This window comes from Archangium sp. (genome assembly GCF_057119385.1).
This window is the reverse complement of record NZ_DBNGVP010000081.1, coordinates 1-57,671: the sequence shown is the minus strand read 5'-3', so window position 1 is coordinate 57,671 and position 57,671 is coordinate 1. Positions and strand designations below refer to the sequence as shown.

The window sequence follows — 57,671 nt, the reverse complement described above, 5'->3', positions numbered from 1 at the left end:
CTCGCTCTCCTCCGTGGGCAGCTCGCGGAGATCCACGACCGGCAGGGACAGCTCCACCTGGGGGTGGATCCGCTGCACGGGCTCGCCCGCCTCGAGCACGAAGGTGGTGCGCAGCGCCTCGTGACGCTGGAGCAGCCCGGACAGGGCCCGCTCCAGGGCGGGCAGGTGCAGGGAGCCTTCCAGCCAGGAGGCCCAGGAGACGTTGTAGAGGGACGTGCCGGGCTGGAGTTGATCCAGCAGCCAGAGGCGCTCCTGCATCAGGGACAGCGGCAGGGAGCCCTCGCGGGGCACGGGGACGATCGGTGGTGGGCGCACCGCCTGGGGGAGCTGGCGGGCCGTGGAGATGCGCTCGGCCAGCCGCGCCACGGTGGGCGCCTCGAACAACTCTCGCAGCGACAGCACCACCCCGAAGGTGGCGAGGACGCGCGACACCACGCGGGTGGCCAGCAGCGAGTGCCCACCCAGCTCGAAGAAGCTGTCATGGGCGCCCACGCGCGAGACGCCGAGCAGCTCGCCGAAGAGGCCCGCGAGCAGCTCCTCCACGGGCCCACGCGGAGCGACGTACGAAGCATCCCCCTCGCCCGGCACCTCGGAGGGCGCGGGGAGCGCGCGGCGATCCACCTTGCCATTGGGCGTCAGCGGCAGCCGCTCCAGGGGAACGAAGGCGGACGGCACCATGTACTCGGGCAGCCGCTCCGCGAGGAAGCGATGCAGCGCGCGTCCCTCGATGGACTGGCCCGCCACCGGCACGACATAGGCCACGAGCCGCCGCGAACCTCCAGCGGCATCCTCGCGCGCCAGCACGGCGGCCTCGCGCAACGCGGGGTGCTTCAGCAGCACCGCCTGAATCTCGCCCGGCTCCACGCGGAAGCCGCGCACCTTCACCTGCGCATCCACGCGGCCGAGGAACACGACCGAGCCATCCGCCTGGAGCCGCACGCGATCGCCGGTCCGGTACAGCCGGGCTCCGGGCTCGGCGCTGAACGGGTGGGGCCGGAATCGGTCCGCGGTCAGCTCGGGCCGCCCGAGGTAACCCCAGGCCAGGCCGTCTCCGCCGATCCACAGCTCCCCTGCTCCGCCCGGCGGCACGGGCTCCAGTGACTCATCGAGCACGTACTGCTCCGTGTTGGCCAGCGGCCGGCCAATGGGGAGCGTCTGACTGCCCTCGGGGACCTCGCGCACGAGGTGCCAGGAAGCGAAGGTGGTGCTCTCGGTGGGACCGTAGACGTGGAGCAGCCGTTGCGGCGGCCCTTCGCGGAGGACCGCGCGGACCGGCCGCGGATCCACCGCCTCGCCGCCGAAGTGGAGCTGCCGCAGCCCGCGGAAGGCGTCCGGCACCTCGGTGGCGATCTGGTTGAACCAGGCCGTGGTGAGGAAGAGGACGCTGATGCGCTGCTCGTGCAGCCACGTGGCGAACGGCCTCGGCGCGAGCGCCACCTCACGCTCCACGCCCACCAGCCGGGCCCCATGCAACAGTGCGCCCCAGATCTCGAAGGTGGCCGCGTCGAACGAGGCGTTGGACGCCTGCGCCACACGGTCCTCGGGCACGAGTTGGATGAAGTCCGTCTCCACCACCAGCCGGACCACGGCGCGGTGCGGGACACAGACGCCCTTGGGCACGCCCGTGGAGCCCGAGGTGTAGATGACGTAGGCGAGATCCTCGGCGGAGGCCGTGGATTCCGGAGCCGTGTCGGGAAGCCCCTCGAGCTCCCCTGCCCCATCCAGCGCGAGCACGCGCGCGGACCCCGCCGACAGTCCGTCCCGCAGCCGCTGCTGGGTGAGCAGCACGGGCACGCGGGCGTCCTGGATCATCCAGGCCAGACGCTCGCTCGGGTACGCGGGATCCAACGGCACGTAGGCGGCACCGGCCTTCAGGATGCCCAGCACGCCCACGATCAGCTCCGCCGAGCGCTCCACGCACAGGCCCACGGCCGAGCCTCTCGAGACACCCAGTGACAGGAGGCGATGCGCCAGCCGGTTCGCCCGGCGCTCCAGCTCGGCGTAGGTGAGCGAGACGTCACCGAAGGACACCGCCACCGAGCCGGGCGTCCGGGCCACCTGGGCCTCGAACAGCGCGTGGATCGTGGCCTCACGCGGGAACGCGGTCCGCGTGGCGTTCCACTCCACCACCACCTGACGGCGCTCGGCGGCGGACAACAGGGGCACGTCTCCGAGCCGCCGCTCCGGAGCGGAGACCATTCCCTCCAGCAGTGTCCGCCAGTGCGCCAGCAGCCGCGTGGCGGCGTCCGCGGAGACACGCTCGGAGCGGAACAGCAGCTTGAGGTGCAGCTCGCGGCCCGGCACGGCCACGGCGGTCAACGGGTAGTGCGTGCGCTCGAAGGGGCGGAAATCCCCGAGCGACAGGCCCGCCACGCCCCGCTCGAGCGCCGCATCGATCGGATAGTTCTCGAAGACGAGCAGGCTCTCGAAGAGCGGCGTACCCCGGGGAATGTCACTCCAGCCCTGGATGCGCGCCAGCGGAACGTGCTCGCGCTGGCCCAGCTCCACCAGCCGCGCCTGGAGCTCGCGCAACCAGGGGACCCGCTCCTCGCCCGTGCGAATCCGGACGCGCACGGGCAGCGAGTGGATGAACAACCCCACCGCCTCCTCGATGCCCGGCAGCTCCGGCGGCCGGCCCGCGAGCGTGGTGCCGAAGACGACATCCTCGCCCGCCCCGTACCGCGACAGCAGCAACGCCCACGCGCCGTGCACCAGCGTGCTCGGCGTGAGACCGTGACGCCGCGCGAAGTCCTGGAGCGCCGTGGTGGTCCGCGCGTCGAGCACGGCCTCCCGCTCGCCCGCTCCACTCGCGACACCGGACTCGCCCTCTCCCGGCAACGGGGTCGGAGCGTCCACGCCCGCGAGCAGCTCGCGCCAGAACGCCTCGTCCCGCTCGGGCCGCCGCCGTCCCAGCCATTCGATGTACGCGCGGAAGTCCAGCGCACGCAGGGGCCGCCACGCCTCGCCACGGACGAGCGCCGCGTAGGCCTCGAGCACCTCCGAGAGCACCCGCGCCAGGCTCCATCCGTCCAGCACCAGGTGGTGGAAGCTCCAGACGAACCGGTGGGCCTGCTCCCCCAGCCGGATCAACGTGAAGCGCATCAGGGGCGCCCGCGTCAGATCGAAGCCACGGGCCCGGTCCTCGCGAAGGAAGGACTCCAGCCTGTACGCCTGCTCTTCCGCCGGAACGCCGCGCCAGTCGAGCTCGCTCCACGGCGGCTCCACATGCGTCCGCACCACCTGGACGGGCTCATCCAGGCCCGCCCACTGGAAGTCCGTGCGCAGCGCGGGGTGGCGCTCCATCACCAACGCCCAGGCCTGACGAAGCGCGGGAGCATCGAGCGCCCCGGTGAGCGTCCAGCTCCGCTGCTCGAAGTACGCCTCCGTCCCGGGCTCCAGCAGCACCTGGAACAGGAGTCCGTGCTGGAGCGGAGAGAGCGGGTAACTCTCCTCGGAGGCACCGGTGCGCGCGAGCGCCCGGAGCGACTCCGCGCAATCGGCGGCCAGCGCCTCGATCGTCTCGCGGGCATGCAACGACTCGCTGTACACCCAGGACAGCTCCAGGCGCCCACCCGCCGCACGCGCCACCACCTCCAGCACATGGCTCCGGAGTCCACCGGCCCCATGCGAGGGCCCCACGGATTCGGGCGCGAGGCCGAACCGGGACGCACCCAGCGCGCCCGCGTCCAGTTGCCCGAGGTAGTTGAAGCAGACCTCGGCGGAGGGCCGTGCGCGGAGCTGCTCGGAGGCCGCATCCTGGCGCAGGTAGCGCAGCAGGCCGTAGCCGAGTCCCCTGCCCGCCCGCCGCTCCCTCGCGGCGCGGACCGCCTCGAGCGCCTTCTCGGGAGCCGCGTCCTGGAGCTCCAGGCGGACCGGATGCAGCGCGGTGAACCAACCCACCGTGCGCGAGAGGTCCACGTCCTCGAAGAGCTCCTCGCGCCCGTGTCCTTCCACGTCGATGAGCAGCCGATTCCGGCCACTCCAGCGAGACAGGGCCCGGGCCACGCCCGCGAGCAGCAGCTCATCCACGCCCGCGCGCAGGGCGGACGGCAGCTCGTGCAGGAGCGCCCGCGTCACCTCGGGCTCCAACGTCACCGTGACGGTGCGCTCGGAGCCGGGCGTGTTGCTTCCTTGCCGATCCCGAGGCAACGTCGGCACGTCGCCCGTGGTCTCCTCCAACCAGAAGGGCAGCTCCGCCGCGACGGCCTCCGACCGCGAATGCGCCTCCAACCGGCGCGCCCAGGTCTGGAAGGACGTCGTCTTCGCGGGCAACGCGAGCGGCTCGCCCCGGCCCAACTGGTGCAGTGCGATCGTGAGGTCCTCCAGGAGCACGCGCCAGGAGACGCCATCGACGGCGAGGTGGTGGATGACCAGCAGCAGCCGGCCGGTCCGCTCCGGCCCCCGGTCGAACAGCACCGCGCGCACGAGGAGTCCCTCGTCCAGCGACAGGCTGGCCTGCACCTCGGCCGAGACACGCTCCAGCTCCACGGCCTGCTCGGACTCCGGCAGCGTGGACAGATCCACCCGGCGCAGCGACACCTCGCGTCCCGGGGCAGCGCAGTTCTGCTGCCAACCCGTCCCCACGCGCTTCACGCTCGAGCGGAGCGCATCATGGTGCTCCACCAGTGCACGCAGCGCCTGCTCCAGCAGGGCGGCGTCCACCGGCTCGCGCGTCTCCAGCAACAGCGCCTGATTGAAGTGGTGCGCTTCGGGCAGCTCCCGCTCGAGGAACCACCGCTGGATGGGCGTGAGCGGCACCGGTCCGGACACCGGCCCCTGATCGCCAAGGGCCCGTCCCGTTCCAGCCGCGAGGGCCAGCTCGGCCAGGGTCTGGTGCTGGAAGAGTTGCCGGACGGTGAGGTGCAATCCCGCCTGCCGGGCGCGAGCAATCACCTGGAGGCCGAGGATGGAGTCCCCACCCAGCTCGAAGAAACGATCGTGGGCACCCACTCGCTCCACCCCAAGCACCCCGGCCCAGATCTCCGCGAGCCGGCGCTCCATGTCATCGCGAGGCGCGACGGAGGCCTCGCCACTGCTGGCCCGTGCGCGAGCCGGCGCGGGGAGTGCCCGGCGATCCAGCTTGCCACTCGGCGAGAGCGGCAGTGCCTCCAGGGACACGAAGGCCGAGGGCACCATGTACTCGGGCAGCGAGCTGCCCAGGAAGGAGCGCAGCGATTGAGGCGCGAGTTCCTCTCCGGCGGGGACGACGTAGGCCACGAGGCGGCGATCCCCCGGCACGTCCCCGCGCACCACCACCGCGGCCGAGCGCACATGCGGATGCCGCAGCAGCGCGGACTCGATCTCCCCGAGCTCGATGCGGAAGCCGCGCACCTTCACCTGGTCATCCAACCGGCCGAGGTACTCGATGGCGCCATCCGCCAGGAACCGGGCGCGATCCCCGGTCCGGTACAGCCGGCCGCCCGGAGTCTCCGCGAACGGATCCGGAACGAAGCGCTCGGCGGTCAGCTCGGGCCGCCGCCAGTAGCCACGGGCCAGCGGCACACCCCCGATGAACAGCTCACCGGGGACACCGGGAGGCACCGGACGCAGGTGCTCGTCCAGCACGTACATCCGCGCGTTGGCGATGGGGCGACCGATGGGAACCAGCGGCCGCCGGTCCTCGGGCTCGCACGCCCAGAACGTCACGTCCACGGCGGCCTCGGTGGGCCCGTAGAGGTTGTGCAGCTCCGAGCGCAGCCGCGCGTGGAAGAGATCCCTCAGGTCTGGAGGCAGGGCCTCGCCGCTGCAGATGACACGCTTGGGGCTGAAGCGGGCATCCAGCTCGGGCGCCTCCAGGAAGTGCCGCAGCATGGAGGGCACGAAGTGCAGCGTGGTGATCCGCTCGCTCGAGATGACACCGGTGAGGTACGCCGGATCCCGGTGCCCACCGGGCCGGGCCATCACCAACCGGGCGCCCGTCATCAGCGGCCAGAAGAACTCCCAGACGGAGACGTCGAAGCTGAACGGCGTCTTCTGGAGGACGCGATCCTCCGCGTCCAGCCCGTACGCCTCCTGCATCCAGAGGAGCCGGTTGCAGATGGCGGCGTGGGAGTTCATCGCGCCCTTGGGCCGTCCAGTGGAGCCCGAGGTGTAGATGACGTAGGCCAGATTGCCGCCAGACAGCACGGCCCGCGGGCGCTCGGTGGACTCGCGGGCCACGGCCTCCCATTCCGAGTCCAGACACACCACGGCCGCATCGCCGTGAGGCAGACCCGGGGCGAGCCGCGCCTGGGTGAGGAGCACGGGCGCCGACGCATCGGCGAGCATGTACTCGAGCCGCTCGCGCGGGTACTCGGGATCCAGCGGCACGTAGGCGCCACCCGCCTTCAGGATGCCGAGCAGCCCCACGACCATCTCGAGCGAACGATCGGTGCACAGCGCCACCAGCCGGTCCGGGCCCACACCCCGGGCGCGCAGATGATGGGCGAGCTGATTCGCACGGGTATCCAGTTCCCGGTACGTGAGGTGCGCGCCCTCGAAGGACACGGCCACCGCGTCCGGCGAGCGATCCACCTGGGCCTCGATGAGGCGGTGCAGGCACGCCTCCGGCTCGCGAGGCAGCCGCGTGTCATTCCACTCCACCAGCACGCGGCGGCGCTCCTCGGGCGTCAGCAGCGCCAGCTCGTGGACGCTCTGGGCCGGCTCGTGAACGGCGCTCTCCAGGAGGACGCGCAGGTGCGCGAGCATGCGCTCGGCGGTGGAGGGCTCGAAGAGATCGGTGCTGAACTCGAGGGTCGCCGAGAATCCGGCGGCCGTCTCCATGAGGCTGAGGCGCAGATCGAACTTGGACGTGTGGCTCTCCTGCTCCAGCACGCGCAGCTGGAGACCCGGCAGGGACAGCTCCGGCAGCGGATCCTCCTGGAGCACGAGCATCACCTGGAAGAGCGGGCCGCGGCCGAGGTCGCGCTCGGGCTGGAGCACCTCCACGAGCTTCTCGAAGGGGGCGTCCGGGTGGGCGAAGGCGCTCAGCACGGTGTCGCGGGCGCGGCCGAGCAGCTCGCGGAAGGACGGGTTGCCCGCGGTCGACACGCGCAGCACGAGCGTGTTGACGAAGCAGCCGATGAGCCCTTCCAGCTCGGTGCGGTCGCGGCCGGCCACGGGCGTGCCGACGCAGAGGTCCTCCTGGTCGCTGTAGCGGGACAGCAGGGCGGAGAAGCCCGCGAGCAGGACCATGAAGGGGGTCGCGCCCTCGCGGTGGGCCAGGTCCTTCACGGCCTGGGAGAGCTCGGAGCTCAGGAGCGAGTGCCGGCTCGCGCCCCGGGAGCTGCGCACGGGAGGCCGGGGATGATCCGTGGGCAGCTCCAGCGACCGGGGCGCTCCCGCCAGCCGGGTGCGCCAGTACGCGAGCTGCGCCTCCAGGGCCTCGTCTCGCAGCCACCCACGCTGCCAGGCGGCGTAATCCACGTACTGGAGCAAGAGCTCCGGCAGGGGCGAGGCCTGGCCCGCGGAGAAGGCCGGATAGAGCGCGGCCACCTCGCGGACCAGCACGCCCAGCGACCACCCATCCGACACGAGGTGGTGCAGCACGACGAGCAGCACATGCTCGCGCTCGCCCAGGCGCATGAGCGAGACCCGCAGCGGCGGCCCCGAGACGAGCGCGAAGGGCCGCAGGGACTCCTCGCCCGCGATCCGCGAGACCGCCTCCGCCTGGGCGGAGCCGGAGAGCCCCGTCAGGTCGACGCGGGCCAGCGGAAGCCGGACCTCCGGGGAGATGACCTGGACGGGCTTGCCGTCCTCGGCGTGGAAGGTGGTCCGGAGGCTCATGTGGCGCCGGACCACCTCGAGGAGGCAGCGCTCCAGCACCGCCACATCGAGCACGCCGTCGACGCGGACCGTCACGGCCTCGTTGTAGGCGGCGTTCTGGGGATCGAGCTGCTCCAGGAACCAGAGCCGCTGCTGGGCGAAGGACAGGGGCAGCGCGCCCTCGCGGGAGCCCGGCACCAGGGCAGGCGTCCGGGGAGCCGTCTTCGGGAGCGCGTCGATGCGCTCGGCGAGCGCGGCCACGGTGCCGGCCTCGAACAGCTCACGCAGGGCCAGTTCCACGCCGAAGGCATCGCGGAGCCGGGAGATGGCGCGAGCGGCGAGCAGCGAGTGCCCACCGAGCGCGAAGAAGTCATCCCCCGCCCCCACCTGCTCGACGCCCAGCACGGCGGACCAGATCTCCGCCACGCGCTGCTCGGTGCGGGTGCGCGGGGCAATGAACTCCCGAGCCACCTCGCGCAGTCCATCCGGCGCGGGCAGCGCCTTGCGATCCACCTTGCCATTGGGCGTGAGGGGGAACGCGTCGAGCGGCACGATGGCGGAAGGCACCAGGTGCTCGGGCAGGAGCCGGCGAGCGAAGGCGCGCAGCGCGTCCGTGGAGGCCGCCTGTTCCGGCCGGTGGATGACGTAGGCCACCAGCCGCGCACCGCCGGCCGAGTCCTCGCGAGCGGCCACGACCGCCTGCCGCACGCCGGGATGCTTCTCCAGCACGGCCTCGATCTCACCGGGCTCCACGCGGAAGCCACGGATCTTCACCTGATGATCCACGCGGCCGAGGAACTCCACCGTCCCATCCGCCCGCCAGCGCGCGAGGTCTCCGGTCCGGTACATCCGGGCACCGGCCTGGGCGCTGAACGGATCCGGCAGGAAGCGCTCGGCGGTCAGCTCGGGCCGGGCATGGTAGCCGCGAGCAACACCGGCGCCACCGATGAACAGCTCCCCGGGCACGCCAATGGGAGCGGGCCGCAGCCGCGCGTCCAGGACATAGAGCGAGGTGTTCGCGATGGGCGTGCCGATGGGCACCGGACCCGAGGCCCCGTCCACGCGGTGCGTGGAGGACCAGATGGTGGTCTCGGTGGGGCCGTACATGTTCAGCAGCTCGCCACCGATCGCGCCGCGCAGCCGGGCCGCGAGGTCCGCCGCGAGCGCCTCACCACCCACCATCAGCCGCGACAGACCCGCGAGCGCCTCGGGGGCCTCGGGCTCCAGCAGCAGGGCCTGGGCGAGCGAGGGCGTGCACTGCAAATGGGTGATGCCGTGGCGCCGGATCTGCGCGGGCACCGTCAGGCCGTGCTGACCCTGGAGGCGGAAGTCGCGCTCGGAGCGCTGCCGCAGGGCATCCAGCGCGGGCAGGCTGGCCAGCACGGTGTCCGAGTCCACGCCGAAGTCGATGAGGCACGCCACCTCGTCCACGCCGAGCGCCTCGAGCCGCGCCACCTGCTCGCGGCAGGTCCGAGGCGTTCCGAAGAGGCCCGCCTCCTCGAAGTAGCGATCGAAGGCGCGCTGGGCGAGCACCTCCAGGTCCCCGGACTGCACGGACGAGGGCTCCAACCCGAAGGTCCGCCCCAGGCCACGCATCAGGTCCGCGGAGCTGCTCAGGTAGCGGCGGAAGGGCCCTTCCACCGTCGCGCGCACCTGGTCCAGGTCCTGCCCCACGAAGGTGTGGAGCATGAGCGTGACGTGTCCCTCGCCCGGGTGGCCGGCCTCGCGCCAGGCCTCGCGGTAGAGGGCCACGCGCTCCCGCAGCTCGTCCCACCGCTGGCCGAGCAGGTGCGTCAGGACGCCCGCGCCCAGCCGGCCCGCCTCGCGGAACGTCTCGGGGTTGCCGGCGGCGGTGAGCCAGACGGGCAGCTCGCGCTGCACGGGGCTCGGGCGGATGCGGACCTCCACCGGAGCGCCTGTGCCACCGGGAAGGGAGACGGTCTCTCCGCGCCAGAGCCGCCGCACGGTGTCCAGGCCGCGCATCGCCAGCGCACGGCGCTCGGCATAGCGCTCGGGGGCGAGCACGAAGTCATCCGCGTTCCAGCCCGGAGCCACCGACAGGCCCACGCGCCCCTTGGAGAGGTTGTCGACGACGGCCCAGTCCTCGGCGACGCGCACAGGGTGGTGCAGCGGGAGGACGACACTGCCGGCGCGGATGCCCACGCGCTCGGTGACGGCGGCGATCGCCGCGCCCGTGAGGGAGGGATTGGGGTAGAGCCCGCCGAAGGAGTGGAAGTGACGCTCGGGAGTCCAGACGGCCTCGAAGCCGTGGCGATCCGCGAAGCGCGCACCCTCCATGAGCAGACGGTAGCGGTCGCCTCCCTGCTGCGCGCCGTCATCCGCGGCGAAGTAGAAGAGGCTGAAGCCCAGGGGCTTGCGGCGACCAGTGCGGCGGGGAGCGGCGGCCAGCGCGCCCTGTTCACCCTGCACGGCGACCTTGAAGCCGCGAGCCAGGGTCCAGAGCAGCTCCAGCACGGAGATGTCGAAGGACACGCTGGTGACGGCGAGCCACGAGCCCGGCGCCGCGCCGACGCGCGCATCCATGCCGGTGAAGAAGTTGGCGAGGTTGCGGTGGGGGATCAGCACGCCCTTGGGGCGGCCGGTGGAGCCGGAGGTGTAGAGGACGTACGCGAGGTTGTCCGGGCCCACGCCGGTCGCGGGGGCCTCCTCGGCCAGCTCGGGCGAGCCGGGCGGATCCAGGGGAACCACGGTCCGAGCACCGGACGAGAGCGCGCCCACCAGATGCCGGTGCGCGAGCACCACGGGCGCCCCGGAGTCCTCCAGCATGAAGGCGAGCCGGGACTCGGGGTACGAGGGATCCAGCGGGAGATAGGCACCCCCGGCCTCGAGGATGCCCAGGAGTCCCGTCACCAGCTCCAGCGAGCGCTCCGCGCAGAGGCCGACCACCACCTCGGGGCCCACGCCCGCGGCACGAAGCCGGCGAGCCACGGCGTTGGCCCGCAGTTGCAGCTCCCGGTACGTGAGCGACTCATCGCCACAGACGACGGCCACCGCCTCGGGTGTCCGCGCGGCCTGGGCCGAGAAGAGCGCATGGACGCACGCCTCCGGGTACTCGGTGCGCGTGGCATTCCAGTCCACCAGCACCTGACGCCGCTCGTGCTCCGGGAGCAGCGGGAGCGCGGAGAGCCGCTGGTCCGGGTCGGCGGCGACGGCCTCCAGCACCACGAGCAACCGCTCCGCCATGCGGGTCACGGTGGAGGCATCGAAGAGGTCCGTGGCGTATTCGAGCCAGCCCTCCAGGCCCCCGGCGCCATGCGCGAGGGACAGGGTCAGGTCATAGGCCGTGGCACCCGGATCGAGCTCCACGCGGCGAGCCTCCAGGCCGGGCAGCGCGAGCTCCGCACCGGGCTCGGGCAGGAGGACGAACAGCACCTGGAACAGCGGAGCACGGCTCCGGTCCCGCGAGGACGGAAGCGTCTCGGCGATGCGCTCGAAGGGGACATCGCGATGGGCGAAGGCCTCGAGCGACGTGGTCCGGGTGCGGGCCAGCAGCTCGCGGAACGAGGGATCGCCGGAGAGGGACGTGCGGAGGACGAGGAGATCGAGGAAGCAGCCGATCAACCCCTCCAGGCTGGCGCGATCCCGGCCATTGACGGGAGTGCCAACGCACAGGTCCTCCTGGCCCAAGTGACGCAGCAGCAGGGTCTGGAAGGCCGAGAGCAGCGTCATGAAGAGCGTGGCGCCCTCGCCGCGGCCCAGGGTCTCCAGGCGGGCGGTGAGCGGCTCGGAGAGGTGCAGCGGAACGCGAGCGCCCCGGTACGACGGCGAGGCAGGACGGGGCCTGTCGGTGGGCAGCTCCAGGGCGGAGGGAGCACCGGCCAGCCGTTGCCGCCACCAGGACAGAGACTCCGCGAGGGCCGCATCGGTCTCCCGCTCGCGGCGCCAGAGCGCGTAATCGGGGTACTGGACGGGGAGCGGCTGCGGGGAAGCCGAGGCCCCCCGGGCGAAGGACGCGTAGAGCGCGCTCAACTCCCGGGCCACGAGGGCGAAGGACGCACCATCCGAGACGATGTGGTGCATCACCACGACGAGCAGGTGCTCGCGAGCGTCCAGGCGGATCAACGTGACCCGGAGCAGCGGGCCGCGCACGAGGTCGAAGGGAGCACTCGCCTCCTCCCGGGCCAGCCGGAGCGCTTCCTCCTCACGTCCCGAAGCGGGCACCGCCTGAAGCTCCACGAGCCGGAACACGGACGGAGGCGTGGACGAGATGACCTGCCGGGGCGAGCCATCGACCTCGAGGAACGTGGCCCGGAGGATCTCATGCCGCTCGAGGAGGGCCGTGAAGCTCCGCTCGATCGCCGCCACATCCAGCTCGCCCATGAGCCGGAGGGCGGAGGGAAGGTTGTAGGCGGGCTTACCCTGCTCGAGCTGCTCGAAGAGCCACAGCCGCTGCTGCGCGGACGAGAGCGGTGCCCCGGCCCCATCCGGACGGCGGGGAATGGACGGGAGCCCCGCGTCCCGCGCGTTGAAGATCGTCCGGGCCAGCGCGGCCACGGTCGGCCCATGGAGCAGCTCGTCCATGCGGAGGACGGCGCCCAGGTTCTCGATTTCATGGGCCAGCTCGACGGCGGCCAGCGAGTCCAGACCGAAGCTCGTGATAGGCACATCCTTCGCGAGCTCCTCAGGACGCACGCGGAGCCGCGCCGACAGCCGGGCCACGAGCCAGGTCTCCAGCTCCTCGACGGAGACCGGATGGGCGGGAGCCTCCAGCACCGGAGTCCCCTGCCCTCGCGCCACCCCGTCCGTATCCCGCCAGAACAGGAGCGCGCGAGGCCAACCGGCGAGCAGCTCGGCCTTGCAGGCGCGGCGCTGGATCTTCCCGCTGGACGTCTTCGGCAGGGCACCGGGCTCGAGCAGCACCAGTGCATGGAGCTGCACCTCGTGCGCCTCGGACAGGCTGCGGCGGAGCGCGCCCACCACCTCGTCGGGCGTCCAGGGCTTGCGCGAATCCACCTCGTACACCACCGCGAGCCGCTCCTCGCCCTCCACCTCGATGGAGAACGCCGCGCCACATCCGGGCCGCAGCGCGGGGTGGCTCCGCTCCATCGTCAGCTCGAGGTCCTGCGGGTGCAGGTTGCGGCCCCGGAGGATGATCAGATCCTTGCGCCGGCCCACGACGAAGAGCTCGCCGCCATGGAGCACGCCCAGGTCCCCCGTGCGCAGGAACCGCTCAGGGCCCCCATCCACCACGGTCGCCTGGAAGGCGGCCTCGCTCTCCTCGGGGCGCTCCCAGTAACCGTGGGCCACGCTCGGGCCGGAGATCCAGATCTCCCCCACCCTGCCCTCGGGGCACGCCCGCCGCGTCTCCGGATCCACGATCAGGAGCGACTGCTCGGGCATGACCTTGCCGCAGCTCACCAGCGGACGAGCACCGGGCCCGTCCACGGCCGCCACGGCCTCGTTGCGCTCCAGCGCGGCGGCCTCCCAGATGCGGACGAGCACGCCCTCGCCCTTCTTGCCGCCCGAGGCGATCAGCGTGCCCTCGGCGAGGCCGTAGCAGGGATAGAACGCCTCGGAGCGGAAGCCAGCGGGAGCGAACGCCTCGGCGAAGCGGCTCATCACCTCGGGGCGGATGGGCTCGGCGCCGCAGAAGGCGAGCTCCCAGCGGCTCAGGTCCAGCCCCTCGCGCTCGGGGGGAGGCACCTTGCGGACGCAGAGATCGAACGCGAAGCAGGGCCCGCCGCTGATGGTGCCGCCGAAGCGGGAGAGCGCCTCCAACCAGAGCCGGGGGCGCCGGAGGAAGGCGAGCGGGGACATGAGGGCCGTGTGGAAGCCGGCGTAGAGCGGCTGGAGGATGCCGCCGATGAGGCCCATGTCGTGGTACGGCGGCAGCCAGATGACGCCCACGCTGTCGGCCCGGACCTCGAAGGCGCGCGAGATGAGGGACAGGTTGTGCAGCAGGCTGCCGTGGCTGAGCCGCACGCCCTTGGGATCGCCGGTGGAGCCGGACGTGTACTGGAGGAAGGCCAGCGAGTCGCGCGTGGCCTCGGGCCGTTGCCACCCGGCCTCCACGCCCTCGTCGATGGCGTCGGTGGCCACCCAGCGCAGCGCGGCGAGCTCCGGGGCCTGCTCGAAGAGGCTCTCACCCATCTCGCGGATGAAGGAGATGGTGAGCACCACGCTGGCGCGCGCATCGCGGATGATGGCGCGCAACCGCGGGAGCGTGCGCTCGAGCCGCGTGGGCTCCGGCGGGTACGCGGGCACGGCGACCAGCCCCGCGTAGACGCAACCGAAGAAGCCCGCGACGTACTCCAGGCCGGGCGGATAGAGCAGCACCGCGCGCTCTCCGGCCCGCGCCAGGCACTGGAGCATCGCGCCGATGCGCCGGGCCCGGAGGTCCAGGGCCGCGTAGCTCACCACCTGCTCCTCGCCCTCCTCCAGGAAGGTGTAGAGGGGTTGCTCGCACTGGGCGCTGGCGCGCGTCTCGAGCAGCTCCAGGAGCGTGGTGGCGGAGGACGGTTGACCGGGAAGGCTCATGGGCTCCTGGGGGGTCGAAGCGGGCGCGGACAAGCGGCGGCAGTATAGAGTGCCGCCTGCTGAACAGTTCAGGCGAAAGGACGGCCGGTCGGGTACCTGCCCGAGGCCCCTCCAACACCCGGCGGATGGCTGTTCGAGGCTCTTGGATTCGCGGAGCCTGGGACTCGGCCTACCCTGCCCGGGCCCTGGGCGTGGCGGGCTGATCCATCTGCGCGTTGACGAGCTTCGCGTAATAGCCGCCGCGCGCCACCAGCTCCTCGTGGCTGCCCGTCTCCACCACGCGTCCCGCGTCCATGACGACGATGACATCCGCCCGGCGGACGGTGCTCAACCGGTGGGCGATGACGACGCGCGTGCACTTCAGGCTCGCGAGGGCCTGCTGCACCTGGGCCTCGGTGATGGCATCCAGCGCGCTCGTCGCCTCATCCAGCAGGAGGACCGCGGGGCGGTGCACCAGGGCTCGCGCCAGGGCCAAGCGTTGCCGCTGGCCTCCGGACAGGGCCGAGCCGCGGTCCACCAGGAGCGTGTCGTACTGCATGGGCATGGCCACGATGTCGTCGTGGATGCAGGCCAGCTTCGCGGCTTCGATCACCCGCTCCAGGGGCAGCTCGGGCTCCGCCAGGGCGATGTTGTCCCGCAGCGACGAGCCGAAGAAGGACGGATCCTGCAGAACGATACCCATTTGTGACCGGAGCGAGCGCAGGTCCAGGTTCGTCAGATCCAGGCCGTCATAGGCGACGCGGCCGGAGGTGGGCAGGTAGAGCCCGAGCAGCAGGTTGGCCAGCGTGGACTTGCCGGCTCCCGAGCGCCCCACGATGGCGATCATCTGCCCCGGGGCGATCTTCAGGGACACGTCCTGGACCACCAGGGGCGAGGTGGTGCCATAGCGGAACGACACCTTCTCCAGCTCGATGGCGCCCTCGAGCTTCACCGGCATGGCCGCCTTGTCGCGGGGTTGCTCGGGGGGCGCGTCCAGCACCTCGTTGATGCGCTCCAGGTAGCTGCCCAGGAGCTGGAACTCACCGGCCACGGCGATGAGGTTGGCCAGGGGCACCAGCATGGCGCCCGCCAGCGCGTTGAGGCTCAGCATCTCGCCCAGGGACAGCCGCCCCTCGAGCACCTGATAGGCCCCCACCACCAGCAGCACCAGGGGCGAGGCCAGCCGCAGCATGCTCGTGAGCGACTCCACCCAGAGCCCCAGGCGCCCGCGCTCGAGCGTGACGTTCATCACGTCCACGTAGAGATGCGAATAGGACTCCACGGACCGCCGCTCGGCGCCAAAGGACTTCAGCGTCTGCATGCCGGTGAGCATGGCGATCTGATAGCTCTGGTTCTTCGCATCCAGCTCCAGGCTCTGGGACAGCAGGCTGCGCCGCCGCTCCCGCGTCACCAGGAAGACGAGCACCTGGATCGCGCTGAGTCCCAGCACCACCAGGCCGATCCACGGGCTGACGAGGAAGAGCAGCACGAAGTAGAGCAGCACCAGCGACCCATCGAGCATCGTGGAGATGACGGTGGAGGAGAGGACCTCGCGCACCTTGGACTGCATGCCCACGCGCATCATCAGGTCGCCGGCCGGGCGGAGCTGGAAGAAGGAGAAGGCCAGGCCCACCAGGTGGTCCAGGAAGCCCAGCGTCATGCCCGAGTCGATGCGGGTGCGCATCTCCAGGAGCAGGTGGCCGCGCAGCAGCGAGGCGATGAGGTGGAACAGGACGAGCCCGGACAGGGACAGGGCCAGCACCGCGAGCAGGTGGTAGTCACCCCGAGGCACCACGCGGTCCACGACCATGCCCATGAGCATGGGGACGGCGAGCGCGAAGAGCTGGAGGGTGGCCGACAGCACGATGATGCGCTTGAGCGTGTCGGATTGGCGCAGCAGCGGCACCAGGTAGCGGAAGGCTCCGGCGCGAGGCGTGACGATCCGCTGGAAGTCCTCGCCCGGCTCGAAGAGGAGCGCCACGCCGGTGAAGTGCCGGCTGAAGCCCTCCATGGACACGAGGCGCCGTCCCTGGGCGGGGTCGACGATCTGCACCTGGCCGCGGACGAGCCGATCGAAGACGACGTAGTGGTTGAAGTCCCAGTGGAGGATGGTGCCGGTGGGCAGGTGCTCGAGCCGATCCAGGTCGATGGCGACGGCGCGTCCCCGGAGACCCAGGCGGCGCCCGGCCTCCAGCAGCGTACGCGCGGAGATGCCATCACGGCCGATACCAGTCACCGCGCGCACCTGGTCCAGGCTCATCTCCCGGCCGTGGTAGCCCAGCACCATGGTCATGCACGCGGCGCCGCAGTCCGCCACCGACAGTTGCCGCACCTCGGGCAGGGTCTTCAGCCGCGCCTGCAGCCGCTTGAGCGCGGGAAAGCGCTCCAGGAACCCGGGCTTGTGCTCGGAGGGCGTCTGCTCAGTCGTCATGGGGGAAGAGGGCCTTGAGTCCCGGGATCAGCGTCAGGATGATGGGCTCGGAGCGGACCGCGACCTCCGCCCGCGCGGGCATTCCATCGAAGAAGTCCAGCACCCGCCCCTCGTGGGTGAAGGTCCGCGAGGGGATTCTCGCCCGCACCAGGACGATGGGGCCGTCCACCTTCACCGCATCGCCCAGGTCCGGCCCCAGGTAGCGCTTGAGCTCACCGGGGCCGATGATCTGATCGCCCACCGACTCGATGAGCACCTCGCGGTAGTCGTAGTGGAAGCCAGCCAGCTCCACGCGCAGGGGCATGCCGGGCTCGAGGAAGGGCCGGTAGTAGCCGGGCAGGAAGGCCAGCAGGAACACCGGCGCATCGTCCTCCACCAGCGACGCGACCGAGGTGCCCGCGGTGAGGAACTGTCCGGGCTGGATGCGCAGCGCCCCCACCACGCCCGCCACGGGAGCGCGCAGGGAGCGAGCCTCCACGCGGGCCTGGGCCAGCTCCTGCTCGGCCCGCAGCGCCGTGAGGGCCAGGCGGGCGGACTGATCCGTCAGATCGCGCATGTAGCGCACCAGATTCAGCTCCAGCTCGTGCTGGACGCGGGTGAGCGTGTGGCGCTCCTCCTCGGATTGCAGCGTCACCAGGAGCTGTCCGGCCTCCACGCGCTGACCGGGCTGCACCAGCACCGAGGCCACCACACCACCCGCGGGCGTCGTCACCTCCGTGCGCCGCTCGATCCGCACCACCGCGCTGCCGGAGGCGTACTCGGAGACCGTGCCGATCAGACACACGAGCAGACCCACGCCCAACATGCCCATCAGCAGCGCGTACGTCCAACGCGTCCAGCCGGGGGCGAGCTGCAACACATCGCCCTCCTGCCTGCGGTAGTGCTGGTAGTACTCCAGCGCCTCCTTGCGGAAGATGGACGGCTTGCCCTGGCCTTGCTCGCTCACTGCCGCGCCCCCACCGTACTGCCCGCCTGCGGGGCCTGCGCACTGGCCGCCGGCTTCACCCGCACCGTCGTGCCCGCGGGGACGAAGACACCCGGGGGCACCTCCACGTCCGCGAGCGCGAAGATCATCAGGGAGGCGACATCCACCTCCGGAGCCACCTGGCTCACGCGCCCCTGGAGCACCCGCTGCTGCTCGGTCACCTCCACGCGCACCGATTGCCCCACCTCCACGCGCTGCACCTGTTGAGCGGGGATGGCGAAGCGCACCTGCGGCGTTCCACGGCGGAGCACGTGCACCATCGCCTGCCCCGGCTGCACCAGTGCGCCGGGATGGGTGAAGCGCCCGGCCACCTGACCGTCGAAGGGAGCGCGCACCACCAGTTCTTCCACGCGCTGGCGCAGCTGGGCCACACGGGCCTCCTGCTCCTGCACGCGCGCCTGGGCCTGCGCCAGCTTCGCCTCGGCGAGCTGCTGCTCGAAGCGCGCCGCGGACACCTCTTCCTGGGAGATGGCGCCCACCGAGAGCTGTGCGGGATCCTCCCGCCGCTGCAACCGCTCTTGGGCCTGCTTCAGCGACAGCGCCGCCACCTGCTGCTCGGCGCGGCTGGACAACAGCGCCGCCTCGGCGATGGCCAGTTCCTGCCGCGTGCCCGCGGAGTCCAGCGTCGCGACAACCTCACCCCGGCGCACCACGCTGCCCACCTGAACGCGCACGTCCTCCACGCGCCCTTCCAGCCTCGCGGCGAGATTCACGGACGCATCGGAGATCACCACGCCCAGCAGGCCCTTGTCGGTGGTGTCTTCCGGAACACTCCGGGCCACGGCGTTCCCGGGGGTCGGCGTCACACCACCCCGCTCCGGGTGGGAACGCGGGCGGAGCCACGCCACACCTCCCAGGAGGGAGAGCAGGATCAGGGCCAGCCCTCCGATGAACGCGCGTGAAGCCATCGCCCGCATCGTAGGGGATCTGCCGCCGGGCCCGAAGCTCACGCAGGGGGGGAGCTAGGGTTGAAACTCCAGGGCCTTCTCTGGTCGAGGCGATTGGAACTGGACCAGCGGCCCCTTGCACCTCAAGGAACCTAGGGAGCCGTCCAGCCCTAACCAGCGGTTCACAACCCACCGTAAACACTCGGGTTTCCTCATCCGAAGTTGTCCAGCCGTCCCAGCCAGTACTCCAAAACCCTAGATTTTTGCGGCTAGCTTGCTGCTGGGCCCCGCCTCGGTGGCACCCGTGGCCTCGGGGTCTGGCCGGCTGCTGACCGTCCGGGAGGTTGCGGAGCGGCTGGGGTGTGCCGGGCCACGGATTACCAGCCGTGCGTACGAATTGCCCCACGTCCGCATCTTCAACGCGGTGCGAATAACGCAGGGCGCGGTGCGCTGGCGCTGGCGCGTCTACATGCGAGTTGAGCAACTGGGCCGACACACTCCGTACGGCCATGCCGTTATCGATTGTCCCAGGCCAGAGCAGGACGGAGATCGAATCGCTCCAGCCACGCCTGTCCAGCCGCCTCGTCCGGAAGGCCGAGATGGAGCGGAGCTGAATGCTCGAACCGTCGCGGCCTTAGGACCTTGGCGACTAGAGGGAGCAGCCCGAGGTCACCCGCACCGCGGTTCACATCTCCAACCGGGGGATGTCTGGCTCCACGAATCAACAAGCCGTTTCGTAGGCGCTGGACCTCGCAACCCTCGAGCGCTGACCGTAGCTTCTCTTCTCCCCCGAGTGCCTCCGCTGTCTCGTTATCGAGGAGATTGAGCCAGTGCGCGGTTAGAACCCTGCCGCGCATCCAGTTCTTGACCCAATCGTAAGCAGGATCAAACCCCAAGAATCGGGGAACCAGCTTCTGGATTTCTTCTCGTGCCTCCACCTCGTACGAGATGGTGTAGATGAACGACATCCCAGCATGACCCGTGGAGAATGGGAACAGTTCAGCGGCCTCTCTGATGAACGCGAGGAACACGCTGTCTTCGACCGTGTTCAGGAAGTCCCAGGGGAACTCCAGCCGCAGGAGGCTGGTCTCGTTCGGGAAGATGGGCTCCGCGAGGGTCGAGCCGCGATAGCGGGCGCCAAACTGGCCAGCCTGGCCATCACTACTTGAGGAGAGCACGAATCCATATCCCTCGATATCCTCGGTAACCGGCATCGTTCGCAAGTCGTTGAGCAGGTGGGTGCGCCGGCCGAGGTCAAATGGCTCCCAACCGCCCTGCACATATTCATCCTCGCTGGTGACGTAGGTCGTCGCAATCGCTCCCTCGGGGATGAATCGAAGGTAGCTCTCAAGGACATCGGCTGTCGCGGCATTGGCTGCCGGCAGTGGAGCAGCCGTGTAGAGCAGGAGTGCCATTCCGGGCCGCACCACGACTACCTCGTCACCGTCGTAGGCCCGGGTCTTCGCAAGGAAACTCAGTTCTCGTCTCGTCATTGACTGCCTTCCAGGCTGACTAGCGGCAGGACTGGCTGGTGAGTGGCGTGGGCATCTCGGTAACGCCCAGCCTCATGCTTAACTTCAGATAGCGATCATATTGTGATTTGCCCTCTGGGAAGTAGAAATCCGCGCCTGGGTTCCCTTTTCCCCGAGAGAAGCGGACCTCGCCCGTCCGTTTGTCGTAGTACTGTGTTCCACCAGGGCAGACGAATTTGAAATCGAAGAATTGCGTCGGGTTGCCGGCAGCATCAGTGGAGCATGCGTCCGGCCACAGTGTGCCCTTCAGCGTTCCGGCGGCTTTCATCTGGGCGCGGCTCTGCGTCAGGCGGCTGCCGTCGCTCGCATACCCTCGCTCTCCAGCGATATGGGGTGGCGCTTTATGGTTCTGGATGGCCATATCGCAACACTCGTGCTTAGCCTCTCCGAGCGAAGTGCAGGTGTCTTCCGGCTTTGGCTTAGTATTTTTGTGGCACTCACAGAGGATTTCCTGGAGCACCATCTGCGCGGTGACTGGACTGCCCGATTTTTGACTGACCATTGTCATGAGGGCCCACTCACATGCAGTTCTTCTTGTTGTTGGTCATGATGTCGCCCAGCAATTGGACGTTCTTGCCTTCTATCTTGACGTTCATCGAGCCAGGACCAACGAATTCGGTGACGTCCTGAGTGCTGGCGGAGATCAACCCGCCCCCCGTTCCCTGGCTCGCCACGTCCCCTGTGCTCTTGAAGGATGCACCTTTGATCGCGACCTTCTTACCCGTCACCGTGACCGAGGTCGAAAAGCCCTGCGGCGAGTTGTCCGACTTACCGATATTGGGCAGCGGCGTGGGAACGAAAGGAGCGGGTGGCCCTGGCATCTTGCAAACATTTGGCAAGGCGGCCAATTTGATGCCGTTGCTATTTTCAGTAACAGGCGTTCGTGGGGTATTGACCGTGACGTTCATCGCGCTCCTTCTTGATTGAAGTGAAGCACAGCCGCACCGCGGAGGCCGGACTCCGAACCGCACCACACCATCGGGGCAGCACCGGGCGAGAAGCCCCTTTCCTCGCTGACGATTGGCAGCATCAGGAGCAGGGGCGCCGTGGCGGCACCGGTATGTCCCCAACAGTCAGCTGGAGCGACATAGTCCACTGCATTCACGATCGTAGCGGATGGGACGCGCAGGATGGCGTATGAAAACTCGTCCTCCCGATAACGCTCGCCATTGATGTCGCAGTATTGCTTGGTGATGGGCATTCCCGCCTCGGCGGTTGCCTCGCGTATGGCTTGCGCGAGCCCCTGGCCCACACACACGGTTCTCGTGTGCATTGCATGCTCCTCCTGGGCCATGGCCACTCCTGCGATTCTTGCCAGCGATTTGAGTTTGAACCGGCGGGCGAATTCAGCGTTGCACACGGCGAGCCAACCCGCGCCTTCACCGGGCGGAAAGCCCCAACGGTTGCTGGAGGATGCAACCCGCCCGGCTTCATCCAGGGACTCAAGGAGATCGGGATCCATGAAGGAGTCAGCGCCACCCACGAGGCAGCACTCCGCCTGGCCGCTGCGCAGCTCAGCGACCGCTCGCTCCAGCCCCACGAGGCCCGATGCATTTCCCTCAGTGATGACGGTCATCTCAGGAACACATACGGAGGCGGCGTGTTGCGCCAAGCGATCGAAGATCCACCGGGCATCGTCCCGGGTGAAGAGCGGGCTCAGCTCCGGGAGGCCCAGATAAATCGGTAGCCTCATCTTGCGCTTCGGAGGCAGGCATTCGATGACTTCATCGAAGGCGCTGGTGGCGAGTTCAAGGATGCGCTTACTCCGCACCTGCTCGCCCAGGGTCCGGTCCATGGCGGTCATGAAAGGCTCGCCGGACCTATCAATCATGAAGGGGTGTTGTTGGATCCGGCATATCCCGGCGCGAACCGCCATGGCTGAGGGGTAAGCACTGAGCCCCACAGGAGTCCGCGCCCCCAACCCGATAATGCAGGTCTGAGTGCCCACTGCTTCACCTCGGCCGAGACCGGAAGCCCGGTTGTGGAGAGTCACACATAGCGCTTCTCGATGATCCGGGTGGAATCGATGTTGTCAATGTCATGATGACACGACAGGGTGCTGTGCCAGACCATGATCAATCTTGAGTGATCGGGTTCGATCACAACTGTATTGAGTTTGGCGTGATGTGTGAGGCTCCGCCGTCCGATGTGCGTGGTGAAGGTGAAGTAGCGCTTCGGAAGATCGAACTGCAAAGCGCCGCTTGGTGTCAAATTCACCAGAGCAATGCGCTCGCCGCCGCGCAGCGGGGGATCGAACTGTTGATCGACGGGAGCGCATTGAAGGAATTGTGGATCATAGTCGGCCGGCAGCAACGGCTTTTGAGTCCTCACCCACTGATCGTCATAGGTGCCCTGATACCGGCTCCTCGGTTCCCAGTAACTGCAGAGCGCTCCGAATCCGGCAGGCCCCTTTTCCAGCGGCTCAGTCGGAAGTTCTATATTAGGAAGCGGCTTGCCCAAGCGGTGCCCGTCACTGGTACAGAAGCCCGTGCCTACTGGATTGCGCTGATCAAGACGGTGTTTGGCTGGCTCGGGATCCTCCCGGTCATATCCGCCGTAGGCGCGCTCAAAAATGATCGGCATCCGCACGAAGGGCAGTGGGGACGTTGGCACCAACTGCCGTACAAGGTTCCGCTCCCACTTGCGATCGCCGCGGATCAGAAGCGCCTTCTGTCCGCAGGGCGTCCTGATGCCCACCAAGAGCTCGGTGCAGGGCTGACCGCGTTGCGCATAGGCCGTGGCGTTGAGATAGAGGTCCGTGCGGGGCTTAGCAGCGATCAAATCCTGCTCGTAGATCAGACTCGACTCCCCCTCTTTCCCGCGGTACTCGGGAGCCAGTTTGGGCTCTACCTGTTGGTCCGCAATATCGATCGCCCCCCCGTTTCCAATGTGGAATGTACCCTTGACAACCACGACCCAATGTTTTTCGCCACGTTTATCGATGGTGACGATCGAGGCAGCGGCAAATGGTGTGTGGTTGCGGATCTCCCACATGCGACGGCCCTCGGTTGATGAGCAGCAGCGTGGAGACTGTAGGTAAGGAAGAGAGATAGGTCAATCGCATCTGGGCGTGAGAAAATATGGAGCGCAACCGTGTGAGACGGGCTCCTACGTCAAGCCCCGAAAAGGCTTGTGAACGGACTTATCGAGAAACTCGTACGTCCGGCCAGGGCTGCCTCCAGTTCCGCGTGCTGCCTGCCAGTGAAGGCCCTCGTCTGGATGTCATGCGCACCTCGACTTCGGATTGACAGTTCCAACGCGAGCACGTGACGGCGTCGCATCGACTCGCGCCCGATTGCCGTCAAGAGACCCGCAGCGTCGAGTTTGCTCCCTCGAAGGTAACGGACACCACGTTCGAAGTTCTTCCGAGCCTGCTGCCACCAGTTCTCAACGGCATCGCGGATCGGCACAGGAAGGCTCGCCTCCGGCGATGGCAGCAGATTGGCATCCAAATCCTCCTGTTCTAACGGAACTAGAGCCTCCTCCTCCTCCTCCACTATCTTTTGGTACTCCCCTTCCAACTTCAGTCCCGTGATGGCCGAGAACGCTTCGCCAGCCAAGGCCGCTGCTTTGGTGTCCTCCATCCATTCCAGACACGCATCCGCAGCAATAACCTGTCCGCTGAATCCAAGCGCCCAGAGCACATCGGGCCTCAATTCTGGCTTGCGCAGCAAGCTGACCAGCCACTCCGTTTCTCGCTCGTCTCCGCCGAGCGCTAGCACGACTAAGCACTGCCGGTGACCTGCTCCTCTCTCTTCGGCCACCTTGCGGCACGTCTTCCATGCCATGCGAGTCCCTAAGACAAGCCCCGCCATGATGGCGGCCCCGCGCACTCCGGGGTGCGAATCCATGAGAAGTCGCGGCAGGAGGCCCATGACAAGATCCCGGGGAAGAGCCCGCGCAGCGCGCAGTGCGGCGATCAAATGCTCGGCATCATCATGGTAAAGCCACTGCTTCCTTATCTCTGGAGGAACTACTCCGCGGAATGCCAGCACCTGAAATGCCAGGAGCCGCAAGGCCCTATCATCCGCCGCAAGACGTTTGAGCAGCACTGCTTCCAGCCCATTGCGCCTGCTCAGTTCCAGCGCGCGTCCTACGGCCGCGCGCTGCACATCGTCGCCTGAGTCGAGCACCCACAGGATCTCCTTGAGTCCCCGCTCCCCGTTGTTGGCGAGTAGCGCCAAAGCCGAGGCAGAGATCCGCTCGGCCTCGTCTGTGTGCAGGCCTGGTAGCAACAACTCGTTCACGGCACTTTCGCCTCCCACTACCAACCCATCCAGATGGACCAGCAGCCGCTCCTCACGCTTCGCGGTATCCGACAGGTTGCAGTCGGCAGCCACGAGAGCTCGCTCCCACTGAGACCAGAGGAACGTCGCCTCGTCGAGGTGCTCCTCCAAAACGTCCATCATCACGGGTTTCATGCCGCAGTGAGCATAAGTCGAGTGTGTGCCCACTTGCGAGCGGCGGACGGGTGCGGAGATGTAGAGGCAATACACCGAGGCCGATACGTACAATGTACCGGCCTTTGGTGATATGTTCCGACGTCTCATTGCCCTGACCCCGAAGCTGCAGAACAACCCTGGCGAGGGACTGGTGCCAGAGCAGTGGCTGGCCGCCCAGGTGGCGCTGGACACGCTGGCGTCGCACCTTCAAAGCGGATTCATCCAGGCAGAGTCCCTGGATGCTCCCAGCAACCAGCCCCCCCCCTGCGTGGTGCTCACCGTGAAGGGCCGCAACGCCGGTGTCGGGGCGCTGGGCTTCATGGGCGGGCACTTCGACGTCGTGCCCGCGGACGAGAAGGACATAACCCCGTCGTGCTGTCGACTTCCTCGCCCGGAAGCGCCCCAGCTTCGAGCTCGCGCTCAACGCGGTGCGAGGGCATGTGCTCGCGTCCGAAATTGAGGCTGTGCTGCGCGCTCTGACCTCGGGCGACGCCTTGCTCGCTGCACTTCCATGCGCTGCGCCACACGACCGCTAGCTCACCGAGGCCGTTCTCCACGGCCTGTTTCGCGGGAGTCCGGGAGCCCAAAAAAAACGAAGGCCCTGGAGCCCACCTTGCGGTGAAACTCCAGGGCCTTCTTTGGTCGGGGCGACTGGATTTGAACCAGCGACCACTTGCACCCCAAGCAAGTGCGCTACCAGGCTGCGCTACGCCCCGTTGCGGCGTCTCGTCGGCGTTCCCGTCGGCGAGATGGGCTGCCTTATGCCGTCACCCGAACCACAGGTCAAGCACGAGATCGGGCGGCCCTTCAAAAACTCACTCGGCCTTGGCCTTCATTCCTCCGGCCGAGGCCTTGTACTCCTCGACCTCCTCCAGCTCCTCGTCCAGATCCTCGGGATCCAGGCCAGCGGCCTCGGCCGCGTCGGCGGCGGCGTCCTCGGCGGCGTCCAGCTCCGAGTGGTTCTCGGGAATCTGCTCGCCGTTGAGGGCGGCCTTGAGGACCGCGCTCGGCCGGAAGGTCAGCACGCGGCGGGCCGAGATCTCGATCTCCCTGCCGGTCTGCGGGTTGCGGCCCACGCGCGCCTTCTTCTGGCGCACCTGGAAGTTGCCGAACCCCGAGATCTTGATCTTGTCCCCGCGCTCCAACGTTTCCTTGAAGGTGTCGAAGACGAGCTCGACGATCTCCGCCGACTCCTTCTTGGAGAAGCCGACCTTCTCGTAGACCCCTTCGATGATGTCCGCCTTGGTCATGCGAGTACCTTCGCGCCCCTCTCTGCGGTGAACCCGGCGGACTGTGACAGCCTTCCCTGACAGCTGTCAACCCACCGGTTTCACTCAGGTTTTCGCGCGAACCCACCACGTCAGGTCCGCAGGGCACCACCCAGGCGCTGGTTGACCTCGGAGATGATGCGCTGGTGGGCGGCCGTCACGTCCGCGTCCGTGAGCGTGCGCTCGGGCGAGCGGTACCGGATGGCGTAGGCCAGGTTCTTGTGGCCCTCGGGGATGGGCTTGCCGGTGTAGACGTCGAAGATGAGGGCGTCCTCCACCAGGGGGCCACCGACCTCGAGGATGACGCGGCGGACCTCGTCGTTCTGGAGGGACAGGGGCACCACGACGGCCAGATCCCGGAGCACCGCCGGGAAGCGCGGCAGGCCCTGGTACTCGGGCACCAGGCGGGAGGCGGCGTACAGGGGCGCCGTGTCCACCTCGAAGACGAAGACGTCGCGGGGCAGGTCCAGGGCCTTGGTGACGCGCGGGTGCAACTCGCCCACGTGGCCGAGCACGGTGCCATCGGCCAGCTCCACCCGGGCGCAGGCGCGGGGGTGGTAGGCGGGAGCCTCGGCGGGGACGAAGCGGACGCCGTCCACATGGAGCGCGTGCAGCACGGCCTCCAGGGCGCCCTTGGCGTCATAGAAGTCCGCCCGGGCGTCCTTCTGCGTCCACGTCCGGCCGCCACGCAGGCCCCACACGAGACCTCCCAGACGGTGCACCTCGCGAGCGGCGGGACGCTGGCCCTGACCACCCTCGGGATCCTGGAAGTAGGCGCGGCCCGTCTCGTAGAGGGCCACGGACTCCACCTGGTGACGGACGCTGCGGGAGAGGTTCTCCAGCAGGCCCGGCAGCAGGCTGGTGCGCATCACCGACTGCTCCACGCTCAGCGGGTTGAGGAGCGTGACGGGCTTGTCCTTCCCGCCCAGCACCTCCAGGGAGCGCGGCGCGACGAAGGAGTAGTTCACCACCTCGCTCAGCCCCACGCCGGAGAGGGCCTGGCGGACGCGGCGCTCGGCCTCGGCGGTGGCCGGCTCGGGGCCCAGCTCGGCGAGGCCACGGGGCAGCTTCGCGGGGATGTTGTCGTAGCCGTAGACGCGGGCGAGCTCCTCCATGAGGTCCTCCTCGCGCTCCACGTCCACGCGGGCGCGGGGCACCTCGAAGACCGTCTGCCCATTCCCTTCCCCCACCGACAGGAAGCCGAGGGTGCTGAGAATGCGCCGGCACTCGGCCTCGGGGATGGCCACGCCCAACACCTTCTCTACGCGGCCGTAGCGCAGCGTCACGCGGCGAGGCGGCTGGATGTTCGGGTGCACGTCGATGCGGCCCGGGGCCACGGTGCCACCGGCCAACTCGGCGATGAGGGCCGAGGCCCGATCCAGCGCGGGGATGACGGCGTCGAGGTCCGCGCCGCGCTCGAAGCGGTGCGAGGCCTCGGTGTGCAGGCCGTGGCGCTTGGAGGTGCGGCGGATGCTCGAGGGCTGGAAGTGGGCGGACTCGAGCAGCACGCGCGTGGTGCCCGCGCTGACCTCGCTGTCCTGGCCGCCCATGACGCCGGCGAGGGCCTGGGCCCGGTCGCGGTCACAGATGAGCAGGTCCTCGGGAGACAGCGCCCGCTCCTTGCCGTCGAGCGTGGTCATCTTCTCGCCCGGCTTCGCGGTGCGGACGATGATCTCCTGACCGGCCACCTTGTCCAGGTCGAAGGCGTGCAGCGGCTGGCCGTACTCGAGGAGGACGAAGTTGGTGACGTCCACCACGTTGCTGATGGGGCGCACGCCGCAGGCCTTGAGCCGGTCCTGGAGCCACTGGGGCGAGGGACCGATCTTCACGTTCTCGATGACGCGGGCGGCGTAGCGCGGGCAGCGCACCGGGTCCTCGACGCGCACCTTCGCCTTCTCGGAGGCGGGGGCGCCGGACTCGGCGAGCTTCGGCTGGGGCGGACGCAGGGTGCCGCCGGTGGCCACGGCTACCTCGCGGGCCACGCCCAGGTGCGACAGGGCATCCGGACGGTTGGGGGTGACGTTCACCTCCAGCACCACGTCATCCATCCCGAGCGCCTGGGCGATGGGCGTTCCCGGCTTCAGGTCCTGCGGGAGGATGAGCAGGCCGGAGGACTCCTCGGAGATGCCCAGCTCCTTGGCGGAGCAGAGCATGCCGAAGCTGTCCACGCCGCGCAGGGGGGCCTGCTTGATCTCCACGCCATTGGGCAGCTTCGTGCCGAGGGTGGCCAGCGGCACCTTGTCGCCGACCTTGAAGTTCTTGGCGCCGCAGACGACCTGCAGCAGCTCCGGGCCGCCCATGTCGATCTTCGTCACGGACAGCTTGTCCGCGTTGGGGTGCTGGACGGACTCCTTGATCTGCGCCACCACCACGCCGCGCAGACCCTCGCCGGGGCGCTCCAGGCCCTCGATCTCCAGACCCACGGCGGTCAGCTTGCGCGCCAGTTCGTCGGCGCTCGCCGGGAGCGCCACATAGTCACCGAGCCACTTGACCGAGATCTTCATCAGAACTGCTCCAGGAAGCGCGCGTCGTTCTCGAACATCATCCGCAGGTCGTCGATCCGGTAGCGCAGCATGGCGATGCGCTCCACGCCCATGCCGAACGCGTACCCGGAGACCTCGTTGGGGTCATAGCCGCTGTACTTGAAGACGTTGGGGTGCACCGAGCCGCTGCCGAGCACCTCCAGCCAGCCGGTCTGCTTGCAGATGCGGCAGCCCTTGCCGCCGCACGAGGTGCAGGAGATGTCCACCTCGGCCGAGGGCTCGGTGAAGGGGAAGAAGGACGGGCGGAAGCGCGTGCGCGTGTCCGAGCCGAAGAAGGCCTTCACGAAGGCATCCAGGGTGCCCTTGAGCTCGGCGAAGCTGACGTCCTTGTCCACCAGCAGCCCTTCCACCTGGTGGAACATGGGCGTGTGGGTGATGTCCGAGTCACGCCGGTAGACGCGGCCGGGCATGACGGCGCGGAAGGGCGGCTTGCGGTTGAGCATGAAGCGCACCTGCACCGGGGACGTGTGCGTGCGCAGCAGCGGCGAGCTGTCCGCCTTCTTCGCGTGGCCGAGCGAGGACTCGTCCACGTAGAAGGTGTCCTGCATGTCGCGCGCGGGGTGATCCTTCGGGAGGTTGAGCGCCTCGAAGTTGTAGTAGTCGAGCTCGATCTCCGGCCCGTGGGCCACCTCGAAGCCGAGCCGCTGGAAGGTGCGGACGATCTCCTCCATCGTCCGGGACACCGGGTGGCGGCTGCCGGGCCTGGCGGCGCGGCCGGGCAGCGTCACGTCCAGCCTGGGGCCGCGCAGCTCGGCTTCCAGAGCCGCGTCCTCCGCGCGCTGGACGGCCTCGGCGAGGAGCTTCTCGATCTCCGCCTTGACCTGGTTGGCCACCTCGCCGAGGGCGCGGCGCTCGTCGGGGGGCAGCTTGCCCATCCCTCCGAGGACACCGGACAGCTCGCCCTTCTTGCCGAGGTAGCGGATTCGGAGCGCCTCGACGGCGGACGGCTCCGAGGCGACGGAGATCTCCCGCCGCGCCGCGTCCGCGAGTGCCTGCAAGCGATCTCGCATGGGGACTTCGCCTCCCTTTTCCCGGCCGGGCCGGGGCCAAAAAAAAGGGCCGCCCTGGGGGCAGCCCGTTTCAAACCCGCGAGTGGCAGCGGCCTTCACAGGAAGACCGCGGCCGCTCACTTTCGAGGCCGGCTTCAGGGCCGGCCGTCACACTCAGGCCGCCTTCGCGATGTTGGCGACAGCGGCAAAACCGGCGGGATCCACGATGGCCATCTCGGACAGGACCTTGCGATCCAGGGCGATCTTGTTCTTGGCCAGGCCGGCGATCAGCCGCGAGTAGGACAGGCCCACGGTGCGGGCGGCCGCGTTGATGCGGACGATCCACAGCGAGCGGAAGTTCCGCTTGCGGACGGCGCGATCACGGCTGGCGTAATCGAGCGCGCGCTCCACGGCCTGGTTGGCCCGCTTGTAGCAGTTCTTGCGGCGGCCGCGGTAACCCTTGGCCAGTTTCAGAATCCGATTACGACGGCGACGAGCCTTGAAACCCTTCTTGACGCGCATTGCTGACTCCTGACTGCTGCGAGGTGTTTGAAAACCCCCGGCTCCGGTTGTTCACCGCACCGACAGGGCCCTCTTGACTGCGTACGGCTAGTTCGCCCCGTAGGGGAACATCTCCTTGACGACCTTCTTGCCATCCATGTCCTTCAGATGGCCGGTGCCACGGTGATCGCGCTTGAGCTTCTGGCTCTTGGCGTGGGTGAAGAGGTGCTTGCCGAAGGCCTTGCCGAACTTCACCTTGCCGGTCTTCTTCACCTGGAAGCGCTTCTTGGCGCCGCTACGGGTCTTCAACTTGGGCATCTTGCGGTTCCTTCCTTCAACTACCCATCCGCCGCAGCGAATCGCCGTCAGCGTGTGTCAGGGCTGACGGCTTGGAAGCCGCCAGCCGGGTCCAACTATTTCGCGCCCTCGGCCTGCGCCGGAGCGCTTGCCGTGGGAGCAGGCACCGGGGCCTGAGCCGCCGCCTGCTGACCTTCGGGCCTGGCAGAGCCCGCCACCTCGTTCTTCTTCCCGCCCTCGCCCTTCTCGCTCTTCTCCGCCGCCGCCGCCTGCTGCCGGGCCATCTCCCTCGCCCGGGCCGCCACCTTCGGGTTCGGGGCGATGATCATGAACATCTGCCGCCCTTCCAGCCTCGGCATCTGCTCCACCACCGCCACGTCCTTCAAATCCTTGACCACGTCATCCAGGATGGCCGAGCCCAGTTCCTTGTGCGTGATCTCCCGGCCACGGAACATGATCGTGACCTTGGCCTTGTTCCCCTCCTCGAGGAAGCGGCGCACGTTGCGGACCTTGAACTCGTAATCGTGCTCCTCGGTCTTGGGACGGAGCTTGATCTCCTTCAGGTGGACGACGACCTGCTTCTTCTTCGCTTCCGAGGCTCGCTTCTTCTCCTCATACTTGAACTTGCCGTAGTCCATGATCTTGCAGACTGGCGGCTTGGCCATGGGGTTGACCTCGACGAGGTCCATCCCCGCGGACTGAGCCCGATCCAGCGCTGCTTCGATCGGCAGGACTCCTAGTTGCTCGCCCTCAGGTCCTACAACGCGGACCTCGCGAGCGCGAATACGGCGGTTCGTTCTTTGGTCGCGAGCGATGTGACTCCCTCCAGATCGTGGGAGTAGGTACTCCCCTCTGAAGGGGGGCAAGATACTTGCCAGCGATAGGGAGTCAAGGGGTGATCATGACCCAGGACCCCCCCGAGGGGCCTCACGGCCAGGCGGCCTCCTTCTCCAGGAGGGCCTCGAAGGCCTCCAGTTTCATGGTCTTGAGGTCCTCGCCGCCGTAGCGACGGGGGGACACGCCCCCGCCCTCGACCTCGGTGTCGCCGATGACCAGGGTGAAGGGGATCTTCTGGAGCTGGGCGTCGCGGATCTTCGCGTTGAGGGTGAGGCCGCGCTCGTCGAAGTCCACCCGGTAGCCCTTGGCGCGGAGCTGGTCGCGCACCTTGAGGGCGTAGTCCTTCTGGCGGTCCGCCACGGTGACGAGCACGGCCTGCACGGGGGCCAGCCACGCGGGGAAGGCACCGGCGAAGTGCTCGATGAGGATGGCGATGAAGCGCTCGAAGGAGCCGAAGATGGCGCGGTGGAGCACCACGGGGCGGTGCTCGGCGTTGTCGTCACCGATGTAGGTGAGATCGAAGCGCTCGGGGGCGAGGTAGTCGAGCTGGATGGTGCCCAGCTGCCACTTGCGGCCGATGCTGTCGGACACGTCGAAGTCGATCTTCGGGCCGTAGAAGGCGCCGTCGCCGGGCTTGAGCTCGTACTCCAGGCCGAGCCCCTCCAGGGCGCTCTTGAGGCCGGCCTCGGCGCGATCCCACAGGGAGTCATCGCCGAGCCGCTTCTCGGGCCGGGTGGACAGCTTCACGGCGTAGGAGAGACCCACGGCCTTGTAGACGCGATCCAGCAGCTGCACGAAGCGCCGGACCTCGTCGGGGATCTGGCTCTCCATGCAGTAGATGTGGGCGTCGTCCTGGGCGAACTGGCGCACGCGGGTGAGGCCACCGAGCGAGCCGGCCGCCTCGTTGCGGTGGAGCACGTCCTGGGTGTGCAGGCGCAGGGGCAGGTCGCGGTAGCTGTGCTTCTTGAAGCCGTAGTACAGGTGATGACTCGGGCAGTTCATCGGCTTCAGCGAGAAGTCATGCTCCCCGGACTCGCTGTCGAGCACGAGGAACATGTTCTCCTTGTACTTGCCCCAGTGGCCGCTCGTCTCCCACAGGCCCTTGTTGTAGAGCAGCGGGGTCTTGATCTCGACGTAGCCCGTCTCGCTCGTCATGCGGCGCATGAAGGCGGCCAGGGTGTTGTAGAGCGTGGTGCCCTTGGGGGTCCAGAAGGCCGCGCCCGGCGAGTACGGGTGGAAGTGGAAGAGATCCAGCTCCTTGCCCAGCTTGCGGTGATCGCGCTTGCGGGCCTCCTCCATCCGGTTGAGGTACTCCTGGAGCGCCTTCTTGTCGAAGAAGGCCGTGCCGTAGATGCGCTGGAGCATCGGGTTGCGATGGTCTCCGCGCCAGTACGCACCGCTGGTGGACAGCAGCTTGATGACGCCGATCTTCCCGGTGCTCGGAGCGTGGGGCCCGAGGCAGAAGTCCACCCAGTCGCCGTGGGTGTAGAGCGTGAGCGTCTTGGCGCCCTTGGCCGCGATGTCCTTGACGATCTCGACCTTGAACTTCTCGCCCTTGTCCTCGAAGAGCTTGATCGCCTCGTCCATGGAGATCTCCGTCCGGACGAAGGGCAGGTTGCTGGCGATCTCCTTGTTGGCCTCGGCCTCGATCTTCTCGAGGTCCTCGGGCGTGAAGGGCTTCTCGCGGAAGAAGTCGTAGTAGAAGCCCTCCTCCGTCGCGGGACCGATGGTCACCTGCGTGCCCGGGAAGAGGCGCTGCACGGCGCTGGCCACCACGTGGGCGGCGTCATGCCGGATGAGCTCCAGGCTCTCGGGGCTTTTGGAGGTGAAGATCTGCAGCTTCACGTCCTCGGTGAGCGGACGGGCCAGATCCATGTCCTGGCCGTTCACGCGCGCGAAGAGGGCGGCCTTGGCCAGGCCCGCCCCGATGCTGTCGCGCACGAAGTCCGCGATGGTCGTGCCCCGGGGTGCCTGCTTCTGGCTGCCATCGGGGAGGGTCACCGTGATCTGATCCGCCATGCGAGACCTCGGAAAAGAACGCGGGCGGCAGGCTCATCAGCCTTGCCGCCCGCAGTTGAAAACCCGTACTGAAGTGGGTCGTAGTGGGATCGAACCACTGACCCCTACCGTGTCAAGGTAGTGCTCTACCGCTGAGCTAACGACCCGTTCGCCGCCGCGACTGCCGCCGTCGAAGATGGGCGGGGAATACGATGGGCAGCCCGGAGCTGTCAAGGAAACACCGACATGGGTACGTCATGTTCCCTGGCGATTTTCGATCAGCACCCGGGCGCGGGCCATCACGGCGTCGAACATGGCGGGGGTGAGCCGGCCCGTCTGCGTGTTCTGCTGGCTCACGTGGTAGCAGCCCAACAGCACCGGGGCCCCCGGCAGGGCCAGCTCCGCCCCGTGTCCGAAGGACGGCCGCGGCGTGGGGATGGACACCCCCGCCCTCTCCAGCCAGGCGAGCGTCGCGTTCCAGGCTATGCCCCCCAGGGTCAGCACCACCTGGACGGGTAGCAGGGCCATCTCCCGGTCCAGGAAGGGGGCACACCGGGCCAGCTCCTCCGGCAGGGGCTTGTTGTCCGGCGGGGCGCACTTGCACGGCGCGACGATGTAGGCCCCCGTCAGCGCGAGGCCGTCGTCCTGGTGCTCGCTCCGGGGCTGGTTGGCGAAGCCCGCCCGGTGCAGCCCGGCGAAGAGGAAGTCCCCCGAGCGGTCCCCGGTGAACACCCGGCCCGTCCGGTTGGCCCCATGGGCCGCTGGCGCGAGTCCGAGGATGACCAGCTCCGCCTGGGGGTCCCCGAAGCCGGGCACCGGCCGGCCCCAGTACGTCCAGTCGCGGAAGGCCCGGCGCTTCTCCCGGGCCACCTGCTCGCGCCACTCCACCAACCGGGGGCAGGCCCGGCAGGTGATGATCTCGTCGTGAAGGCGCGCGAGCCCCGCCGCGCCCGTCCCTGGTGTCTTGCTCTTCGCCACGGTCCCCTTCCCTAGCGCCCCGCCCTACCCCTCCGCCACCGTCTACTCCACGGGACGGATTCGGGCCGGGTCGCGCGAGGCTCAGGGGCCAGGCTGCCCGCCCGTGTAGAGGCCGGTCCGCTTGTAGCGCTCCACCACCACGCTCCACACCACCTTGAGGATGGCCGTCGTGGGCACCGCCAGCAGGATGCCGGTGAAGCCGAACAGCTCTCCGAAGGCCAGGATGGCGATGATCACGGCCACCGACGAGAGGCCCACCTTGTCGCCCACCACCTTGGGGGTGATGAAGAGGCCCTCGGCCATCTGGCCCACCACGAAGGTGCCCGCCACCGCCGCGAGCTGCCACGGACCCTGCCAGGACAGCATCAGCCCCAGCCCCGCCAGCACCACCCCCAGCCCCGTCCCCAGGTAGGGCACCATGTTGCCGAACCCGGCGATGACGCCAATCACGATGGCCAGGTCGATGCGCGCGAACCACAGGCCCGTACCGTAGAGCACCGAGAGGATCGCCCCCACGGTGATCTGCCCGCGCACGAAGGCGGACAGGACGTCATCCACCTCGGAGAAGCGCCGGCTCACCAGCCCCACCGCCCGGCGCGGCACCAGGGCCTTCACCTTGCCCACCAGCTCCGGATAGTCCTGGAGGAAGAAGAAGCCCAGCACCGGCACCACCAGCAGGCCCAGCAACGTGGCCACCACCCGCGCCGTGTTGCCCGCGAAGCTCGCCACCAGCCGCGCCGCCGTGGGCCCCGCGCTCTGGAGGATCTCCGACGCCTGGGCCCCCAGCTCCGTCATGCGCTGGCGCAACAGCTCCGGCAACGGACGTCCCAGCAACGACTCCACCTGCGGCACCACCCGCTCGCTCGCCCGGCGGAAGAAGTCCGGCAGCTTCACCGCCTCCTCCCGGAACACCGGGATGAGGTAGAGCACCGCGCCGATCAGCAGCAGCAGGCTCCCGGTGAACACCACGCTCGTCCCCAGGGTGCGGTTGAGTCCCCGGCGCTCCATGGCGGTCACCAGCGGGTTGAGCACGTACGCCATGGCGAGCGCCAGCAGCACCGGCACCGCCACCCCGCCGAACACCGACAGCAGCGCGAACACCAGCGCCAGCGAGCCCACCATGGCCGCCGACCAGGCGAAATCCACCCGCCGCGCCTCGGCCTCCGAGAGCTCGCCCTCGGCGGGCGGTGGCTCCACGAGCAGGGGCTCCGGCCTCGGCTCGGGGGCCGGCCGTTGCTCCGCTTCGGTCTTCACCACGTGCAGGGATGTCTCCGCTGGAGCGACCCTCGCCACTGGCGCCTTCTCCGCGCGCGCCTTGCCTCTCTTGTTGCGTCCGATGGCGGGCTCCTCTTCCGTTCGTCCGCTGGATACTACCCGGTCTATCCCAGAAGCGGCGCACGGATGCCCTCGGCCACCCGCCAGCACACGCCCTCGAGACCCAGCTCCCGGGCGAGCTGCTCCACCATCTGGCCGTAGTGCTCCTGCACCCACTGGCGGAAGTGCGCGTCCGGCACCTCGAGCACCAGGCGTCCGTCCTCCACGTCCACAGCCCGGGCCTGCGCCAGCCACGTCAGGGCGTACCGCTTCCCATGGTCATGCAGCCACGCGAGGCACTCCCGCCAGCGGCGGCCCGCCTCCGTGGACACGTCCACGGACGGTGCCCCGGCCTGCACCGCCCAGATCTGCAGCTCCACCATGGCCCCCACGAAGGCCCGGCGCTCCATCCCCAGGGTGCGAGCGGCGCACACCACGGGGAGGCTCATGGGAAACCCCACGTCCACCTGTACCCAGTCCAACCCGGCCATGCTCAACGCCTCCCCTGGGTCCGGCTCCTGGTGTCCACGTCCTGTTCCCCCGGCGTAGGGAACGCCGTGCCACCCTCCTCGAACACGAGAAGGCCGCACTGATCGGCGTGATCCATGCCCCGCGATCTGCGCCGTCCCACCCGCATCGTCTAGCCCCGGCTCCGCTGATCCTCCGGGCGTCAACGCTCCGCGGAGCCGGAATATCGGCCCCCGCACGTGATACATGTAGCAGCCGCTACAGGGTGCTACAGGCCGCTACGCGAAAGGCTCCTGTTCCCTGTCTCAGGAGCTCTCGCGGTGGATCAGTCCGAGCCGCCGCGCTCCGGCGCCATCGACTTGAGCGTGATCGTCAGCCCCGCCCGGGCATTGCTGGGCTCGAAGTACGTGGTGTACGGCCAGTAGCCGTCCTTCTTCACGTCGATGCGGTGCAGCCCCAGGCCCACCCGCAGCCCGCTCGGCTTGCCACCGAAGTCGGTGCACACGCCCTGGAGCACTCCGTCCAGGTACACCTCGGCGTCCTCGGGCTCGCACCGCAACAACAGGTTGCCGTTGCGCGAGCGCATGGCGCGCATCAGCTCGCGCGCCTGATCCGCCGCCGGAGACTCCACCTGCCCGGGCCCCGAGGCACACCCGAGCACCAGCCCCACCAGGGCCCACCCCCCACGACTCCGCTTCGTCCTCTCCGGGTCCATCGCGCGCCTCTACTTGATGAGGATCCCCACCCGGCCCTCGGCCAGGAGGCGCGGGTCCAGCCCCGCGAGTGCCTTCGCCGCGTCCGGCCCCAGCAACAGATCCGAGCCCTGCAGCCGCGCCGCCTCGAGCACCAGCGGCTTCGCGCCCACCAGCTCCGACTTCCGGGCCGCCTCCAGGCTCTTGAAGAAGCCCGCCACGCCCGTGCTCTTCCGGGCCTCGGCGGACAACGCCTCCAGGCCATAGAGCGGCTGGCCGGACTCATCGAGCACCCGCGGCGCCAGCACCGGCGTCATGCCCAGCTTCCGCGCGTCCACCACCAGCCCGGTGTGCTTCGCCCGCGCGTCCTTCTTCGTCTCCGCCGGCTTCGTCTCCGCTGGCTCCGCCGTGGCGGGCGCGGCGGTGCCCGCGGACGCCGGAGTCACCAGCACCGAGGTCAACGCCCCGAGCGGCACCTCCACCTCCATCTGCACGCCGCTATCGGAGAAGTAGCGCTTCTGGACGACCTTGTAGCCGCGCAGCACGTCCTCGATCTGCCGGCGGGTCTCCTCGCGGGCCATCTCCTCGCCCACGGTCCTGTCCGCGCGCAGGCGCAGGCCCTTCACCTGCTCCAGCAGATCCGCGAAGGCGTCCTCCTTCGCCGAGCGCTCCGCGCCCAACCTCGCCTGGGACGGGTTGGAGGCCTTCACGTCCGGCGGCCCATCTCCCGTCACCCGGAGGACCTGCCGCTGCCAATCCACCCCGTTACCCTGCGCCAGTGCCGACAGCGGAACCGCCAGCACCCACGCCCACAGTGCACGCCTCACGTGAACCTCCCCACTCCCGTTTCTCGGAGCGCCGGATTCAACCGGCCCCCTCCGAGTCAGGTCAAGGAAGGCCCGCCCGCCCCCCCGCCAACGGGGCGCGGCTCAGTGCGCCTGCGCGCTGCGTGTCACGTAGTCATCAATCAACTGGCGGTGCCGCTGGGTGAGCAGCGTGAAGCGCACGCCCGAGCGCTCGTCCTGGCTCGCGCCGGCCTCCACCCACTCGCGCACCACCTCGCCCTCGGCGTAGATGACCTCGGTGGAGCCAGGGAGCTGGAACTGGAGCCCCACGCGCCGGGTGTCCTGCTCGGGCTCGAGCAGGCGCGCCAGGCTCACTCCCTCCTGGCTGATGTCGGCGGCGCGCGCCATGTACGGCACGCCCCCCATGTACTTGTTCAGGTAGATGTCGAGGGGAACCCGCGCGTTCTTCCGCTTGTCGCTCATCTCTCTCGCCCTCCCGATGGCCGGGACACCGCTACAGCACGCTTCAGCGCCGCAGCAACCTGTGGCGAGCGTAGGGGCATCCGGCCGGAGGGCAAGAAAACCGCCAGCGGGAAGAGACGGGCGGACCTATTGTTCCGCCGTCACTGAAGGAAAGGCGGAGTCACATGCGATTGGGAATGTTGGCCGCGGTCATGCTCGCCCTCACCGGGCTGCAGGCGAATGCACAGGAGCTCAAGACCGAGGAGGAGAAGACGATCTACGCGCTGGGGCTGTCGATCGGCCGGAGCGTCAAGATGTTCGATCTGAGCCCGGCGGAGCTCGAGCTCGTCAAGAAGGGCATCACGGACGCGGCCACGGGTGCCAAGCCGGCGGTGGAGCTGGAGAAGTACGGGGCCAACCTGCAGCCGCTCGCCAAGTCTCGGCAGGAGCGCGCCGGACAGAAGTTCCTGGAGGCCGCCGCCAAGGAGGAAGGCGCCAAGAAGCTGCCCTCGGGCGTCGTCTACAAGGAGCTCAAGGCCGGCACGGGCCCCAGCCCCAAGGCGACCGACAAGGTGAAGGTGAACTACCGCGGCACCCTCATCAACGGCACCGAGTTCGACAGCTCCTACAAACGGGGCGAGCCCGCCGAGTTCCCCCTCGGCAGCGTCATCGCCTGCTGGACCGAGGGCGTGCAGAAGATGAAGGTGGGCGGCAAGGCGCAGCTCGTGTGCCCGTCGAAGGTGGCCTATGGCGAGCAGGGCTCGCCCCCCTACATCCCGCCCAACTCCACCCTGGTGTTCGAGATCGAGCTGCTCAGCATCGGCGGCCAGGGCGCGGACGTGCCCCGGGCGGAGCCGCAGCCCAAGAAGTAGGCAGTCCCGGGTGGGGGGCGGAGTTCGTGCCCCCCACCCCGCCGCTCACAGGGGCGGCAGCACGGCTTGGAGAAACAGCGGTACCGCGAGCCCATACGCCCAGCCCACCAGCACCTGGGCGGGCGTGTGGTGGCGGATGGGCAGGCGCGACAGGCCGGAGAGCAGGGCCAGCGCTCCCAGCACCCCGAAGGTGACGGGCGACGTGGTGGCGAAGAGCGCCGCGCAACCCGCCCCCACGGACGAGTGCAGGCTGATCTTCCAGAAGCGGGTGATGGCCACCACGCCCACGCCTCCGAGCGTGCCCAGCGCCACGCCCCGCTCCAGCTCCACGGGCGCGCCCACCAGCTTGTACGAGAGGAACACCGCCAGCAGGCCTAGCACCACCAGCGGAAGGACGACGTGGCGCTCCTCCTTGTTGAGGAGGTGCAGGTGGCTGAACTTGCCCCGCGCCACCCCCACCGCGAGGTAGAGCAGGCCCGGCAGCAGCCCGAGCAGCAGCAGGCTCGCCTCGCCCAGGGCCCTCGGCGCGTTGCCGTGCGCGTACAGGGACAGCAGCAGCGAGGTGGCCAGCATCATCAACACCGGGTGCAGCACGTACGAGGTGACGCGGCACAACCGGTCCAGGGCACTGCCCGGCCGGGCCAGCGGGGGCGACACGTCCACCGAGTGGGTTTCCATCGACATTCCCTCGTGCCTATGACGTCCGCAGCTTGAGCGCCATCGCCAACGTCTGCAGCTCCTCGCGCACCGCGGGCGGGCACTGGGGCACCTTCGCCAGCGCATCGCACGCGAGGCGCGAGTAGCGGGACACCGTCTGCTCGGTGGCGGCTCGCGAGCCGGCCCGCGCGAGGATGTCCAGCATTTCCTGCACGTGCGCGTCGGCCGGCTCGGGGGTGGTGAGCAGCGTCCGCAGGTGCTCGCGATCCTCCGGCACCGCGTGGGACAGCGCGTGGACGACGGGCAGGCTCTTCTTGCGGCGGTACAGGTCATCCGCCACGGGCTTGCCCGTCACCACCGGATCTCCCCAGATGCCGAGCACGTCATCCTGGGCCTGATAGGCCAGGCCGAGCGCGATCCCATACTCCTCCAGGCGGGTGGCCGCGTCGTGGGAACCGCCCCCCGCCAGCGCGCCCGTGCGCAGCGAGATGCCCAGCAGGCGCGCCGTCTTGCGCTCCACCATGGCGAGGTAGTCCGCCTCGGTGAGATCCAGCCGCTCCTCGAAGGCGAGGTCCAGGTACTGCCCCTCGCAGATGGCGAGCGCCGTCTGGTTGATGGCGCGGATGATGTCCAGCACCAGCTTGGGCGGGTAGCCCGCGGCCATCAGGCGCTCGAGCGCCATCTGCCCGAGGATGAGCAGCGCATCCCCCACGTTGATGGCCTGGGCATCGCCCCAGCGGCGCCACACCGTGGAGCGGCCACGGCGCTGCTCGCTGCGATCCTGGATGTCGTCGTGCACGAGCGTCATCTCGTGCAGCAGTTGGAGGGCGGCCGCGAGCGGACGCACCTGCTCGGCCTGTCCCCCCACCGCGAGACAGGCGAGCGTGCACAGCCGCGGCCGGACGAGCTTGCCCGCCGCGCCGAACTGGGGCTGGAGCCGCTCGTCCCGCCAGCCCAGGTGGTACTCGAGCATGGCGTAGAAGGGCTCGAGCTGGGGCGCGATGCTGGGAAACGGCGCGCGCATGGCGTCGCGCAGGGCGCTCAGATCGAAGTCGTACATCATGGCTCTCTCCTCCTTCAGAACCCGGTCACGACGGTGGGACCGGGCACGGTGAGGGACATGTTCTGGGCCCTGACGCTGAACGAGGCCGGGCCCTGGAGGCGGAACGGAAAACGCTCCGACCACTCGTCCACCCGGAGTCCTCCCGGTGCGATCCGCGCGCTCATCCACCCCACGAAGGTGGTCCACCCGCCCGGAGCGCCTCCGACGCCAGGCATGGGCACCGGGAGCGGGGGCCAGAAGCCCGAGCGCTGCCCCAGCCCGAACGTGGCGATGGGACCCGAGGCGTCCGCCACCCGCACGCGCCCCTCCTCCCACGAGAAGGTGGCCAGCTCCTTCGGGAGTCTCCACATGCGGCGGCCGCCCCAGAGCGACGCCTCGCTGGTCACCCAGATATGGGGGATCCACAGGCCCATGCGCAGGCCGTGCCGCACCAGCGGGCCCACCATCAGCTCGTCATACTGGAGCGTCCCCTCGCGGTAGCGCATCAGCACCACCATGGCCATGCGCGAGGAGAGCAGCGGCTTCCAGGGCGCCGGACAGGGAACGTCCCGGTCCGCCTTCACCCACCCTCCCCAGCACTCCCCGCGCATGTGCCAGGGGGCGGGCGGATAGGGAACCTCGGCCAACTCGGTCTGTTGCGTCATGACGGATCTCCCGTGCGGACACCGCCGCGAGGTAGCGAATAGTCCCGGCGCCCCGCCCCACCCACGGTGGCGAACCAGCGCGTCAGGCCCGGGGCGAGCGCGAAGAGCAGGTACACGGCGGGCAGGAAGCGCGGCAGATCCACGTGGTGCTCGCCCCGCCGGATCGCCCGCACGAGCGCCTTCGCCACCGCCTCGGGCGCCAGCGGGGGCACCAGGTCCGCGATGCGCGGCATGCGCGCGGAGTCCACGTGGCGCCCGAAGAACTGCGTGCCCGCCACCGCCGCCAGCCGGACGAGCGTGACGCGCAGGGGCGAGCCCTCCAGCTCGATCTGCAGCACCTGCGTATAGGCGTCGATGGCGGCCTTCACCGCGGCATAGGCCGCCGAGGGCCCCTTCACGAAGACACGCCCCACCAGCGAGCCGAGGTTGACGATGTGCCCGCGGCCGGCCGCCCGCATGTGCGGGAGCACCGCGCGCGTCGCGTACACCATGCCGTCATAGCCCACCCGCATGGTGCGCTCGGCGTCCTCCACCGGCATGGCCTCCACGGACTCCCAGCGGATGAAGGCGGCGTTGTTGACGAGCACGTCCACCCGCCCCTCGCGCGCCACCACGTCCGCCACCCAGCGCTCCGTGTCCCGCCGGTCCGCCACGTCGCAGCGGGCCAGGTGCACGGCCAGGCCCTCGCGGCGCGCCTCCTCCTCCACCCGCGCGAGGTTCTCGGTGGACACATCACACGCATGGACGCAGGCGCCCTCGCGCGCCAGGGCCTTCACCAGCGCCCAACCGATACCGGACGCCCCCCCGGTCACCAGACACACCCGTCCGCTCAGCGGCACGTTTCCGGACATGGACTCAGGCGGCCTCGAGCATCGGCTCCCGCGGCTCCACCTGCTCGAGCGGCGTCACCTGTCCACGCGCCACCTGGGCCGCCCACCTCGTCACCATCACCGCGTAGAGCAGATCCACCAGGAAGATGGACACACAGACGAAGTGCAGGAAGGACAGGCTGGGCAGCCATGGCTCGGCCAGGCCGATGACGTAGTGACACTCGATGGACGTGCCGAGCGTCCCCAACATCTTGCACCACGCCGCCGGCACCGACAGCCCACGCCCTCCCTGATGGCGGCGCTCGAAATAGAAGAAGATGAAGGACACGCTCATGATGAGGTTGACCATGAACGCGCCCACCAGCGCGAGGATGTCCCGGTACTGGAGATAGAAGGTGTAGAGCCCGATGCCTCCCATCACCGTGGTCACCGCCACGATCGGGTAGAAGTAGCGGCGCACCTCGGGGATGCGCTGCAGCGAGGCCCCGTAGCGCAGCAGATGGTAGACGATCACCACATCCACGAAGAACCAGATGCGGTCGAACGCATGCCACAGCGGCACGGGATTCGGGATGACCCAGGACGCCAGGAATTCCCAGGCGAAGTTCAGACAGATGGCGACAAGGGGGAGCCCATACGCCCGGTCCCTGAATCCCTGCCGGATGGCGAAGACATAGGCGATGATCCAGAAGACACAGCCAATCTCCCCGATGATGTTGAACCAGGAGAAGGGATCGAAGGCTCGCGGGTCTACACCTGCCGTCAGGGCGTTCAGTTCAGCGGTGGTGGTCAAGGGCTTTCTCGCAAGCAGGGGCCCGGATGTTCACTCCAGGCCCGATGACGCGAGAATCCATACAACATTTGACTGAAACTGAACACCCGGGACCGCGCCCGGCGCCATTCAGCGGGCGAGCGAGGCTTCGGTGGCCCGCAGCAACGGCTCGGCGCTCACCGGAGCACCCGTGGCGTTCGTCATCCACACGTCCGGCGTCAGCGCGCCCTGGCTCGCCATCCGCTCGAACTCCGCTCCCAGGTTGCCTGCCTTTTTCAGGTGTTCCTCGATCTGAAAGGAGATCAGGTGTCCCATCGGATAGTCGATCAGGTACAGGGGATAGGAGATCATGTGGCTGTAGATGCCGAGCAGCGGCGTCCCCTGCCCTCCCAGCACCGGCGCGTAGTACCGGTCCCACGTCTCCCGGGCGATGCGCACCACCGCCTCGCGCAGCTGTGAGGGCGTGGCGTCCGGGTGCTCGTACAGCCAGTGCCACACGGCGACGTCCACCAGCGCCACCCCGGCGATCTCCCACGTCTGCCAGAAGTCGTTGAGCACCCGCTCGCGCTCACTGGCCGCGTCCGGCTTCGCACGTCCCAGCAGTTCCAGGTCCCTCGCCTGGAAGACGAAGGCCAGCGCCTCGGTGAAGGCACTGTTGGGCACGCCCGCCAGCAACGTGTGGTCCACCGAGTAGAGCGAGAACACCTGCTCCACGTTGTGCCCCAGCTCGTGCACGGCGATGTTGTAGCCCTTGTAGTCCATGCCCTGCGGGCCCACCCGCGTGCGCAACCGGGGGAAGTCTCCGCGCCGGGCCGCCTGCAGCGCGTGTCCCGCCCCACGCGAGGCATCCACCCGGATGTGCGCCGCCAGGAAGGCCGCCTTCTCCTTCGAGAAGCCCAGCCCCTGGAGGATGCGCGGCAGATCCTTGGCGAATGCCTCCGCCGTCGGGTAGCGCTGGCGCGTCAGCGCGTTCAGCTCGTCCTCGGACAGCATCCCGCTCGACTTGAAGCCGGCGTACCACAGGTCCTGCGGCTCCAGCTTCCGGCCCAGCCGGGACTCGATCTCCTTGGCCACCCGGGGCACCAGCGGTGACGTCAGCACCTGCTCCAGCAGCGCCTTCACCCGGGCCTCGGGCAGCTCGCGCCCCAGCTCGAAGCTGCGGGCAACGGCCGTGGGCGCCACCGGCACGTACGGATCCTCCATCCGCGCCGCGTGGAACTGCGCCAGCAGCTTCGCGTAGCGCACGTCCTCCTCACGCTTGCCGTCCAGCACCACCGGGCGCTCGGGCGCGTCCTTCTCCACCTCGCTGGCCGGCGCCGCCTTCACCTCGTTGGTGAACGGATTCCAGTCCACCCGAGGGTTGTCGATGACCGCCGCGGGGATGCTCTGCGTGACGATCCGCTCCATCACCTTGACGATCATCCGCTGCTTCGCCACGCCCTCTGCATCCGCGTAGCGGGACTTCAGCTCGTCCCGCAGGTTCCAGTGGCTGATCAGCCGCATCCCCGAGGGGAAGAGCCGGCGTCCCTGCTCGTCCAGCAGGTGGTGCATCCAGACGTTGTACTCGGCGACGTAGAGGTCCGCGTCCGCGCCCGCGCGCGCGGAGGACTGGCGCACCTCGGCGGGCACGCGGCTGCTGAAGCGGCCGGTGAGCCGGGCCTCGGCCCACTGGCGGCGCGTGTAGCCGGGGCCCTTCTCCATCCGCTCGGCCAGCGTGGTGAGCGGGAAGTTGAGCAGCGCCACGAAGCCGGGCTTCGCCCGGAAGAGATCCTCGGTGGCGTGCGCGGCCGGGGCATACGCGGCCAGCAGCGAATCCACCGGCAGCAGCGGCCCGAGGTCCAGGTCCGTGGGGCGCCGCAGCTCCCGGCTGATCTCATTCATGTGGCCGTCGATCTGCTCGAAGGCCGTCTCCAACCGGGCCAGGGTGGCCTCGAGCTGCGTCTCGCCGGTGACGAAGTGCTCGCGCACGAAGGCGGCCAGGTCCCCGTCCTCGTCGCGCCACAGCGCGGCCACCTGCTCCACGCCCCGCTCGATGCGGGCCCGCTGCGCCTCGCCATGACGGGAGACGAGCTCGGCCTTCAGGGCGGGGAGATCGGCGGTGTGCTTCATGGGACGGGCCTCCGCGGGCGGAGCACCCGCCGGGACAGGGGACGGGCCGGACGCGCAACCGAGCGCGGCCAGCAGGGGAAACAACGCGGCACGCTTCACGAGGAACCTGGATGGGGAGAGGGACACGCGAGGACTCCAGACATGAAAAAGGGCCCGGCCCCCAGGGGACGGACCCTTTTCAGGAACAACGCGACGAAGCCAGCCGGATTACGCCGCGCGCACGTTCTGCGCCTGCAGGCCCTTGGGACCCCGGGTCACCTCGAACTCGACCCGCTGACCCTCGGCCAGGGTACGGAACCCATCCATGTTGATGGCGGAGTGGTGGCAGAACACGTCCTCGCCACCGCCATCCTGCGTGATGAACCCGAAGCCCTTCGCATCGTTGAACCACTTCACGGTACCAGTTGCCATTTGCTCTCTTCTTCTTTCAGACAGACGGGCGCCGAAATCCGGCGCCCGCACCTGGCTGGTCGGACCCCAACCAGACGGGCGTAAAGTGTAGGCGGGGCCTCTACCCGTGTCTACTCCCGGGATGCCCTACCAGCCGCACTTCTGGCCCTTGTTCTGCTCCTGGAGCCAGGTGCGCAGCGGGGCGAAGTACTCCAGCATCGCCGAGGCATCCATCTCCCGCTGGCCGGTGAGGGCCTCAAGCGCGTCCGGCCAGGGCTTGCTGGCGCCCATCTCGAGCATGGCCTGGAGCCGCTTGCCGGCCTCCTTGTTGCCGTAGATGGAGCACTCGTGGAGGGCGCCCTTCTGGCCCGCGGCCTGGCAGAGCGCGCGGTGGAACTGGAACTGGAGGATGCGCGCCAGGAAGTAGCGCGTGTAGGGGACGTTGGCGGGGACGTGGTACTTGGCGCCCGGATCGAAGTCGTTCTCGGTGCGCTCCACCGGCGCGCGCACGCCCTGGTACTTCTCGCGCAGCGCCCACCAGGCCTTGTTGTAGTCCTCCGGCTTCACCCGCCCGGAGAAGACCTCCCAGCGCCACTGGTCCACCAGCAGGCCGAAGGGCAGGAAGGCCACCTTCTCCATGGCGTCCTTCATCTGCAGGTTGATGAGGCCCTTGTCCCCCTTGGGGACCTCCTTCAGCAGGCCCAGCTGCTTGAGGTAGCCCGGGGTGATGGAGAGGGTGATCGCATCGCCGATGGCCTCGTGGAAGCCGTCATGCGCGCCGGACTGATAGAGCACCGGGAGCTTGTAGTAGTACGTGTAGTAGTAGTCGTGGCCCAGCTCGTGGTGGATGGTGATCAGATCCTCCTCGGTGGGCTTGATGCACATCTTGATGCGCACGTCGTTGTCGTAGGTGATGTCCCAGGCACTGGCGTGGCACATCACCTCGCGGTCCCTCGGCTTGGTGAACTGCGAGCGCTGCCAGAACGTCTCCGGGAGCTGCTTGAGCCCCAGCGAGGTGAAGAAGCTCTCGCCCAGCTTCACCATGCGGAGGGCGTCGTAGTTCTGCCGCTTCAGCTCGGCGTCCACGTCCAGGCTGGGCTGGCCCTTGTAGGGCTCCACCATGGAGTAGATGTTGTTCCACTCCTGGGACCACATGTTGCCGAGCAGGTGCGCGGGAATGGGCTTGCCAGCGGGCACCTTGTCCTCGCCGTACTGCCTGGCCAGCTTGGCGCGCACGTAGCAGTGCAGATCGTCATAGAGGGGCTTCACCTGCCCCCACAGCCGCTGGGCCTCCTTCTCGAAGGCCTCGGGCGGCATGTCGTAGTTGGAGCGCCAGAGCGCGCCGGTGTCCGCGAAGCCGATCTCCCGGGCGCCCTCGTTGGAGAGCTCCACCAGCCGCTGGTAGAGCGGGCGCATGGGCGTCGAGATGGTGTGCCAGCCCGTCCACGCCTCCAGCAGCTCGTCGTAGTTGCGGCTCTTGGCCAGCACATCGGACAGCTCGCCCAGGTCCTTGCACTGACCCTTGCCGTCCTTGCCGCAGTACTTGCCCTTGCCGTAGAGGGCATCGAGCTTCACGGCGACGGCGGCCAGCTCCGCGCGCTTCTCCGCATCGCTCGGCGCGGGCAGCGTGGAGGACACCCGCAGCAGGTGCAGCGTGCGCGAGGTGTCCGCGTCCAGGCCCTGCACGTCCTTGAAGCGCGCGGCCTGCTTGATGGCCTCGCTGACGTAGGCCAGCACCTCCTCGTTGACGAAGGCCGCGATCCGCTCGGTGTCCTCGGTGATGAACGTGGCCTTGACCCAGTCGGCCGTGGCCTGCCGCGTCCACAGACGCTTGAGGTCCGCGTTCAACCGGGCGGCGAACTGGCGCGCGTCCTCGGCGGTGGGCTGCGCGGCCTCGGCGGGCTTCTGGGGCTCCGCGGCGTGCGCGGCGGCGGCGGGGCGCGTCTCCTCGGCGGAGCCGGCGGTGGAGCCATGCGCCGAGGGCGTACAGGAAGTGATGAGCGGGACGACCACGAGGGCCGCGCGCACGAGGGACTTGAAGGGAGAGGTGCTGTTCATGTCGGGGCGCAACCGTAGAGGAAGGCCCTCGGGCAGCGCACCTTCAAAGTGACGGGGGTGTTCACGAGCAGGGCCTCCAAGAAACCGCCCCATCCACGAGGACACAATCCCGCGCCCCCTCCTCCCTCGCCCTCCGGGAGAGGGTCGGGGTGACGGTATCGCGTGTCCCGGGTTGAGCCCATGCGTTGCACCCGTGGTAAGAGGGCCCCGATGTCCCTGTTCCACCGTGCCCTCCCCGCCCTGCTGCTGTCCTCCCTGCTCGCCTGTGGCCCGAGCGACCCCGAGGACTGTTCCCGCTACGGCATCACCCTGTCCCCCCCGCCCGCGACCGCGAGGCACCTCACCTGCACGAGCACCGCGTGCGGAGACGGGCTGAACCCGCCCACGAGCGGGGACCACTGCGGTGACACCGTGCGCTGCCGGGTCCACGACGCCGAGCAGAACCGGTGCGTGTGGCTGCACAACCTGGAGCACGGGCACGCGGTCTTCCTCTACAACTGTCCCGAGGGCTGCCCCGAGATCGTCGCCACGCTGGAGTCCTTGCGTCAGGAGGCGAAGGCCGGCAGCAACGGCGTGATCCGCGCCATCGTCGCTCCGGACTCGCGGATTCCCACGCGTGTCGCCGGCCTGCTGTGGCGGCGCTCCTGGGGTGGGGACGCGCCAGACGCGAACGCCATCCGCTGCCTGCTGCAGCACCAGGACGCCGAAGCCCCCGAACCCGAGCTCGCCTGCCTGCCATGAGTGCCTCCCCCACTTCCGAGCGCGTCCGCGCCATCGACTGGCTGCGCGGCATCGCCGTGCTGTTCATGGTCCAGTGCCACGCGCTGGTGCTGCTGACCCCCGAGCTGCGCCAGAGCAAGACGACGAAGCACCTGCTCATGATCGACGGGCTGGTGGCGCCGTCCTTCCTCTTCGCCGCGGGCTTCGCGCTCGCGATGCTGCTGGTCCGCAGCGCCGCGAGTGGCAAGCGGAGCGAGCGGTTCGGGCGCAACCTGCGCCGGGCCCTGCAGGTGCTCGGCGTGGCCACGCTGGTCAACTGGATGTGGTTCCCCCTGTTCCGCGAGCCGAAGTGGCTGGTGCGCCTGGACATCCTCCACTGCGTGGGATTGTCGCTGCTGCTCGTCCTGCCCGTGGCGGCCTGGCTGGCCTCGAGGCCGCGGGTGCTGCGAGGCGTGGCGCTGGCGCTGGCGCTCGTCGTCTTCTTCCTCTCGCCGCTGGGCGAGGCCGCGCAGGGGCCGTGGGCCTACGTGCTCAACAAGTCCACCGGGGCCGTCTTCCCCCTGCTGCCGTGGCTGGGCTTCACGTGGCTCGGGGCGTACGCGGGGGCCGTGGCCGGTGAGCAGGGCCGCGCGGGGCTCGTCCGGGCCCTGCTGTTCCTCGTGGGGCTCGGGTTCGCGGGCTGGATGGCGGCGGAGCCGCTGCGCGACATGTACCCGGAGCACCGCTTCTTCGTCACCAACCCGTCCAACGCGGCCGAGCGCTGGATGTGGGTGTGCCTGCTGCTGCTCGGGCTGATGGAGTTGGAGCGGCGGACGGCCTCGAATGGGGAGCCCTCCCGGGTGCGCCGCTTCGTGGAGACGTTCGGCACGTCGTCCATGTCCGCGTACTTCTTCCACGAGGCGCTGATCTACTTCCACATCTTCGGATTCTCCTTCGAGAAGATGTGGGGAGGCCGGAGCGGCTGGGGCCAGTACACGCTGCTGACGGTGGTGCTGATCGGCCTGACGTACGGGCTGTGCGTCGGGTTGGACGCGGCCCGGAACGCGGTGCGCCGGGCGGGCCGGTTCCTCGGGGAGACGCTGCGCGAGGGCTTCGGGGAAAAAATCGCCCGGCCCGAATAAACCCAAATCGCGGGTGGTGCGTTCCGAGCGTCCGTTCCCACGGAAACAACCGGAGCGCACATGTCCTCGACCAAGCCGAACCGCCTGACCCGCTGGGGGAGCGCCGCCCTCGCCCTGAGCCTCGTCCCCGCCTGTAGCTACGCGCCCAGCACGAGGGGAAGCGCCGAGCAGTCGGTCGCGTGGCAGTCCCAGACGCGCGAGGCCTCGAAGGAGGAGGCCGCCGCCCCTGCCCCGCCGGAACCCACGCCCGCGCGGGCCGAGTCGGACGACGATGGGGTTATCGCGGCGGCCTCTGAAGCGAAGGCCGATGTCGCCAGGCCGAGCCCGAAGCCGATGCCCGCGAAGCGCGCTGCCCCGGGCACTCCGCAATCCTCCCTCGCCGGGCCGGTGGCGGTGGAACCGATGATGGGCACCGCGGCAGGCGCCCCCGCCACGCCGCCGCCTCCTCCTGCTCCCGTTCGGATGAGCTCGATGCCCGCGGGGGGCATGGCCGTGCAGCAGCCGGAGCCGCAGTCGCAGGGCAACAGCTTCACCCACCACGCCGCCAATGCCTTCACCGAGACGGCGAAGGATCGGTTCTCCACCTTCGCGGTGGACGTGGACACGGCGTCGTACGCGGTGTCGCGCCGCTACCTCAACCAGGGAGCGCTGCCGCCGCACGCCGCCGTCCGGGTGGAGGAGTTCGTCAACTACTTCAAGTACCGCTACGCGCCGCCCGAGCAGGGCGCCTTCACGGTGCACCTCGAGGGAGCGCCCTCGCCCTTCGACGCGAAGCGCCACTTCGTGCGCGTGGGCGTGCAGGGCAAGGTGGTGTCGCGCTCGCAGCGCAAGCCCGCGCACCTGGTCTTCCTGGTGGACACCAGTGGCTCCATGAGCCAGCCGGACAAGCTGCCGCTGGCCAAGGAGGCGATGAAGCTGGCGGTGAAGAACCTCAACGAGAACGACACGGTGGCGCTCGTCACCTACGCGGGCAGCACGCGGGACGTGCTCTCGCCCACGCCGGCCACCAACCTGGAGGCCATCTACAAGGCCATCGACACGCTGGAGTCCGGCGGTGGCACGGCCATGGGCTCGGGCATGCAGATGGCCTACAAGCACGCGGTGAAGAAGGCCTCGGGCAACGCGGTGTCGCGCGTGGTGGTGCTCACGGACGGTGATGCGAACATCGGCCCCAACGTCTCCGCGGATGCCATGCTCAACAGCATCCAGGGATTCGTGAAGGAGGGCGTCACCCTGTCCGCCATCGGCTTCGGCATGGGCAACTACCGGGACGACCTGATGGAGAAGCTGGCCGACAAGGGCAACGGCAACTGCTTCTACATCGACAGCTACAAGGAGGCGAGGAAGGTCTTCGAGACGCAGCTCACCGGGACGCTGGAGGTGATCGCCAAGGACGTGAAGATCCAGGTGGAGTTCGACCCGAAGGTGGTGAGCCGCTACCGGCTGGTGGGCTACGAGAACCGGGACATCGCGGACAAGGACTTCCGTGACGACAAGGTGGACGCGGGAGAGATCGGCGCGGGCCACAGCGTGACGGCGGTGTACGAGGTGGAGCTGACGGGCGAGAAGGCGCCGCTGGGCACGGTGCGCATCCGCGCCAAGGCGCCCAACGGCACCGAGGCGGCCGAGCAGGCCTTCCCCTTCGAGCAGAAGCTGATGCGGGCGACGCTGGATGGGGCCTCGGCGGACTTCCGCTTCGCGCTGGCGGTGGCGGCCACGGCGGACGTGCTGCGCGGCAGCCCGAGCGCCCAGGGGTGGAACCTGGCCACGATGCAGAAGCTCGCCGAGGGCGCCATCGACGGCCAGGCGGACCGCGAGGAGTTCGCGAAGCTGGTGGTGCGGGCGCGCGGCCTGCTGGGCAACTCCATGGCCCGCGACGGCCGCTGAGCCAACAGAGGCAGGAGGCGGCGGCTTCGATTCCCGCCGCTTCCAGGAGAGGTTGCCTTGAGCTTCAACACCACGCAGCCTTATGTGGCCCTCGCGCAGGGGCCAGGCGTGCACTCGCCGTGGGCAACCGGGTATCGCCGCGCTGGACGAGGAGATGCGCAAGGAGTCAGCCGGGCAGCTTGATGGTGGGTGAGCCCGATGCTCGTTTACGCTCGCGTACTCCAAGGAGACTGAAATGTCAGCGAAGGCAGTCAGGGCATGGCTCGCGGTGGCTGCGCTTCTGCTCGGGACAGGCCCCGCCTACGGCGACACGAGCGCGGAGATCGCCGCGCGTCTGGACCATGCGAAGGCGGCATTGACGGCGACTCGTGGCCAGCTCACGCCGGAACAGTGGGCATTGCTCAGCGGCAAGCTCGCGGGCGCGGAAAAAGCCCTGGCGGACTACAACCAGTTCGTCGCGAACACGGGACGAACGATGGTCACCGCCAAAGCGAGCACCGCGGCAAGCTCCGAGGTTCTCGCGGCCGAAGGCGAGGCCACGGCGGCCCGAAGCACGGTCTCGGTGCTCGGGAGAGTGGGCGTTATCTTCCTCTCCCTGGTCACCATCCAGAGCGATGAGGATCCCACGCTCTATGAATCCCGTCAGAAACGGGTGCTGGAAGAGCAACTCCGGGAAATCGGCCGCGCGGCCGAACAGGTCAAATCGGAAATCGAGCAGGCCAGCAAGTCCCCTGCCCCCAAGCCCGCCCGGCTCGACGAGGAGGAGGAGGACGAGGACGGAGACATCCACCACATCGCCACCAACAAGAATGACACGTCCGACGCCCGTGGAGGGCCGTGGACGCCAAGGTTCCGAGAGATATTCGAAAAGGCGGGAATGACCATGAACGACCCCGCCAACACGGTGAGGGTCAAAGGCCACCGGGGCCCGCATCCCGAGCAGTACCATCGGCAGGTTCGTGACGTATTGAAGCTCGCCACGGATGACTGCGTCGGCGTGGTGCAATGCCGTGAACGACTCACGCGAGCGCTTTGGCGATTGGGCGTGGAGTGCTCGACTCCTGGGACAAGACTGAACCAGTTGATTACAACACCTGCGGCAGGATAGGGATACGCGGCGAATGCGCTACTTCCAACTGATGGACGACGTGAATGTCCCGGGAGGTTGGATACTGGGAACCCCGACCGATGCACGGACGGGCCAGCCTCTAAGTGGCGTATTCCTCAAGGGCCAGCCGCTACGCGTCACCGGTCCTGTTCGAGTTCCCTTCCTCCAGCCCGGAAGAGCGCTCGACTTCTCCCTGGCGGATACAGCACCCGTCGTCCACGCCAAGGTGGCCTCGGTCCTGGCCGAACTGGCACCGACCGACGTACAGCTCATCCCGGCGAACGTTGAGACACAGCCTGAGCAATATTGCCTCTTGAATGTGCTGCGCGTCGTGAAATGTATCGATGATGCCGCTTGCGAAGAGGTCAATCACTGGATGCCCGAAGACGGAGTACCAGAGAAGACCGGGCAATATTTTTCCGTGTACGGCTTGAGGATCGATCCCACTCAAGTCGGAGGCGTACACCTCTTCCGTCCCTGGGGATGGGAGATTGCCCTCATCGTCTCGGAGCGCATCAAGGAGGCGATGCAACGACTGGGCGTGACGGGCGCCCGGTTCGACGAGGTTTGAATCACCCAGACGGTGCCCGCCTGGAAAGACGGGGCTGCTTCATGAAGGGAGTGCCTGGCGCGGGTTCGATTCCCGCCGCTTCCAATCGAGGTTGCCCGCCGCCTTGATCGGACCAGATTGAGACGGACAGGACGCCGAGGCGCCCTGTCCGTCGTCAGTCACCGAGCGCAGAGCCGGGCCCTCAGTCGGCGCGCTCGATGACCTCGGCGATGAGCTGCCGCTGCTCGCGCGCCACACCCTTGATGACGTACCACTGCTCCGGCGTCCCCGAGCTGTACGACTTCGCCTGGCGTACCGCGCGCTCGGCCTTGCTGCCCTTCTTCACGTACATCCGCATCGGCAGCCCGCCGGAGTCGGTTCCCTCGGGGCCGGTGACCGTGAAGGCCGTGTACTCGTCCTTGGAGAGCTCCGGGAGCTGGTACTGGTTGTCGATGCCGCGGATGACGACGCGCATCGCGACGCGCTTGCCCTCCAGGTTGCCCCACGTCGCGGCGCTCTTCGCGGCGTCGCCCCAGGTGACGTCCTCATAGTCGAAGTTCGACTCGGCCCTCGCCACGCCGGTGAAGGAGACCGGCAGGTCCTTCGCGCGCGCGCCGGCGGTCACCTTCGGGTTCGCCGGGAAGAGCTCGAGGGCCTTCTCCCACGGATAGAGCGGCATGAAGCCGGACGGTCCCTGCCCACCGGTGGCGAGCACCGGCTGGCCGATCATCTCTCGCAGCTGGTTCCAGTCGTCCATCGTCACCTTGCCCGGCACGTAGGCGGTGCGGTTCAGGTAGGCGTCGAACCACTTCTGGTCGACGGGCAGGCCCGCCGAGATGACCTGGTTGCCCGCGAGCTTCTTGAACTTGAAGTCCTTCAGCTGGCCAAAGGTCTTGTCATCGACCGTGACGCTCTCCTGGGGCCGCATCACGTTCGACCAGAGGTTGTGGTTGAACGTGTTGTTCGTGAGCTCCACGTCGGCGGGGTTCGCCATCAGACGGATCGCGTCGTTGTCGGCGAACTCGAAGATGTTCCCGTCGATGATCGCGTTGACCCCGTTCTCCACGGACAGCAGATGTCCGTTGCGGCCATTGCCCTGCCCGAACCGGATGTCCCACGAGAAGGCGACGGTGTTGTTGCGGAAGATGATCGGCGCGGTGCCAAAGCCGCGCTGCACCACCACCGTGCGGGTGTGGTGGTTCATGAAGATGTTGTTCTCGAGCGTGTTGCCGCTGCCGATGCGGACCGCGCCCTCCGCGCCGTTCACGAACAGGTTGTTGCGGACGACGCACTCGGGCTTCGACAGCCACAGGTGCTCGAGCTTCTCCGACTGGTCGTAGTCGAGATCGCCATTCGGCTTGTACTTGTTGTCCGTCGCGCGATCGAACACGAAGCCGTCGACCACCGCGCCGGTGTGGTCATCCGTGCCCTCGACGACGTAGCCATCGCGGCGGCCCTTGTACTCGGCGGGCGAGAACAGGCGCGTCGGGTGCTTCCACGGGTTGCGCTCGCGGAACTGCGCGTCGTACCCGCCGATGAGCGAGATGAAGGGGGCGTCGATCTTCCAGCGGCCCGTCTTGAGCTTCCCGTAGTACTCGCCCTCGGCGACGTGCACGGAGTCACCGCTCTCGACCTTCTCCAGCGCCTGCCATGGATCCTTGAAAGGCTTCTCGCGCGACCCGTCGCCGCCGCTCGCTCCCGCCCGCACGAACCAGTCCCGGCCCTGCGGACGGCTGCTGGCCTTCGCCGCGGCCGCCTCGTAAGGCTCGAGGCTGTCGACGAAGAAGCCCGCCTTCGGGAAGCCCTTCATCACGTAGACGGTGCCCTTGGCGAGGAAGAGCTTCTGCGGAGGGCCAGAGCCTCCCCAGTCGCCGGTCGCGGCATCCGCGACCCGCTGCACGGTGGAGCCCTTCCGGTAGAAGCCGACGAACCGGCCGTAGCTGCCCGTCGGCTCGTGCAGGAACACCCCCGCGTGCTCATCCGGCTTGAACGGGGCCGGCACGCCGCTCACGTTCGCCACCGAGCTCAGCGCGACGACGAGCTCGATCGGCTGGCCCTCCACGCCCTCCGGCTTGCTCAGCCACGCGCTGACCTCCATCCGCTTGTACGCCTTCTCCGGCGCCGCGGCCGCCACCTCCTGGAAGCTGACGGTCAGCGGCTTCACCCGCGCGCCGGCCTGGCCCGCTCCCTTGGGCGCCAGCAGCTTGAGCGCCTTGTCGAGGTCCATCGCCGGGGCCACCCCCGACGGTGGCGTGCCGCCCTTGGCGATCATCGGGAGCCCGAGCGCCTGGCGCGCCTTGTTGAAGTCGTCCATCGTCAGCTTGCCGGGCGTGGCGGCGGTGCGCTTGGAGACCTGGTCCAGCCACGCGGCGTCGATCGGCAGCTGCGGATTCTTCACCTCGTTGTTCGCGACCTTCTTGAAGCCGACCTCCTCGAGCAGGTCCATCTCCTTGTCGTCGACCGGCATGTCCTTGCCGTCGGAGAAGAACTTCAGATTCGAGTAGAGGTTCATGAAGAACACGTTGTCGGCGAGCGTGCTCTTCTCGGGGTTGGCGGTCATGTAGATGCCGTTGCTGTCCGAGAAGGCGATGATGTTGCCGGTGACGGTGGCGTTTGCCTTCAGCGCGAGGCCGGAGCCGTTGTAGGCGCCCTTGCCAGGCTCCTTGAACGACATGGTGAAGGCGATGGTGTTGTTCTTCACCACCGCGACGGCCTGCTTGTCGGTGGTGCTGTTGATGTTGATGCCCCAGTTCACCGCGTTCACCACGAGGTTGTTCTCGAGGGTGGAGCCGGCCGGCGCGACGATGCCGTCGAAGCCCGGGTTCACGATGACGCAGTTGCGCACGATGGCCGGGAGCGCGAACCGCATCGGGCCGTCACAGGACGGGTACTCCTTGCGGCCGAGCTGCTCCGCCGTCTCGTAGGGGCACTGGTCTCGCTGATCGAGGGTGAAGCCGTCGACGACGGTGCTCTTCTTGGCCGACAGCAGCCGCTCCTGCTTCGGGCGGTTCTTGGAGCTCTTGTCCCAGAGCAGCTGGGTCAGGTTCTTCCAGGGATCGCGGCTCTTGAAGTCCGCGTCGTAGCCGCCGAGCAGCTGCAGGTCGTCGACGGGCACCTCCCACATGCCATTGCCGAGCCGGCCGAAGTATTTGCCGCCCGCGACGTGGATGACGTCGCCCGACTGGGCCTTGTCGAGCGCCTCCCACGGATCGCTGAACGGCCGGGCCATCGACCCGTCGCCGTCCGAGCCGGCGCGAACGAACCAGTCGCGCGCCGAGGCCACCGGCGCGAACAGACAGACTGCGACCCCCACCCAAAGCGCAATCGAATTTCTCATGGGGTGCGGGTTCTAGCAGGTTGGCCCGCGGAGGGGGGAGCCGATGACGGAACCGGGTGCCGTGGCTCGGTTCTCCACCGGGTAGCGCATGAGAGAAATGGGGGAACTGTTGAGGCCCTAGGGACAGAGCCGCTCGACCGACTTGATCCGCACCGCTCCGTCGACGTTCGGGTCGTTTGTCTGGTCGCCGATGGCGAGGGTGCCGGTCGCCGTGAAGTTGTTCCGCGTGAGCTTCGTGACGCCGTCAATGCTCACCGTCGCCACCTTCGCGGCATCCACCGCCAGCTCGTAGACATGGTACCCGCCGCCGGTCACCGGGAACGCCGCGGACTGCGTGTCGTCCGACCAGCCGATCGCCGCGTTGTCGAGGTAGAGCATCTGCGCACGATCCGTGCCGTTGCCGAACGGCGGCGTGAAGCTCCCCATGATGGCCGCGCCGCTGTCGAGCGAGTTGTGGTTGTTCACCGACTCGACCTGCATCGTCACGTGGAGCTTGAACGGCTTCGCTGCGTCGAATGCGTTCGGCCGCGTGATGAGCAACTGCCCGCTCGTCGATCCGCCGCTGTTCGTCGACGTCGCGAGGCGAACGTAGTCGGCGCCGTACGTGAGCGAGTTCGGCGTCTGCATGACCGTCGTCCAGCCTTGCGCCGCGATGTCGTCGCCGCCGACCAGCAGCGGAACGCTCGCGCGCGCCGTCCACCTCGTCGTCGAAGCCGCCGGCACGCACGTCTCGCAGGCGTTCGCCGGGTTCGGCGTACCCGCGGCGTGGACCACGCCATCGATGAAGCACTTCGGGCTGCACACGCCGGCCGAGCAGACCTGTCCCGGGTTGCACGACGTCCCGTCCGCGCGTTGCGTCCACTGGGTCGCGGACGTCGCCGGCGTGCACTGTTCGCACGAATTCGCCTCGTTCACCGCCCCGGCGGCGACCTGCTTGCCGTCGATCTGACAGAGCGCGACGCAGACGCCGCTCTCACACGCCTCGCCGGTCGCGCAGGCCTTGTCGCAACCACCGCAGTGAGCCGAATCACTCTCGGTGCTCACGCAGGCGCCGCCGCACAGCACGGCGCCGACGCTGTTGCACAGGGGGCGGGAGGTGGGCTCTTCGCCGCAAGCAGCGACGAAGCCGAGCACGACGATGCAGCAGAGAGCAGTAGAGCGGATGGAGACCATGGAGCCTGCTACCTTACGCCACCCCGCGTGGATGCTCGCCCCGTAATCCTTCAACACGTTGTTTGCCCCTCTCGCCGCCGGCGTGTGCGAGAGGGGCAGCGGGTGCCCTGCCAGTCGGTGGGGCGGACAAATCGTATCGGAGAGCCGGCGGCTTCGATGGCCGCCGCCTCCACTCGAAGTGAGCCGCCGCTACTTCTTCTTGTCCTTCTTGTCCCGCCGGCGGCCCAGGGGCTCCTCCTTGGAGGGCGTGGCCGGCGGCGGGGGCACCCCCTGGGCCAGGCTGGCGGTGCTCGGCTTCAGCCCGTTGTTGAAGATGGCCTCGGCGATGCCGAGCCCCAGCGGCACGCCTCCGATGGAGTCGCGCGGCACCACCACGCTGTCGGGATCCGGGTTGAACGTGGCGGAGGGGCCCTTGCCGTCGGAGTCGTAGCCGCCCGTCGTGCCGTCGAACCGCCAGTGCACCCCCAGGTAGACGCGGCTCACCGAGTTCTCGACGATCGCCTGCAGCAGGCTCGCATAGCGGCGGACGTGCCGGGTGCGCACGCTGCCATCGACATCCCGGCTCACCCCGTCGAACTCCTCCGAGATGAAGTCGAAGCCGACGTCATCGCTCCCGTCCGGGTTGAGGGTGGCCTTGCCAATCGACGCGAGGTAGAGGCGCGTGATGTGCAGGACGGCCGCACCGAAGGTGGCATGGCCCGAGGGATAGGCCGGGAAGTTGGGCGTGAAGCCCGTCGTGGTCAACTCGTTC

Annotated in this window: 41 protein-coding genes and 2 tRNA genes (1 of these 43 running past the window's edge); 7 read left to right on the top strand and 36 right to left on the bottom strand. The window is 68.7% G+C overall.

Annotated features, from left to right (window positions below; all coding sequences use genetic code 11):
* The 10 genes from AC16DP_RS20065 to AC16DP_RS20020 form a co-directional block, all read right to left on the bottom strand.
* Nucleotides 1-14,241: the 5' portion of a non-ribosomal peptide synthase/polyketide synthase gene (locus AC16DP_RS20065; RefSeq protein ID WP_329726534.1), read on the bottom strand. The gene continues 2,955 nt to the left of window position 1, outside the view; the window shows 14,241 of its 17,196 coding nt (coding positions 1-14,241); the start codon lies at nucleotides 14,239-14,241; its stop codon lies off the left edge, out of view.
* Nucleotides 14,242-14,410: 169 nt separating this feature from the next.
* Nucleotides 14,411-16,651: a peptidase domain-containing ABC transporter gene (locus AC16DP_RS20060; RefSeq protein ID WP_329726533.1), complete on the bottom strand. Its 2,241-nt coding sequence runs from the start codon at nucleotides 16,649-16,651 to the stop codon at nucleotides 14,411-14,413.
* Nucleotides 16,641-17,597, bottom strand: coding sequence for an efflux RND transporter periplasmic adaptor subunit (locus AC16DP_RS20055; protein ID WP_329726532.1), 957 nt, complete (start codon nucleotides 17,595-17,597; stop codon nucleotides 16,641-16,643). Before AC16DP_RS20055 ends, AC16DP_RS20060 begins: the two co-directional genes overlap by 11 nt.
* The gene (locus AC16DP_RS20050) at nucleotides 17,594-18,544 is read right to left on the bottom strand and encodes an efflux RND transporter periplasmic adaptor subunit (RefSeq protein WP_329726531.1); all 951 of its coding nucleotides are present in this window, start codon (nucleotides 18,542-18,544) and stop codon (nucleotides 17,594-17,596) included. Before AC16DP_RS20050 ends, AC16DP_RS20055 begins: the two co-directional genes overlap by 4 nt.
* A 494-nt stretch (nucleotides 18,545-19,038) precedes the next feature.
* A complete protein-coding gene (locus AC16DP_RS20045; protein WP_329726530.1) occupies nucleotides 19,039-20,016 on the bottom strand; it encodes a type VI immunity family protein in 978 nt (325 codons plus the stop codon).
* A gap of 19 nt (nucleotides 20,017-20,035) precedes the next feature.
* Nucleotides 20,036-20,563: a hypothetical protein gene (locus AC16DP_RS20040; protein ID WP_329726529.1), complete on the bottom strand. Its 528-nt coding sequence runs from the start codon at nucleotides 20,561-20,563 to the stop codon at nucleotides 20,036-20,038.
* A 10-nt stretch (nucleotides 20,564-20,573) separates the two neighbouring features.
* Nucleotides 20,574-20,963, bottom strand: a complete 390-nt coding sequence (locus AC16DP_RS20035; protein ID WP_329726528.1) for a PAAR-like domain-containing protein — start codon at nucleotides 20,961-20,963, stop codon at nucleotides 20,574-20,576.
* Complete coding sequence (locus tag AC16DP_RS20030) at nucleotides 20,960-21,859, bottom strand: beta-ketoacyl synthase N-terminal-like domain-containing protein (RefSeq protein ID WP_329726527.1); 900 nt, start codon at nucleotides 21,857-21,859, stop codon at nucleotides 20,960-20,962. Before AC16DP_RS20030 ends, AC16DP_RS20035 begins: the two co-directional genes overlap by 4 nt.
* A 185-nt stretch (nucleotides 21,860-22,044) precedes the next feature.
* On the bottom strand, nucleotides 22,045-23,049 hold the full coding sequence (locus tag AC16DP_RS20025; RefSeq protein WP_329726526.1) for a DUF2169 family type VI secretion system accessory protein: 1,005 nt from the start codon (nucleotides 23,047-23,049) through the stop codon (nucleotides 22,045-22,047).
* Between the two features lie 119 nt (nucleotides 23,050-23,168).
* The gene (locus AC16DP_RS20020; protein WP_329726525.1) at nucleotides 23,169-24,464 is read right to left on the bottom strand and encodes a TIGR02270 family protein; all 1,296 of its coding nucleotides are present in this window, start codon (nucleotides 24,462-24,464) and stop codon (nucleotides 23,169-23,171) included.
* Nucleotides 24,465-24,588: 124 nt separating this feature from the next.
* Between AC16DP_RS20020 and AC16DP_RS20015 the strand changes: the two genes are divergently transcribed.
* Nucleotides 24,589-24,957 (top strand): zinc-binding metallopeptidase family protein, encoded by a 369-nt coding sequence (locus tag AC16DP_RS20015; RefSeq protein WP_329726524.1) that lies wholly within the window; start codon nucleotides 24,589-24,591, stop codon nucleotides 24,955-24,957.
* 179 nt (nucleotides 24,958-25,136) lie between these two features.
* On the opposite strand, the gene AC16DP_RS20010 is transcribed toward AC16DP_RS20015, so the two are convergent.
* The 15 genes from AC16DP_RS20010 to AC16DP_RS19940 all read right to left on the bottom strand — a co-directional run bounded on the left by AC16DP_RS20010 (nucleotide 25,137) and on the right by AC16DP_RS19940 (nucleotide 37,650).
* Nucleotides 25,137-25,213, bottom strand: a tRNA-Pro gene (locus tag AC16DP_RS20010).
* A gap of 99 nt (nucleotides 25,214-25,312) precedes the next feature.
* Nucleotides 25,313-25,747 carry an integration host factor subunit alpha gene (locus AC16DP_RS20005; RefSeq protein WP_047857556.1) on the bottom strand — a complete coding sequence of 145 codons (435 nt, stop codon included), beginning with the start codon at nucleotides 25,745-25,747 and terminating at the stop codon, nucleotides 25,313-25,315.
* A 110-nt stretch (nucleotides 25,748-25,857) separates the two neighbouring features.
* Nucleotides 25,858-28,269, bottom strand: coding sequence for a phenylalanine--tRNA ligase subunit beta (gene pheT / locus AC16DP_RS20000; protein WP_329726523.1), 2,412 nt, complete (start codon nucleotides 28,267-28,269; stop codon nucleotides 25,858-25,860).
* Nucleotides 28,269-29,318: a phenylalanine--tRNA ligase subunit alpha gene (gene pheS / locus AC16DP_RS19995; RefSeq protein WP_329726522.1), complete on the bottom strand. Its 1,050-nt coding sequence runs from the start codon at nucleotides 29,316-29,318 to the stop codon at nucleotides 28,269-28,271. The genes pheT and pheS overlap by 1 nt, the downstream gene beginning before the upstream one ends.
* A gap of 153 nt (nucleotides 29,319-29,471) precedes the next feature.
* Nucleotides 29,472-29,819: a 50S ribosomal protein L20 gene (rplT, locus tag AC16DP_RS19990; RefSeq protein WP_047857553.1), complete on the bottom strand. Its 348-nt coding sequence runs from the start codon at nucleotides 29,817-29,819 to the stop codon at nucleotides 29,472-29,474.
* Between the two features lie 87 nt (nucleotides 29,820-29,906).
* A complete protein-coding gene (gene rpmI, locus AC16DP_RS19985; protein ID WP_043407585.1) occupies nucleotides 29,907-30,116 on the bottom strand; it encodes a 50S ribosomal protein L35 in 210 nt (69 codons plus the stop codon).
* Nucleotides 30,117-30,211: 95 nt separating this feature from the next.
* A complete protein-coding gene (gene infC / locus AC16DP_RS19980) occupies nucleotides 30,212-30,961 on the bottom strand; it encodes a translation initiation factor IF-3 (RefSeq protein WP_329726521.1) in 750 nt (249 codons plus the stop codon).
* 61 nt (nucleotides 30,962-31,022) lie between these two features.
* A complete protein-coding gene (thrS, locus tag AC16DP_RS19975; RefSeq protein ID WP_329726520.1) occupies nucleotides 31,023-32,951 on the bottom strand; it encodes a threonine--tRNA ligase in 1,929 nt (642 codons plus the stop codon).
* Nucleotides 32,952-33,025: 74 nt separating this feature from the next.
* Nucleotides 33,026-33,097, bottom strand: a tRNA-Val gene (locus AC16DP_RS19970).
* An 88-nt stretch (nucleotides 33,098-33,185) separates the two neighbouring features.
* Nucleotides 33,186-33,908, bottom strand: coding sequence for a uracil-DNA glycosylase (locus tag AC16DP_RS19965; RefSeq protein WP_329726519.1), 723 nt, complete (start codon nucleotides 33,906-33,908; stop codon nucleotides 33,186-33,188).
* 81 nt (nucleotides 33,909-33,989) lie between these two features.
* Nucleotides 33,990-35,162: an AI-2E family transporter gene (locus AC16DP_RS19960; RefSeq protein ID WP_414640676.1), complete on the bottom strand. Its 1,173-nt coding sequence runs from the start codon at nucleotides 35,160-35,162 to the stop codon at nucleotides 33,990-33,992.
* 125 nt (nucleotides 35,163-35,287) lie between these two features.
* Nucleotides 35,288-35,713: a DnaA N-terminal domain-containing protein gene (locus AC16DP_RS19955; protein WP_329726518.1), complete on the bottom strand. Its 426-nt coding sequence runs from the start codon at nucleotides 35,711-35,713 to the stop codon at nucleotides 35,288-35,290.
* 302 nt (nucleotides 35,714-36,015) lie between these two features.
* Entirely contained in the window at nucleotides 36,016-36,405 is a 390-nt protein-coding gene (locus AC16DP_RS19950; protein ID WP_329726517.1) for a PEGA domain-containing protein, read from the bottom strand.
* 9 nt (nucleotides 36,406-36,414) lie between these two features.
* Nucleotides 36,415-37,209, bottom strand: coding sequence for a hypothetical protein (locus AC16DP_RS19945; RefSeq protein WP_329726516.1), 795 nt, complete (start codon nucleotides 37,207-37,209; stop codon nucleotides 36,415-36,417).
* Between the two features lie 102 nt (nucleotides 37,210-37,311).
* Nucleotides 37,312-37,650 carry a PilZ domain-containing protein gene (locus AC16DP_RS19940; RefSeq protein WP_329726515.1) on the bottom strand — a complete coding sequence of 113 codons (339 nt, stop codon included), beginning with the start codon at nucleotides 37,648-37,650 and terminating at the stop codon, nucleotides 37,312-37,314.
* A gap of 164 nt (nucleotides 37,651-37,814) precedes the next feature.
* Between AC16DP_RS19940 and bamJ the strand changes: the two genes are divergently transcribed.
* Nucleotides 37,815-38,501, top strand: coding sequence for a BamJ family beta-barrel-assembly machinery protein (bamJ, locus tag AC16DP_RS19935; protein WP_414640675.1), 687 nt, complete (start codon nucleotides 37,815-37,817; stop codon nucleotides 38,499-38,501).
* Between the two features lie 45 nt (nucleotides 38,502-38,546).
* Here bamJ and AC16DP_RS19930 read toward each other — a convergent pair whose 3' ends face one another.
* The 8 genes from AC16DP_RS19930 to AC16DP_RS19895 all read right to left on the bottom strand — a co-directional run bounded on the left by AC16DP_RS19930 (nucleotide 38,547) and on the right by AC16DP_RS19895 (nucleotide 47,024).
* Nucleotides 38,547-39,185: a hypothetical protein gene (locus AC16DP_RS19930; protein ID WP_329726514.1), complete on the bottom strand. Its 639-nt coding sequence runs from the start codon at nucleotides 39,183-39,185 to the stop codon at nucleotides 38,547-38,549.
* Between the two features lie 10 nt (nucleotides 39,186-39,195).
* Nucleotides 39,196-40,221 carry a polyprenyl synthetase family protein gene (locus AC16DP_RS19925; protein WP_329726513.1) on the bottom strand — a complete coding sequence of 342 codons (1,026 nt, stop codon included), beginning with the start codon at nucleotides 40,219-40,221 and terminating at the stop codon, nucleotides 39,196-39,198.
* Nucleotides 40,222-40,235: 14 nt separating this feature from the next.
* A complete protein-coding gene (locus AC16DP_RS19920) occupies nucleotides 40,236-40,865 on the bottom strand; it encodes an acetoacetate decarboxylase family protein (RefSeq protein WP_329726512.1) in 630 nt (209 codons plus the stop codon).
* Nucleotides 40,862-41,716 (bottom strand): SDR family NAD(P)-dependent oxidoreductase, encoded by an 855-nt coding sequence (locus AC16DP_RS19915; RefSeq protein WP_329726511.1) that lies wholly within the window; start codon nucleotides 41,714-41,716, stop codon nucleotides 40,862-40,864. Before AC16DP_RS19915 ends, AC16DP_RS19920 begins: the two co-directional genes overlap by 4 nt.
* A gap of 4 nt (nucleotides 41,717-41,720) precedes the next feature.
* Nucleotides 41,721-42,488: a transmembrane-type terpene cyclase gene (locus AC16DP_RS19910; protein ID WP_329726510.1), complete on the bottom strand. Its 768-nt coding sequence runs from the start codon at nucleotides 42,486-42,488 to the stop codon at nucleotides 41,721-41,723.
* A gap of 108 nt (nucleotides 42,489-42,596) precedes the next feature.
* Entirely contained in the window at nucleotides 42,597-44,576 is a 1,980-nt protein-coding gene (locus AC16DP_RS19905) for a hypothetical protein (RefSeq protein ID WP_329726509.1), read from the bottom strand.
* 207 nt (nucleotides 44,577-44,783) lie between these two features.
* Nucleotides 44,784-44,987, bottom strand: a complete 204-nt coding sequence (locus AC16DP_RS19900; RefSeq protein WP_324951851.1) for a cold-shock protein — start codon at nucleotides 44,985-44,987, stop codon at nucleotides 44,784-44,786.
* Nucleotides 44,988-45,113: 126 nt separating this feature from the next.
* Nucleotides 45,114-47,024 (bottom strand): M2 family metallopeptidase, encoded by a 1,911-nt coding sequence (locus AC16DP_RS19895; protein ID WP_329726508.1) that lies wholly within the window; start codon nucleotides 47,022-47,024, stop codon nucleotides 45,114-45,116.
* Nucleotides 47,025-47,234: 210 nt separating this feature from the next.
* On the opposite strand from AC16DP_RS19895, the gene AC16DP_RS19890 reads away from it, so the two are divergent.
* From AC16DP_RS19890 to AC16DP_RS19870, 5 genes are all read left to right on the top strand, one after another.
* Nucleotides 47,235-47,765 (top strand): DUF3105 domain-containing protein, encoded by a 531-nt coding sequence (locus tag AC16DP_RS19890; RefSeq protein ID WP_329726507.1) that lies wholly within the window; start codon nucleotides 47,235-47,237, stop codon nucleotides 47,763-47,765.
* On the top strand, nucleotides 47,762-48,865 hold the full coding sequence (locus AC16DP_RS19885) for a heparan-alpha-glucosaminide N-acetyltransferase domain-containing protein (protein WP_329726506.1): 1,104 nt from the start codon (nucleotides 47,762-47,764) through the stop codon (nucleotides 48,863-48,865). Before AC16DP_RS19890 ends, AC16DP_RS19885 begins: the two co-directional genes overlap by 4 nt.
* Nucleotides 48,866-48,925: 60 nt before the next feature.
* Nucleotides 48,926-50,752 carry a vWA domain-containing protein gene (locus AC16DP_RS19880; protein ID WP_329726505.1) on the top strand — a complete coding sequence of 609 codons (1,827 nt, stop codon included), beginning with the start codon at nucleotides 48,926-48,928 and terminating at the stop codon, nucleotides 50,750-50,752.
* Nucleotides 50,753-50,987: 235 nt separating this feature from the next.
* On the top strand, nucleotides 50,988-51,860 hold the full coding sequence (locus tag AC16DP_RS19875; protein WP_329726504.1) for an AHH domain-containing protein: 873 nt from the start codon (nucleotides 50,988-50,990) through the stop codon (nucleotides 51,858-51,860).
* Between the two features lie 13 nt (nucleotides 51,861-51,873).
* Entirely contained in the window at nucleotides 51,874-52,431 is a 558-nt protein-coding gene (locus tag AC16DP_RS19870; RefSeq protein WP_329726503.1) for an imm11 family protein, read from the top strand.
* Nucleotides 52,432-52,612: 181 nt separating this feature from the next.
* Here the strand turns inward: AC16DP_RS19870 and AC16DP_RS19865 are convergent, their stop codons facing one another.
* The 3 genes from AC16DP_RS19865 to AC16DP_RS19855 form a co-directional block, all read right to left on the bottom strand.
* Nucleotides 52,613-55,723 carry a hypothetical protein gene (locus AC16DP_RS19865; RefSeq protein ID WP_329726502.1) on the bottom strand — a complete coding sequence of 1,037 codons (3,111 nt, stop codon included), beginning with the start codon at nucleotides 55,721-55,723 and terminating at the stop codon, nucleotides 52,613-52,615.
* A gap of 141 nt (nucleotides 55,724-55,864) precedes the next feature.
* A complete protein-coding gene (locus tag AC16DP_RS19860) occupies nucleotides 55,865-56,920 on the bottom strand; it encodes a hypothetical protein (protein WP_329726501.1) in 1,056 nt (351 codons plus the stop codon).
* A gap of 189 nt (nucleotides 56,921-57,109) precedes the next feature.
* Nucleotides 57,110-57,671: phosphatase PAP2 family protein (locus AC16DP_RS19855; protein ID WP_483956819.1), on the bottom strand; the 562-nt coding region annotated here is incomplete at its 5' end.

Coding starts and splice junctions, on each gene's coding strand:
- AC16DP_RS19885 (WP_329726506.1), top strand. CDS start 47,762: ATGAGTGCCTCCCCCACTTCCGAGCGCGTCCGCGCCATCGACTGGCTG.
- AC16DP_RS19955 (WP_329726518.1), bottom strand. CDS start 35,713: ATGGCCGGGTTGGACTGGGTACAGGTGGACGTGGGGTTTCCCATGAGC.
- AC16DP_RS20020 (WP_329726525.1), bottom strand. CDS start 24,464: ATGATGGACGTTTTGGAGGAGCACCTCGACGAGGCGACGTTCCTCTGG.
- AC16DP_RS19950 (WP_329726517.1), bottom strand. CDS start 36,405: ATGGACCCGGAGAGGACGAAGCGGAGTCGTGGGGGGTGGGCCCTGGTG.
- AC16DP_RS19895 (WP_329726508.1), bottom strand. CDS start 47,024: ATGAACAGCACCTCTCCCTTCAAGTCCCTCGTGCGCGCGGCCCTCGTG.
- AC16DP_RS19940 (WP_329726515.1), bottom strand. CDS start 37,650: ATGAGCGACAAGCGGAAGAACGCGCGGGTTCCCCTCGACATCTACCTG.
- AC16DP_RS19905 (WP_329726509.1), bottom strand. CDS start 44,576: ATGAAGCACACCGCCGATCTCCCCGCCCTGAAGGCCGAGCTCGTCTCC.
- AC16DP_RS20030 (WP_329726527.1), bottom strand. CDS start 21,859: ATGACCGCCATGGACCGGACCCTGGGCGAGCAGGTGCGGAGTAAGCGC.
- AC16DP_RS19920 (WP_329726512.1), bottom strand. CDS start 40,865: ATGACGCAACAGACCGAGTTGGCCGAGGTTCCCTATCCGCCCGCCCCC.
- thrS (WP_329726520.1), bottom strand. CDS start 32,951: ATGGCGGATCAGATCACGGTGACCCTCCCCGATGGCAGCCAGAAGCAG.
- AC16DP_RS19875 (WP_329726504.1), top strand. CDS start 50,988: ATGTCAGCGAAGGCAGTCAGGGCATGGCTCGCGGTGGCTGCGCTTCTG.
- bamJ (WP_414640675.1), top strand. CDS start 37,815: ATGCGATTGGGAATGTTGGCCGCGGTCATGCTCGCCCTCACCGGGCTG.
- AC16DP_RS20015 (WP_329726524.1), top strand. CDS start 24,589: ATGTTCCGACGTCTCATTGCCCTGACCCCGAAGCTGCAGAACAACCCT.
- AC16DP_RS20050 (WP_329726531.1), bottom strand. CDS start 18,544: ATGGCTTCACGCGCGTTCATCGGAGGGCTGGCCCTGATCCTGCTCTCC.
- rpmI (WP_043407585.1), bottom strand. CDS start 30,116: ATGCCCAAGTTGAAGACCCGTAGCGGCGCCAAGAAGCGCTTCCAGGTG.
- AC16DP_RS20025 (WP_329726526.1), bottom strand. CDS start 23,049: ATGTGGGAGATCCGCAACCACACACCATTTGCCGCTGCCTCGATCGTC.
- AC16DP_RS20060 (WP_329726533.1), bottom strand. CDS start 16,651: ATGACGACTGAGCAGACGCCCTCCGAGCACAAGCCCGGGTTCCTGGAG.
- AC16DP_RS20040 (WP_329726529.1), bottom strand. CDS start 20,563: ATGACAATGGTCAGTCAAAAATCGGGCAGTCCAGTCACCGCGCAGATG.
- rplT (WP_047857553.1), bottom strand. CDS start 29,819: ATGCGCGTCAAGAAGGGTTTCAAGGCTCGTCGCCGTCGTAATCGGATT.
- AC16DP_RS19880 (WP_329726505.1), top strand. CDS start 48,926: ATGTCCTCGACCAAGCCGAACCGCCTGACCCGCTGGGGGAGCGCCGCC.
- AC16DP_RS19915 (WP_329726511.1), bottom strand. CDS start 41,716: ATGTCCGGAAACGTGCCGCTGAGCGGACGGGTGTGTCTGGTGACCGGG.
- AC16DP_RS20035 (WP_329726528.1), bottom strand. CDS start 20,963: ATGAACGTCACGGTCAATACCCCACGAACGCCTGTTACTGAAAATAGC.
- AC16DP_RS19900 (WP_324951851.1), bottom strand. CDS start 44,987: ATGGCAACTGGTACCGTGAAGTGGTTCAACGATGCGAAGGGCTTCGGG.
- AC16DP_RS19925 (WP_329726513.1), bottom strand. CDS start 40,221: ATGATGTACGACTTCGATCTGAGCGCCCTGCGCGACGCCATGCGCGCG.
- AC16DP_RS19860 (WP_329726501.1), bottom strand. CDS start 56,920: ATGGTCTCCATCCGCTCTACTGCTCTCTGCTGCATCGTCGTGCTCGGC.
- AC16DP_RS19930 (WP_329726514.1), bottom strand. CDS start 39,185: ATGTCGATGGAAACCCACTCGGTGGACGTGTCGCCCCCGCTGGCCCGG.
- pheS (WP_329726522.1), bottom strand. CDS start 29,318: ATGCGAGATCGCTTGCAGGCACTCGCGGACGCGGCGCGGCGGGAGATC.
- AC16DP_RS19890 (WP_329726507.1), top strand. CDS start 47,235: ATGTCCCTGTTCCACCGTGCCCTCCCCGCCCTGCTGCTGTCCTCCCTG.
- pheT (WP_329726523.1), bottom strand. CDS start 28,269: ATGAAGATCTCGGTCAAGTGGCTCGGTGACTATGTGGCGCTCCCGGCG.
- AC16DP_RS20005 (WP_047857556.1), bottom strand. CDS start 25,747: ATGACCAAGGCGGACATCATCGAAGGGGTCTACGAGAAGGTCGGCTTC.
- AC16DP_RS20045 (WP_329726530.1), bottom strand. CDS start 20,016: ATGACGAGACGAGAACTGAGTTTCCTTGCGAAGACCCGGGCCTACGAC.
- AC16DP_RS19870 (WP_329726503.1), top strand. CDS start 51,874: ATGCGCTACTTCCAACTGATGGACGACGTGAATGTCCCGGGAGGTTGG.